The sequence below is a fragment of the Paenibacillus liaoningensis genome (assembly GCF_059609455.1).
This window is the reverse complement of record NZ_JCAALU010000023.1, coordinates 57,672-113,020: the sequence shown is the minus strand read 5'-3', so window position 1 is coordinate 113,020 and position 55,349 is coordinate 57,672. Positions and strand designations below refer to the sequence as shown.

The window sequence follows — 55,349 nt, the reverse complement described above, 5'->3', positions numbered from 1 at the left end:
TATGGCAAGCAGATCGACCATGTAGCCGATAGCAGGCATGACATGATGGTACGTTTTGCAGAGGGCAAACAAACTCATATTATTTTTATCGAAAATAAGCTAGGCACGGCGAGAGAGATCAGCAGTTGAAGCGATATGCAGATCATTTGCGCAATTATGAGGCTGATGGCTGCCGCACGCATTTCATTTATATAACGAGGGCTTACGCCCCCAAGCGAGATGCGGATATTTTACAAAATCAAAATGGCAATCAGGCGACCTTTCATCAAATCCGTTGGTTTCAAGTTTATAACCATTGAACGGTTGAATGAACTGTAAGAGCTAAAGCAGCAAACTCCGGAATTGGAGTGGAAATCGACAAATAATGGTTCTTCTTATTAAAAGCAGTTCACAGCAGATAAAGCCCTAACCGCCAGATGTTTTTTCTGGTAGTTGGGGCTTTTATTTGAAAGATTAAACTGCACGTTCTCCCACTTGCAGCGCCGGCTTCGCCGAAGCACCTTGCTTTGGCGTCTTCAACAAGTTGCCGACTAAATATTTTCCGAATGAGAAACGATTGAGCAGGTTGGCGATAACTAGGCTGACGGCAATGCTCCCCACATAACAAACAACAAACGAAACGGCGAAATTTGTTTTCGGCAAAAACTGGAGCAGCAGCTTCATGACGATCATGTGCAATAAGTAGAGGCTGAACGAATATTTACTGATGAGCATAATGAATCTCGGCACGGAGCGGGTTTTACCTGATAGATAGAGGATCAGCCCAATCATGGCGATCGTATAAAGCATCATATCGGGGCGTTTCGAGGATATAATGGTGAAAATGCCTTGCTGCTGAAAGCCCATCACGGCAATGAAGCAGACGGGGATGATCGCAAACAGCCAGACGCCTTGTCTGCTAATATATTGCTTCACCTGTTCAAAATGCCTTCCAGCATAATAGGCCAAGGTAAAATAAAAAATCCAGCCGACGGCGAGCAGCCAGTAGCCTCTTTCCCAAATGTATGTAGTGACAGCGGATGAGCCTGGGGCTGATGTCGCGCTGAAATAAGCTAAATAACCGAAGTTCAGCACAAATGAAGCGAGTATAACCGTTAGCGGTTTAAGCTTGCTGGCATATCGATTAAAGAGAAAGTGGAGAATATGAATTTGGAATAGCAATAGGATGAACCAAAGCACGAAATCGCCTAGAAAAATATTTTTGACCGCTTCGATGGAATAGGAGGCAAACGTAAAGGCACCATTTTGAGCCGTATCAAAAATAGCAAAAATGAAGCTCATGAACAGAAACGGAATAAGCAAAAAGAGCGCCCTTTTTTGAAAAAAGCCTTGTGGCGGTTTGCCATGATACGTTTTGGCATTCAAAAATTCAGATATAAATACAAATGTCCCGGTGCCAAATAAAATGGCCATTTGAAAAATTTTGAGCAAATAGAAGGCGATCCCTTCCTGCCCGCTGAAATACAACGCCAAATTATTGCCCAAAGCGTGGTTTAAAATGACAAATAAACAGGCAATTGCTCGCAGCCAATAAATTTCATTAACTAATTCCTTTTTAATCAGACTCACCCACTCCTCTTTATTTGATACAAATTGTATCACTTGAAAAAGGAAGTTTCAATGTGAATTTTGGCGGGGAATTGCGTATTTTTTTGCTGAAGATGAATGTTTACTAGTATCCGCGCTAGGCCTTGTTAATTGAAACCCCTATCCAAATCAGATATAGTATGGATATATTTAGCCGTATGGAAAAGAGGGTGCTTTTTCAAATCAATTTGGTATAACGGTTATGTTTATTCAAAGGAGTGAGAGGATGGATTTCCAACAAATCAATGAATTAAAGCAAGAGCTCGACAGTCTAAGACCCTTACCCTCCGCGGCCGTCCGGAATTTAGAGGAGGTTTACCGAGTAGAGTGGATCTACAACTCAAATGCAATCGAGGGAAATACGTTAACGCTCTTGGAAACAAAGCTGGTGCTGGAGGAAGGTCTAACCATTGGCGGTAAAAAGCTTAGAGAGCATTTCGAAGTCATTAATCATTCTGAAGCGATTAGTTATGTACAAGACATCGTGCATCGTAATATGACTATAACGGAATCAGTAATTAAATCTATTCATCATTTAGTATTGAAAAATATTGACGACGAGAATGCAGGACGTTACCGCTCCATTAATGTTCGAATATCTGGATCGCAGCACATACCACCGACTTATGTATTTGTACCTGAAAAAATGGAAAGTTTGCTGCATTGGTATCAAGAGCAGCATAACCGTCTGCATCCTGTTGAATTAGCAGCCAGGCTCCATTTTCAGTTCGTTTTTATCCATCCGTTTGCAGATGGCAACGGGCGTACGGCTCGTTTATTGATGAATTTGGTTTTAATGCAGCATGGATTTCCTCCTGCCATTGTAAAAGCAGCCGCAGATGCAAGGTTGAAATATTATGAGACGTTGGAAGAAGCCAGCAGCAATGACCAGTTGGAGCCCTTCATCGCCTTAATTGCTGATTGTGTAGAGGAGAGTTTACGAACATACATTTCTGCGGTGAAATAAATGTTTGCATCTATTTTTGAAATTGCCACAGCACCATAATCTATGATAAAGTAAAAACACTAACATAAAGGGAGGTGAGGTAGGTGAATCACGAATTGGTCAATAACCGTATTAGCCAGCTGCCGATTGCTATGGCTGGCATTGTTCATGCATTTTCCGCGAACGGGATCAGTCTGTCCATTTTTAACGATACGGATATACCATTCGCGAGAAGACGCCTACCTTAACCACAACGGATTGCTTTGCCATTCGAAGGGTCGCAGGCTTGTTGCTGCGGCTCTTTTTGAATTATAGGAAAGTATGTGATGTTTCTATCCTTTCTCTATAATTCTCGGAATGAAACGCGCTGCGCGCCAGAGGACGGCGACAGCCGTTTCACCTTGAATTCTAAGCATTTATAAGTTTTATCCTTATATTCACTTAGAATTCTCCGACAAAGCTCTTCGCTCGTCCTAGAAGGACGACGAAGTCGTTTTTGCTTGTGTTTTCAAGCTAGGGTCTTCCTCATCAAATAGGAGGCTCTTCAAATGATTATTGTAAATGTACAACAAATAAAAAAATACCACGCGGCAAATCTGGTGCTGGATGGCGTAACGCTTCAGCTTCAGGAGGGAGAGAAAGTAGGGCTCATAGGCCGCAATGGCTGTGGCAAATCGACGCTTCTCCGGCTGATTGCCGGACATGAGCAGGTTGACGATGGGATGCTGACTGTAAAGAGGGATTTGCAAATCGGCTACTTGCCGCAAATACCTGCTGCGTTCGAATCACTTACCGTATATGAGGTAATGGCCTACGGATTTCGGGAGCTGATGGCCTGCAGGCAGGAAATGTCGGAGCTGGAGCGCGAGATGGCGGGGGAAGAAGCGGCAAATGATGCTGTGAAATTGGAGAGGCTATTGAAAACATACGCCCTTGCGCAGGAAAAATTCGAGCAGGGCGGCGGCTACGACATGGATACGGCGATTGATCAGGTTGCCAGCGGCCTGCGCATTGACCGCAGCTACGATCAGCGGAGCTTCAGCAGCTTGTCGGGCGGTGAGAAAACCCGCATCGTTCTAGCTTCACAGCTCGTCGTCCGTCCGGATTTGCTGCTGCTGGATGAGCCGACGAACCACCTAGATCTCAAAGGAATTGAATGGCTGGAGCAATTCATCCAGCACTATGAAGGCGCTTGTGTCATCGTATCGCATGACCGTTATTTTCTCGATACCGTCGGCACAAAGATGATTGAACTGGAGGATGGCGAAGCCCATACCTATCACTGCAACTATAGCGGTTATCTGAAAGAGAAGGAGGAACGGCTGCTTCAGCAATTTGCCCAGTTCCAAGAGCAGCAGAAAGTCATTCGCAAAATGAAAGAAACGATTCGCCAGCTGGAAGAATGGGGCCGCATTGGCGGCAATGAGAAGTTTTTCAAGCGTGCGGCGTCGATGCGCAAGGCGCTAGAGCGGATGGAAATGGTGAAGCGCCCCGTTTTGGAGCCGAATACAGCGGAGTTCGAGCTGTCGCCACTTGACCGTTCCGGACGCAACGTTATTTCGTTTGAAGGTTTGACGAAGCAGTTTGGTGAACGAATAATTTTACGGGAGGCAGAAGGCAGCCTGCTGTATGGCGAGAAAGTCGTGCTGCTTGGCGATAACGGCTCCGGGAAAACGACGCTGTTTAAGCTGCTGCTAGGGGTGATGGAAGCGGACAGCGGGCAAGTGGCGCAGGGAACGCGCTTGGAAATCGGGTATTTGGCGCAGCAGGAGCCGTTAAAGGGCAATAAGCAAACGGTGCTGGAGCATTTCCGGCTGGAGGGCGGCTTGGAGGAAGGCGAAGCACGGAATGTGCTGGCTAAATATTTATTTTATGGGGCGGATGTATTTAAGCCGCTCGCAGCGCTTTCTGGTGGAGAGTGGTCACGGCTGCGGCTTGCGCTGCTTGTAAGACGCAAGCCAAATTTGCTGCTGCTAGATGAGCCGACTAACCACCTGGATGTCGCATCGCGCGAAGCATTGGAGGAGGCGCTGGAGGATTTCCCCGGCACGGTGCTTGCGATCTCGCATGACCGCTATTTCATCAATCGTTTGGCTAAGCGGGTATGGGAGCTGGAACAAGGAAAGGTCGCCACTTATCTTGGCAACTATGATGATTTTAAAGCGAAGCGGGAGGAACGGCTTGCTCAAGCAAATTCATCCGCCAAGGGAGAGGCGAGAACAGCTAAAGGTGCAGGTATAGAAAAGCCACGCTCAAATGGAAGTCCGGCACCTGCTGAAAGCAAACTGGAGCATATGGAGCAGGAGATAGCTAAGCTTGAAGCCGAAATTGCAATAGCTGATGCCGAGCTGGAACGATTGGATCGCATGGGCGACACGGAAAATCTTGAGAAGCAATGGAGGGAACGGGAAGAGCTGCAAACGAGGCTGGATCAGCGTTTGGAGCAGTGGCTGGAGCTGTCGAGCTAGTGCATATTTGGAAAATTTTCAAAAAAGTTGTCACCAATGGCGCCCAAAACAATACTCTATATAGACGAATGACTATATAAAAAAACGGAGGTTTTGTTATGGATCGTACAGATCGTGCATTTGTTCCTGGTGGTGGCTTTGGTGGTGGGTTCGGCCGTCCTTTCTTTCGTCCGTTCCCTCATCCTTTTTTCCCTAACCGTTTCTTGTTCCCATTTTTCTTCTTTTCACCATTTTTGTTCCCTTTCTTCAGAGAAGGCAACTCGGACGACATGATATACGCTCAGCACCAAGCCCAGCATGGGGAGACGCTAGCGGCAGTTTGTCATAAATACAACGTTCCTCATGCGATCATGGAGGAAGCCAATCCCCATGTGAACCCGGCTCAATTAAAAGCAGGGGAAATGGTATACATTCCGCGAATTTCTAATATGATGTGTCAAAAGACATATTCGGAGACGGCGGTTGGCGGCCAGCAAACTCAGCCCATGATGTATCCCGGGCAGCATTCCTAATCTTTACTTGAAAATAACAATAAGCCGCCGATCGCTGTGATCTGGCGGCTTATTTCTTTTATCTGTAAATATTCAAGTGATAAACATTGTGATTTTTGAAAAGCTATGCTTACATATAGTGTTATTATTCAAGGAATTGGTGTAAAATAGCTAATAGAATAAACTAAATTAATAGTAAAGGAGCTTATTTTATGGATACGATTCGTTCTTCGCAACTGTTATTGCCGAAAGTTTTTCGGGTCTTATTTCTTTCACTGCTCGTATCGCTGGTCGGCTTCTTAATCGGTCAGGTTGTTCCGCCTGTACTGGCTATGCCGCTGTATATAGTGGAAATTGGACTTCTGATTGCACTGCTCTTTTTACGAAAAAAGAAATCGATCGGCTACACGCTGATGTACAGCTTTATGTTCGTATCCGGCTTGACGATGTATTTCGTCATTGTAAGCTATATTAGCATGCTGGGCGCTTCACTGGTATTGCAAGGTCTTGGCGTTGCGATTCTTGCATTTGGCGGTACGGCGCTTTACGCGATTAAGTCGAAGCAGGATTTTTCATTCCTCGGCGGCTTCTTGTTCGCTTCCACTATTGTACTTGTACTGATGACACTCGTCGGCTTGTTCCTCCCCTTCTCGGGTACAACAGAGCTGATGGTATCCGGCTTCGGTATTTTGATCTTCATCGGTTGGACGCTGTTTGACTTCTCGCGTCTTACTCGTCAAGGCTTTAGCGATGAGGACATTCCGATGATCGTCGTGAGCATTTATCTTGACTTCGTGAATCTGTTTCTGTTCATTCTGCGTTTCCTTGGTGCTAGCCGAGACTAAGGACGTGATTTTCAAGGAAGAGCGATCAGCGCTGCTGGTCGCTTTTTTTGAAACGCACCGCGCCGCCAAAGGACGGCGACAGCCGTTTCACCTTGTTTGATTCTGTCATCCGGGTGGACAGGAGCCGCATTTTTCGATTTAATAGAAGGATGGACGTTTGGTAAAGGTGGTAAGAACAAGCTAATGGCGAAATCAAAATATTATGTCGTTTGGGTAGGCAAGCAAGCAGGCGTATTCGCAACATGGAAGGAATGCCAGGAGCAGGTGAATGGCGTTCAGGATGCGAAATATAAGTCCTTTGAATCCAAGGCGCTGGCGGAGGCCGCTTTCAAGGAGGGCTGGCGCAGCCACTGGGGCAAGGGGAAAAGCACGGCAGGCGGCGCAAGCAGCAGCTCGGGCGGTTTTAAGAAAACGGCTTCCAAGCCGCAAGAGTCCGGAGAAATCGATTATGACAGCATCTCTGTAGATGTCGGTACGCGGGGCAATCCGGGTCCAGTGGAGTACAAGGGAGTCGATACGCAGACAGGCGAAATTTTATTTTATGTAGGGCCGATTCCGAATGGTACGAACAATCTCGGTGAATTTATCGCCGTTGTGCATGCACTCGCCTATTTGAAGCAGAAGGGCAGCGAGAGAACGGTATACAGCGACTCCAGAACGGCACTCAGCTGGCTGCGTAATAAGAAGGTCGCATCGACCCTCGTAAGAGATGCCTCTACAGCAAAAATTTGGGCGCTGACAGACGAAGCGGAGAGATGGCTCAAGACGAACACCTATCCGAATAAAGTGCTCAAATGGAACACTGAGGAATGGGGAGAAATTAAAGCAGATTTTGGGAGAAAATAACGTTATACATAGAGAGGGGACTACGCGGTGTTTCAGCAGTTGAACAATGATTGGGCAGCTAAGCTGCAATTTGAATTTGAACAGCCCTACTTCAAGAAATTAGAAGTTTTCTTGACGGAGCAATACAGCACCAAAACCGTTTATCCGAAGCAGGAGGATGTGTTTAATGCGCTTAATTACACGTCTTATGAAGGAACGCGGGTCGTTATTTTAGGACAGGATCCTTATCATGGAGAAGGCCAGGCGCATGGCCTGAGCTTCTCCGTGCAGCCAGGAGTTGCGGTGCCAAGGTCGCTGGGCAACATATATAAGGAGCTTCATGCAGACTTGGGCTGCCCGATTCCATCCCATGGCTCGCTGCGAGCTTGGGCAGAGCAGGGGGTGCTGCTGCTAAATACGGTGCTGACAGTGGAAGCGGCCGCAGCCAACTCGCATAAGAAGAAGGGCTGGGAAACCTTCACTGACCGTATCATCACTGCGCTTAATGAACGCGAGCGTCCGGTCGTATTCATTTTATGGGGAAATCCCGCCCAGAAGAAGCTGGAGCTCATTGACACGGACAAGCATAAAATCATTACGTCCGTACATCCTAGTCCATTGTCTGCCCGTGGCGGGTTTTTCGGCAGCAAGCCGTTCTCGCAAGCAAATGGTTATCTGAACGAGCTGGGAGAGCGAGAAATCGATTGGAGTATACCGGCATTATAATTTTTCAAGCTGTATAACCGCATTCATTCACAAACCAAAAGCCGCTGAACTTGCGTAATGGCTTACGCGTAGTTCAGCGGCTTTTTAAAATGGTTTTAGCTGAAGCTCTTCAGCTTCAATTATTAGGAAGCGACAGACGTATTGCTGCCCGCAGGAGCAGCAGCGGAGCTGCCTGAAACGGCATTAGCGGCTGTTGGAAGAACGGGCTTGAATTTAGCATCTACATAAGTTGTAACCTGTACTTCTGTAATCACTTGGGGATACATTTGATCGGGTTTAGGCTCCGTGCGCTCTAACTTAATAGTGGCTTGGTCGCCATCAAACGTGATGCCGGAAATTTGAATGCCATAGCCTGGATGAGGCACCGTTGCTGTTACCGTCACTTTATTGACTTCAGCATTGACTGGCGTAACGGTCAATCTTGCATCTGTGAAAGGGTTATCCGTTGGCTCATTTCCCGTAGCAGGTGCTTCATTTTCCTTCATTTCCTTCATAAATGCAATTCCATCATGCAGCCATGCCGCAGCATCACTGCGTTTAATGGAAGCCGTTGGGTAAAAATTTTGCTTTGCGTCAAGCGTTGCGATTTTGCTGAGGAGCAGCTTTTGGATATTGCCCATAAAATCTGGATTTACATCGGCCTCATCATTAAGCATCACATACATTTCAATCATGGCATAAGTCACTTTATTGTCAATCGCTTTGAACAAATGCTGCGCGAATTGCTCGCGAGTCATCACGTCATTTGCTTTCACATCTTTAGCTACACCAAGATCGTAGAAATGGGCGATGATGAAAGCTTGGGAGTACCATTTGTCATCTTTAATATTCGTATAATAGTCGGCTGCCAGCGGCTGCTTAATGAAACGAATATGATCGAAGTTAAGCTCAAGTCCTTTGACAATCATGGAGATTCCTTCTGCATAAGTCAGTTTGCCCTGCGGGCGGAAATTGCCGTCTTTGTCCCCGGAAATAATGCCTTGCTGCTGGAGCGCTTCAATTTTTTTGGCATTCGGGTCATTTTTGACATCGTTGAAGGCCCAGGCACTTTGTCCAATTGTCAGCATCATCATGGTCAAGATAAGGGTTAACAGTAGTGGTTTTTTCTTCATTTCCAGTCACCTCTTTATTTTTTTCGCTTTCTTATATCATCCCAGACGTTGCTATTTCTTTTATTGTTGCAGAACGAAGTAAAATCGATTCATTTGTTCGCTTATAGGCTAATTAGCAAGCGTACTATTTTCTTTACAACATGAAAAAACGGGAAGGATTGACCTTCCCGCTCCACACTTGCCTATCCTATACTTTAATATCTAGTAGGCTGCCGACATTTGGATTTACACTGAGCTCCATCATTTTGATAAGTCCTTGTGCCTGCACTTGCATTTGGTCTTGGCCAATATCCAGCATGCGAACCGATACAGCCGTGCCGAGTGATGCTTGACTAAGTGACGTTGATAATGCTGCTATATCCATTATTCACCACCTCCACCTTTATTATCGGCAAGCATGGCGGAGGGATGAATACAATTAGGCAAAAAAATAACCCGCATCGCTGCGGGTCACAACCATATATGTCGAAAAGAGAGTAAAGTCAGTATGCGCCTCGCACCTTAAATAGAAATGAAACGAAGCTGATTTTTAGCTTAATGCTTTTTTTCTATGATATAAATGGCCATTCACGCACGCATCTTTAAGCAAAAAAAAGAACCCGCCGGAAGGCGAGTCGTCAAGGATTAACTATATAAATAGTGGGGGGTCATGTGATTAGTATAGGCAGCCAACCTTAAAATAAAATGAATGCCAACTGATAACAACATTAAATTTATATTTCAAGGCCATCTGATCATTTTTTTTGAAAATAGGCAAAAAAGTAGCCCGCTATTCAAGCGGGCCCAAAAATATATTAAAAGGGAGTATGTTGCTAGTATGGATTAACCATCTGAAACTGCACTGAAACGAAGCTGAAAATAAAATAAAAAAAGCTCCCATTGTGTCCGGGAAGCCTTGGCGTTTCCTTATTCTTTTTTCTCCTCTTTGACAATGACTTCATCTGGCGCATCGAACGGTACGCGATCTTCTTCATAATACATGGGTGAATCACCTCCTGCTTAAAGTCAGTATGCACCTGTTTAATTATCTGGGAATGAACGTAATGTAAACGGAAAATTAAAAAAAGAAGCAGCGGCACCCGTCCATCGAGGCAAATACCCATTTTGCCTGAAAGCCCAACCCTTTTTGGCTTTTGACCATATGATGCTGTGTACCTTAAAAAAAGGAGATGAGCAACGAAATGGGATATGAAGTAGGAAATGTAGGAGTAGGTCCAGGATACGGTGGCTGCGGAAATAAAGTAGGCGGTGCTTTCACAAGCCCAGGCGCTATTCTTGTACTGTTCATTCTATTGGTTATCATCATTTGCTCCTGTATGTGGTAATAGAAGCGGCTTAGTTCCATCCTGACCTAATCAGTATTTCCTTAACCATGCGTTCTAAGTTAAAAATAGAGAAGAAGCATCCCCTTGCCATGTTATGGCAGGGGGATGCTTTTTTGCCTAATTTCATAATCTCCATGACAAATGCTTTGAAGAAAGGGTATGATTTAAAGATGGGTTGAAAAAGGCATGAGTTAAATGAAGGTCATGTACTAAAACATAGAATGGAGACGGAAGTAATGGCAAAGAAACCAAAGCGCCCGACAAGGGATGAGTTTGAATTGGAGGAGCTCGGAGAGCGCCTGGTTGAAGCGTATCAAGAGGGTATTGAGCTGCTTTTTGAGGTGTGGAACTGGGAAGAACCCGTTGCGGGGCTAATTGTAAAAATGGATTCCCGGACGAGGCTGGTGCACGTAGCGAAAGGTGAAGAAATTACTAAAATTCCGTTCATGGATATTATGAAGGTGAACAATAACGCAAGCTAGCCGAAGCGGCAGACGCTCCTTGTTTTTGACGAATAAAGTCTAGTATTGTTGGGAAATGTCATTAAAATGCTAGAAAAGAAGTATCGAAAGTGCTAGCAAATATTCCTCCTCACCACTTAGAATGGACTCTACTGGTAGATTTAGGGTTTCAAAAATGTGGAGGAGGTTTCTGTTATGAAAAAAAAGAACGGTGTAGTCAAATTTGGAATCGTTTGTCTTGCGATGTTCGTTTTGTACCCGGCGGTGCAGGCGTTTGCAGCTTGGAACGATGTGCGTACAAGCTATGCGACATATACAGGCTCGGGATATTCGGGCGGTGCAGTACTGCTTGATCCGATTAATCCGAATATGGAAATAACGGCCTTAAATCCGACTGATATGAATTACAATGGGGTCAAAGCGGCGCTTGCGGGCGCTTACTTGGAGGTTACAGGGCCTAAGGGCAAAACGGTCGTTTATGTCACCGATTTGTACCCGGAAGGCGCTCCGGGAGCGCTTGACTTGTCCCCAAACGCTTTTGCTAAAATTGGGGAAATATCGGCAGGCAAAATCAATATTTCATGGAAAGTCGTGAAAGCGCCGATAACCGGCAATTTTTCGTACCGGGTGAAGGAAGGCAGCAGCCAGTGGTGGGCAGCCATTCAAGTACGCAATCATTTTTATCCGGTCATGAAAATGGAATATAAGAAGGCTGGCGCGTGGATCAATCTGGAGAAAATGGACTATAACCATTTCTTGGGCACGAACATGGGGACAAGCCCGCTGCAGGTTCGGATAACCGATATTCGCGGGAAAGCGGTTCTGGATACGATTCCCGCACTTCCAGCAAACGGTACATCAGGCGCTTATATAGTTCCGGGAAATGTTCAATTCCCGAGCTGAAATGGAGCATAGGCTGAAAACAAAAAGCTTCATTCTCCGGTTGATTGGAGGACGAAGCTTTTTTTGAAGCTCAAAAAAAATAATAGCAAAATGGTTGACTTTTCCGCTCAAGCTTGGTATATTAATAAACGTCGCTAATATACGATCTGTTAGCTCAGCTGGGAGAGCACTATCTTGACAGGGTAGGGGTCAGTGGTTCGAGCCCACTACAGATCATACAAAGAAAAAGCCTGAGAAGCCGCATTATATATGGTTTCTTGGGTTTTTTCAATTTTTTGCTTACTGTCAGTGAAAAGCGATCTGGGGACATTCTGGGGACGGATTCTTTGCTAATTGATTTTATAAGACTATTCAGGATCAATCTTGTGTACTTTTTCTAGAAAATTTATCGAATTTATTCGCTGTGCGTTGTCTAACTTTTTTGGTGATATGCATGTAAGTGTCAGCTGAGGTCGATAACCTGGCATGCCCTAGTCTACGCTGAATCGCAATGAGAAGGGAATCAAAGTTAGCTGCATCATCTTCGCCATCTTCTAACATTAGAGTACCTGAACTGTGTCGTAGCCCGTGAAATTTAATAAATCGACTCGTAATCTCCAAGTGTTTTCTCCTCTCTTTTCGATGCTACCTTTTGGCATTTCATTCCCCTCAACAGAACGTATGTTCTTTTTTTGTCTATAAGAAACCGCCTCGCAGCGGTGGAAGCGCAAGATCATAGAGTGTTATGCATTTTTTTTGCTATTTATTTTGCTTCTTCTTACTTTCCCAAAAAAGAACTGTTAGAAATTCTTTTGCTTTAAGTTTGTCTTCCTTACTTATTGGCGCGCCATCAAATAGCACTTCACCATCAGCTTCTAACAACCTTTTTAAATCAAAAATGTCGTTTTCTGTTGCCCAAGAAGGGGCTTGAATTTGTTCCTCGCGTCCTAAAAGGTAATCCGTAGAAGTCCCGAGAATTTCCGCTAGGGTGTCTAAATCTTTGCTAGTAGGCGTTACTCTGTCATTTTCGATGTGCCCGAAATTGGAATTGCCCATCCCTAACTTATCCGCAATTTGTTTTTGTGTAAGATAGAGGGATTTTCTTAGAACTTTAATACGGCTTCCTAGTGACATAATAACTTTACATCCTTCCGAAATAAATTGTATTAAAAATACTGTTGACTGTATTTGAAATACAATGCATGATGATCACAACGAATAAACAAGGTGGTGACAAATTGAAAAGAGTCGAACTCAAAAAAGCTAGGGTTGATGAGGGGTTGACTCAAGAAGCACTGGCTTCTGAGTTATCAGTACATGTTGATCATATCCGAAGCTTAGAATACGGTCGTGTAAATCCAAGTGTTAAACTAATGAATAGAATTTGCGACCGACTAAAAGGCGAGCCGAGAGTCTTATTTCCTGATCTATAAAACAGTATTATTAATACGACAAATTCATAATACTGTATTTAAAATAGGATGTAAAGGTGTGCTTATTTTTTTGCCTATAAAATGTATTTAAAATACGATTTAGGGGGCTGTAAGCTGGATATTTCAATTGAGTTATCCATAAGAACAATCATTTCGGAAGAAGTGGCGGCAGCTGAACGGAGAATCCGAGAAAGTCTTAGTATGAAAGCGGATGAAACATTGACGTTAAGAGAGGATGATTGGAAGCGGGAACAAGAAGATAACTACAAACCATAGTAATCATAAGAGGAGGAACATTCATTATGTCAGATAGCAATGAAAAAGCCACCGTTGCAGCGGCGGCAGATGATTTAAGTGTTGATACTCGAAATACTTGGTCTTCTAGGTAGTAATGGGACGAATGTAAGAGAGAGGAGAAAAGCATGTATGAGTGAAACGAAAAAAGAATCAGTTTCAAAATTGGAGACTGATATAAATATTGTAACTGACATCATTTTTTAGATCCTTGTAGGAGACGTAACGGATGGAGTTACGGATTTGGTGAATGATGCATTTCTGAATCTCGGTGTTCGGATAGCAGGCGGAGATGGCCTGGGAGAAGCCTGTGAGGTTATCCACACAGGTGATCAGAGTGTCCTGTACACCACGGTTTTTAAGCTCGTTTAATACACTGAGCCAAAATTTAGCGGACTCGTGCTCCCCAATCCACATGCCTAATACGTCCTTGTTTTCATCTAAATCGATGCCAATGACCATGTAGGCTGCCTTATTCACAATGGCGCCGTCTTGTTTCACTTTGTAATGAATTGCATCCATAAATACGACTGCGTAGATGCCTTGCAGCGGCCGATTCTGCCATTCTTTAATGAGGGGGACGATTTTGTTCGTCACGTTTGAAATCATGGTTGGTGAGACGTCTATTCCGTACAAATGATGGAGGTGATCTTGAATATCCCTCGTACTGACACCTTTCGCGTACATCGCGATGATTTGGTCTTCAATACCGGTGACGGTGGACTGATGCTTCTTTACAATAACGGGCTCAAACTCACCATGACGATCACGAGGCACGGCTATCTCCATTTCGCCGTACTCGCTCGTTACCGTCTTTTTCGTTTTCCCGGTACAACTATTACGTGTCGCTTTGCTTTTCACATCATGCTTCTCATAGCCCAGCTCCGTGTCGAGCTCAGCCTCTAGCATGGATTGCAGCGTCTCTGCAAATAGCTCCTTCAAGGCCGACTGCACATCTTCCATCGTTTTGAGGTTGTTTTCCTTCACAAATGCCTTCACTTGTTCCTTATTGAATCTCGCCATCGGTGCCATCCTCTCAAACCAGCCTTTCTTCTATTGTAATAGGGTTTGAGAGTTTACACAGAATATTTTACAGACTCGGAAATTGGGTTTAAAACGATTAGGATTGCTTACCATGTCGTTCTATTTTCTGTTTTTCCTTTTCCCAGAGGGCTTTTATACAAAACAACAAGGGTCAATACGCGTGTTGCCCAATGCACCCATACTTCTAATTTTAAATTAAAACCGCCGGGTGCTCCCGACTCTTCACTGTAATAGCTATATCCATCACTACGAGTTGGATCAACATTGATTGTTCTATGACCAACCTCCTGTCCTAAAACGAACAATGAAGCCTTAACCTCTTCGACGTCACCTTCAAATTCGACATAAACTCCAGGTACACCTGGTACATCGACGTCTACCTTTGGCATTTTATCACTCCTTGTATTTGGTCGTTCTTTCTTATTCTTACCAAGCCTGAAAAAATAATGTGTTTGTTCAAAACACCAATATAAGGGGCATCGCTCCAGAAGTGTAGCTAGATTGTTTTAAGCCCTATAGCTCCATACAGCATAGAAACGAGGTGAGAGTTTTGGTAATTCAGGCTTTAATCGACGAAGGAGCAATATTCTTCTGCAGCCATAGCGGCGGTAAGGATAGTCAAGCCATGTACGACCACCTAAAGGTCATAGTTCCTGCCCATCAGATTGTCGTGGTCCATGCTGATCTGGGCTGCGTGGAGTGGCAGGGGGTTCAAGATCATATCCTTGAAAACACAAGCCATGAGGTATTTGTAGTTAAAGCAAATAAAGATTTTCTTGAAATGGTCGATGCCCGCGGTATGTGGCCGTCAGCTAAACACAGGCAATGTACCAGCGATTTAAAACGGGCGCCGATTATGAAGTTTATCAGGCACTATCTCAAGGACCGTGGTCTTAAAATCGCCATCAACTGCATGGGTATTCGGGCTGCTGAATCAACGGCCAGAGCGAAGAAGGAGCCGTTCCGCTATAACGCTGCTGAGAGCTGTGGACACCGCGACGTGTGGGACTGGATGCCGATTTTCGAATGGAAGACAGCAGAGGTATTCCAAGCAATTGCGGATGCTGGACAAAAGCCTTTCTGGGCTTACGCTGTTGGCAATGAGCGTTTGTCGTGCGTGTTTTGCATCATGGGTAGTAAAAACGACCTGCAGCACGGGGCTATAGCTCCATACAGAGAGGAGGACAAGCAATGATCATACAGGGCGACAACATCATTGTAGTGCCTGTTATGGAGGCAGGGCAGTTTCAGGTATGCGTCACGTCGCCTCCGTATTGGGGGCTGCGGGATTATGGTATACCGCCGAGCGATTGGCCGGAAGTGACTTATACTCCCATGCCCGGCTTGCCTGCGGTGACGGTACCAGTACCAGCATGGCGCGGTTGTCTAGGGCTGGATCCTACGCCGGAAATGTTTGTGGCTCATACGGTGCATGTATTTCGGGAAGTATGGCGCCTGTTGCGGGACGATGGGACACTGTGGCTTAATTACGGTGATAGTTATGCATCTAGGCCTAATAGCGCCGATCAGAATTGGCCAGACCCAGCAAATCCCAAAAAGGGCGGCTCGCGCTGCCGAGTTTCTGTTAATAAGGGTATTAAGCCAAAAGATTTAATAGGCATACCGTGAAGTGTGGCATTCGCGCTCCAAGCAGACGGCTGGTATCTCAGAATGGACAACATTTGGCATAAGCCTAACTGCATGCCGGAGAGCGTCAGGGATCGCCCTACAAAGGCTCATGAATACGTGTTCCTCATGTCAAAATCGGAAAAATATTACTACAACGCCGAAGCGATTAAGGAACCAATGGCAGCATCTAGCATTGTGGGATTGTCACAGGATTTCGAGGGGCAAGCTGGATCAAATCGCGCAAACGGAGGCGCCAAAACGAACGGGACCATGAAGGCAGTAGGTGCGGCATACAGTTTTGCTCGAAAGGTTAATGAAGGAGACATGCCTGGTAAGAGCAAGCAGCATAGAGAAGATAGAGTAGATGTGAAGTATTTTGGCTTCCGGAATAAACGCTCCGTGTGGAACAGGCAGCTCGGTTGGCGACAAGGTATTTGATCCATTCGGCGGGAGTGGCATGAGTTTAGAAGTGGTGCATAAACACAGGCGAAAATGTACGATCATCGAGATCGGGCCGCAATACGTGGAAATAGCTGAACGCCGGACGGCTAACGTTCAGCAGATGCTGCAATTATAACCCCCTATAGAGGGGAAAGGAGCAAGCTTAAAATGATAGTCCGGATCGAGTATGTAAGAGCGCTTGTATGAGCAAGCACTCCACAAGCTTAGCAATGAGGTTTCTTTTTCCAATGCTTCTTTCCGATAATAAGAATTTTTTGACCAGGTTTAACAAATATAACTTTAACCTTTTTCTTTTTGGCATATTCGTATCCCATTCAAATCATCTCCTTTCCGTCAATTAATCTATTATATTCAAAGTTTAATTGATTCGATTGTGCATTTGATATATTGGATAAAATTGGGGTTTTAGCTGTGGAGGTGGAGCACAAAATGAAAGCTATTACGATCATACAGCCATGGGCGACACTAATCGCGATTGGTGCCAAGCAATACGAAACGCGCGGTTGGCCGACGAAGCATCGGGGGGCACTAGCAATTCATGCTGGAAGCCAGAAGTCAATTTTGGTTGGTATGAGGAAGGCCGTTACGCCTGGGAGCTTAATGGGGATGATCAAGCTAAAGGATACTGATGGGCCGTAAAATCTACATCCGACAGAAGCTATATTACTTTTTCGAGAGCATATCTGACGTCGAGCTGGTATTCGCGATGTACGAGGACGTAGACGGCGATATCCATTACCGACGTACCGATTACGACACGGACAAGCATACGATGCCAGCGAGTCATTTTTATAATCAGTTCAGGCGAGAGTCAGGCTAACAGGTACTAGGAGGGCTGATCATGACGGAAGGCAATAAATTTGTGAACTGCCTTTTATGCGACGGAGCAGGCGTTTTGTACGAACTGGACAATACAGCATTTGAATGTCCGGTATGCGAAGGTGAGGGCGGAGAATTCGAGAATTACCGCCAACTCAACGATACAACACAATGAATAATGAAGTGCATAGAGGAGGGTAAAAAAAGAAAAGCAGCCATTATTGGCCGCTCAAGAAGGGTGCATCTGATGCATAGCAAGGAAATGCTTTTCAACTTCACTTAGATGTTTTCTATATTCGCCTCCATAGTAAACGTGTAACGGATGATCTATATATTCATATTTATCAGCAAGCATCTTATACGTAGAGGCTAATTTCAAATGATGTTCCCATGCCATCCTATTATCCAAATCGTTACCATCCTTTTCAAGTGTGTAGGCAATAACAATGTATGTTAACGCCCTAAGTGAGGTGACAAATGGGAGGGAACGACAGATGAACAGGCAGGAAACTTTGAAAAAGTTAGATCGCATCACGGATATGAGTGACAAGGAAATATTAGAAAATGCGGCGTGGATTAGAGACGTAGCGAGCAAAGCCCACATGCATATAAACGTAAAGTCGGGCACGGTTAAAACGAATGACGTTCATGGATATGCGAAAAAAGTATACCCGCAGGTCTATGAAGTCGACGGAAATGACCATTTATCTGAAAAGAAAGATCCTGCTTTATGAAAGCAGGATCGATAAAATTAAGCATTTACTGGCTCAGGTCTTTTTAATTGGAGCGGAGGGGGAATTAGCCAACCTTTTTCTTTATTCATTTCCAAAATACGAACAGCAATACCTGTCTTCGAGAGATGATATTTAGCGAATAATGCACCAATATCTTCCCTTAACGATTGCGTCATAGCTTGGCTGCATGCAACGATTCCTGCAGCCGTGTCTGCGGAGATAGCAGCAGCAATCTCGGGATCAGTGAATCTCGCACCAACTGGGATATCCTCAAGTTTAACTGGTGGTCTTTCCGCTAATAAAGGAGCAGGCGCAATCCCATTGTTAGTAAGTAATTCGTCCAGTTCTCTGATCTCAAGCTTCGCTTGGTCGATAAGTGCATCCAAGATTTTCTTGAGGTCCTTGTCGCCGGCATGGTTCATGAACGCTTGGTAACATGACACGATTCCTTTTGCTACCATTGAAGCTTGCCACACACCGTAGATTTCACCATAGTGCATAGGTTCGTCTTTTGGATTACCGCTTAAAATGCCCATTTAATTTGCTCCTTTTCATTCCTTGATTTTTACTGAATTAATTTGCTCAGAGATCAGATAAATATGCAATTCTGCGTATATTTTGATTTTTGAAATTACTTCTAGCTGAGGCTGCCAAACATACAGAACCCCTGGTTTTAAGCAGGGGTTTTTGGAAAAATTATTTGGTTAATTTTTTAGGTGCGTTCCCGATCACGGCTTCTTAAACCAAACAGTCCGGCCAAGCCAAGCAATCCGAGCCAGCCCCAATCAAAATCATTATCATCAGTCGTGGCATTTGTTCGGTAGTTGTTCGCGTTAAGATTTGTGTTACCTTCTGTATTATTGTTTGTTCCATAGCTGTTCATCTGGCTGTTGTTTGTTGCATGGGAAAGGCTTGGCGTTCCTTGCGCAAAGGCAGGAATAGACAGTGCAGATGACAGAATTACTAAGGTGAATAGCAACGGGAATAATTTTTTCATTACATTAATCGCTCCTTGTTTTGAATTTATCACGAGTATATGTTTCCCTACGGGGAAAATAAATATTCTGTTCTCGATAAAAAATCATTATGATCTAGATGCGAAAAAAAGCCTATAGAATCAGCCTTCCGAAATGGATTGAAGAATACAGAAATACATGGGAGGGAACGACAGTGCCAGAAGAGTTTGGAATTGGCGATATCGTCACATGCCCGCATTGTAAAAGAGATTATGTCATCGAATTGGGTTGGGGTTTTATGTGGTCGACAGAGAGTCAATAGAGGTCATCGGCAACATACACGACAATCCCGAGCTACTGGAGGCGAGCAGCCAGGTACGCGCAGGGGCATTGAGCGGCGCAGCGTGTATCAAAATACCGTGCTGCTGGACCCGATGATTATGCAGAGCTTTGCGAATCCGGTTAATAGTCGGAGCGGATCGTCACTCACTGAGGATGAGAAAAAGGCGCTGGAGGAAGTATTGGAGATTAAGCCCACAGGAGCGTGAATGTTATGTAATGGCTCATGGGCATGCGATACCGCATCAACAGATTGCACGGATGCTCAAACTCTCCGAAAGTAGTGTTTCAACCTATATAAAGAGAGCTCATGAAAAAGTGTCAAAAGGCTGGGAAGGTACATTATTTTGAAAGGGGCGTTTATACTATGCCAGAAGAATATACAAGCACAGAACAATATCCATCCGTGCTAGTGGCATCCGACATACAAAAGTTACTCGGGATTGGCGAGAGGCAAACTTACGATTTGATGAACTCGGGACAATACCATGTATTGAGGATCGGGAGAATGAAGAAAGTTTCGAAAAGTGTATTCCTTAGATGGATGGAAGGAGAGGCTAAATTTTAATATAGGAGGCCCACCCCAATAATCACTATTTTCCCTTTAATATCAAGGCATCACACCATTAAAAAATTGGCGCGAAAGTTGGTGCCGCAATAGTGAAAAGTAGGGGTGGGAACAGGAAGACAAAGACTATTAACAAATGAGGGAAATGCAATGCCAGCAAGCTCTAGGAGGTCAAAGGAAGCTATGGTAATACCTTGTCACTATCTTGACAGGGTAGGGGTCAGTGGTTCGAGCCCACTACAGATCATACAGTAAAGAAGGTCCGAGAATCCTTTTATAACAAGGGTTTTCGGTCTTTTTTGTTTCTGATTAATATTTGCATCATGCCGTATAAAATTTTCAAAAGCTACGCATCCTATCGATTGAATGCCGAGTGGCGGGCGGTAATTGCCGCTCACAATCCGAAGGAGGCGAGCTTTGAATGAGCACAAATGAAATGACTGGCGGGGAAAGAGAACATATTGTAGCGGTACAGAAAAATGGCGACGGTGACCTGACGAGTTTTAAAACATCATCGGGCCGTGTACTGGATTACCAGACGGCGCTGCAAGAGGTGCAGGCAGGGCAGATCGCTGGTGTGAATGCTTTCAAAGGCAGAGATGGTGAAACGTATATCCGTGGCGACGCGGACGGCGATCCTACAAACAATTTGGACCAGCTTCCGATGTTTTAAACGGCAAGCCTGAGCTAAGCATAGCCAGCAGCAAGAAGAGCCTGACGCGAAAAAGCGTCAGGCTCTTTTTGTTATGGTTGCTGATCATTTCTGCGACTCGTACCTACACCGTATAAATCTCACGCTGCTGAACGAAGCGCATTTTCCCCGTATGGCCTATGTAATTTTCCATCGTATCCCCGTAATGCATGAGCCACACCTTCTCCTGCAGCAGCTCTGGCAGTGTCAGCAGCTCGTCGAGACAGGCATGTACAACACCGGGCGCAATTAGCTGGCAGTCGTGAAAAATCGTATCGACGCCATCCTCAACAAGCTGCTCCAGCAACGCTTGACTGAATTTCATATCTGCCGAATAAAAAAATTGCTGATTGAAAATAAACGAATAGCTGTCTTTCCCCACAATATGCTCGGTTTGAAGCAGCTTCACCTTCAAGCCCGGATGCAGCTCATGCTCTACGCCTTCCTCGAGCCGTCTCACTTCAAAGAAGTCATTAATGGATTGAAGCGGTCCCTGCGTCAGCCCGCCGCGCAGCGTCTGCTCCCACAGCGGCTCTACTAGCGAGGAGGCGATGTACAGCACCGGCTTTTTTCCATAGAGAAACATCATCTGAAAAGCATATTCCTCCAGCCCGCCCACATGGTCGCCATGAATATGGCTGATCAGCACAGCATCCAGCTCATCGAACGAACGATTCGTCTCGTGCAGCGCCTTAGGCAGCGTAATGCCGCAATCGACCAGCAGCTTGTACCCAGGCACCTCAATTAACGCATTGTTATTATCATATTTCTTGGCAAAAGCACTCCCAGTTCCGATCATTTGTATATTCATTGGAACACCCCCGTCATAGAAATCATCTCGCTACATCCAATGTATCAAATGAATGGCAAACTGACAAATAGAGATACCCTTTGCCGGGTAGCTACATATAATGCATGAGCAAGATCCGGCAGGGAGGACAGAGCATCAATGAGCAAAGGAAAAGGCAAAAACGTTAAGAAGAAACAACCGTCAGGTGAACGGAAACAGTACCACTACAAATTGGTGCTATCCCCAGTCTGCGAAGTGTGTCCGACACCTTGTGCAAGGGGACTCGCGTATTTGGACCGAATGTCCGAGCCGGGCGCAGTTGGAAAAGGGGTTCCTTGCGTGCTCACCCGTACGTATCATTAACCCGAATATTTCCCAGGCAACCGCGCATTTCTACAATTTTTTTCGCACGGGCATGCTGCTTAAATCCCTGTAAATGATCGTCTGAAAAAAGGGAGAGCACCCGCCTATGCTGGAGACAAAATATAGCGCTGGTACAGGGCTGAAAAAGTTTCTGTAACAGCGCAACTCTATTCATTTTGAAGAGTATAACCATATATCCAGACAAAGCGGATGGAGGGTACTCATCTATGAAATTCAGAAAAGTAGCGGTTTTGCTGCTGGCGCTTTTTTTATGCAGCAGTACCTTAATGATTGCGAGTGCAGCATCGCAGACTGTTAAGGTTCTCCTGAATGGCAGCGAGCTTGAAGATGGCGGCATTATGGTGGATGGCAAGACTTACCTGCCGATTCGGGAAATAGCCAATAGCCTGCAAACCATCGTCAATTGGGATGGGCAGAATAAGAAGGCAACCTTAACGAGACCGAATGTACATATTGTACTCATGCAGGATAGCAAGCTGTTTGGCAATGTGACGAAGGGCAACTCATATACGTTCAGCGTATTGTCGCAGGTCGACAATTTGAAGACGGATATTGCCGCGGTTAAAGTATCTATATTTGATCCGTATGGCAGCGAGAAGGTTATTCAGACACAGACCGATACCAATAAGATCAAGGATGACAACTTTTGGTTTCGGACGGAAGACATTAAGTACAATTTCGAGTATTCGGGAAAATATGCGGTGAGATTTTTCCTGAAAACTACTTCGTCCGACGATTGGACGCTCGTCTCGGAAAAGTTGATTTCTTCCAAATAACGGTTACGGCCCGCGTTTCTTCCAAGTGGAGGAAACGCGGGCTTTTTCGAAATATAAGAAATTATTAGTTTCAAGCTTATAATTTCTTATATTTCACCCTCGAAACGGTAGCTTTGCCTCCGGATGACGGCGACAGCCGTTTACGCTTGTTTGACCGCTGCTAGGACTCATGGTACGATACACAGGTGTGGATAATTGACTGAAATGGGGTAAAACAATGACTGAGCATAATCATGGCGCAGATTGCGGTTGCGGAGAAGACCATGAACATGAAGAAAGTGTATTTATTGTAACGGACGATGAGGGCCAAGAACGCGAAATGGTCATGGTTTATACGTTTGAATCCGAAAACAACGCTTATGCGGTATTGTTGGATCGCAATGATCCTGAAGCAGACGGCGTTATTTTCCGCATCGAGGAAGAGAACGACGAGGCATTCCTCGTTGGTATCGAAGACGATGAAGAATGGGATCGCGTAACGAAGATTTATGAAGAAATCGCCGTTACTGAAAACGCAGCAAAAGAAGAGTAGATTTCTCGCTCTTTACGCTGCTCTACCAAGCCATCATGCAGCTAAGCTTTGCATGCAAAAGACACCTGCGTCACCAAGGGCGAATGCTCCTGGGACAGCAGGTGTCTTTTGTTCAAATATAGGAAAGGATATTTCTCGGAGTGAAACGCTCCGCGCCGCCAAAGGACGGCGTCAGCTGTTTCACCTTGAAATATAACGATGTCTAGGAAATAGCCGTTTCCTCGAAAATGACTTTAACGAATTCTACGTTGCGGTCCTCCGGACCTTTAACGGGGAGGCCAACTTCAACATGCTCGACAATGTAGTCGATATTTTTCTGGGAAATAACCTCGCCTGGAAGTAGAATAGGGATGCCAGGTGGGTAAACATAAATAAACTCGGCGATAATTCGGCCAGCTGACTCTTTGAACGGAACGACCTCGGTCTGTCCGTAGAAAGCATCGCGCGGCGAGAGCGACAGCTGGGGAATATCCGGGATTTTGACAACGAGTTCACGAGCCTCGGCGCCTTCATGGAAGCTGTCCGACAGCGCACGCAGCGCCTCCAGCAATTTTTCTATCGAATCGGATGTATCACCAGGCGTAACAAGGCAAAGAATGTTATACATATCGCTCATTTCAATTTCGAGGTTGAAATGGTCACGAAGCCAGTTTTCCGTCTCATAGCCGGTAATGCCGAGATGACGGACATGAATAGCGACCTTGGTTGGGTCGAGATCAAAGGTAGCTTCGCCACCTAAAATTTCCCGTCCAAAGCAGTACAAGCCTGGGATTTCATTAATGGTCTTGCGCGCATATTGGGCAAGCTCAATCGCTTGTTCAGCCAGCTTGTGACCGTTCAAAGCCAAATTGCGGCGCGACGTATCGAGCGATGACAGCAAAATATAGGATGTCGACGTTGTCGTCAGCATGCTGATAATCGTCTGAATGCGGTGGGGATTAACCCGCCCGCCGCGCACGTTCAGCACGGAGCTTTGCGTCATCGAGCCGCCCAGCTTATGAACGCTCGTCGCTGCCATATCTGCGCCAGCCTGCATCGCAGACATCGGAAGCTTTTCATTGAAATGAATGAGTACGCCGTGCGCCTCATCTACGAGAACCGGAATATCGAACGTATGCACGAGATCGACGATCTCCTTCAGGTCGGCGCATACGCCATAATACGTCGGGTTGATAACAAGCACTGCTTTCGCATCGGGGTGCTTGTCCAGCGCGCGTTTGACAGCGCGTGTCGTAATGCCGTGATCAATGCCGAGATTTTCGTCACGCACGGGTGAGATAAAGATCGGACGGGCACCTGCAAAAATAATCGCTGCCATAATGGACTTATGCACATTGCGCGGAACGATGATTTTATCGCCGGGAAGACAGACGCTCATAATCATCGTAATAATGGCACCGCTCGTTCCTTGCACGGAAAAATAAGTATAATCTGCGCCGAAAGCATCGGCTGCAAGCTTCTGGGCTTCCTCAATAACGCCGGTTGGCTGATGCAAGTCATCCAGCGGAGCTATATTTATTAAATCGATCGATAACGCGTTATCGCCGATAAATGCACGAAATTCGGCATCGCTGCCTAACCCTTTCTTATGTCCTGGAATATGAAATTGGGTTGGATTCTGTTCCGCATGGCGGCGTAATGCGCTGAAGAGCGGGGTTTTGTTATGATCCATCGCTTTCATCCCTGCCTCTCTAGTTAAAATACAAACAAGGTTGAGTATAGCAAAAACAAGTCGGAATGCAAGAAGCTTTTTTTAAAAATATAGGAAAGTATAGCATTGCGCGGTACTTTCTCTATATTTCTACGCGAAACGGTGCTTTGCCGCCAAAGGACGGCGACAGCCGTTTCACCTGGATCGCTTGCTTGCAGCAGAAACGGAGGCTCGATATTTAATGAAAGAACATAGGGGCATAAAGCCATCCGGCGTCGTTATTTGGCGCTCTCCTTTTATTATTCAGCTGCTGATTATTATGTTTATTATTGAATTTGTAAAGGGCGCGCTGCTCATCTCCATTTTGCCAGTGTACATGGGTACGGTGCTGGGTTTATCTGCCTATGCGATTGGCTGGGCGCTGGCGCTGCAATATATTGGCGATAATTTGTTCCGCAGCCCGATTGGCTGGCTTATTGACCGTTTGGGCTACCGCTCCGTAATGCTTGCGGGTATTGTGCTGACGTTCACCTCTGTTTTGCTTGTCGCTTTCGTGCATCATACGAGCTGGATTGTAGTCGCTTGCCTGCTGCTTGGCATCGGGTCGTCCCCGCTATGGCCTTGCGTCATTACAGGAGCAACAGAGGAGGCTGGAGAGGAAGCGAGCGGCCGGGCGATGAGTGTCGTCTATGTCGCTTGGCTGGTTGGCGTGGGCGCGGGGCCGATTGCGATTAATTTTCTGCTGTCCAGCTCGTATACGGCAGCGTTCCGCCTCATTATTGGCGGCATGATCGTCGTTGTCCTGACGACGATGTTTCTGCCCGGTCGCGGGCGCATGAAGCAGCGTTCAGGCGCAGCGGAAGAGGCTGCGGCGCAGACGGATTCGCATGCAGCGAACACAAGTGATGCTGCAAGAGAGCCGCTCAAAGTTCGGGCCAGCCGTTATTTTGCCAAGGTGGGCAAGTCGCTTCATGCCAGCAAGCTGCTTTATCCGGCAATGTTTGTGCAGAACTTCTCGCTGGGGCTGTTGACGCCGATCTTAACGCTGTTCGCGCGTTCAGTGCTCCATCTGACGCCTGCCCAGTACAGCTGGTTTCTTATCGCGGGCGGCGCCATTACAGTGCTGGGGCTAATCCCAGTCGGGAAGTTTGTCGACCGGCTCGGGACAAAATGGTTTTTGCATGTCGGCTTTCTCCTCGCCGCGATCTCGCTGCCGCTGCTAGGCATGACTCGTTCACTGCCGCTGGTGCTGGTTATTGTGGCGATTGTAGGACTTGGCTATGCCTGCATCATCCCGGCATGGAATGCTTTAATTGCTCAAGCGATTCCGAAAGAAGAGCGAGGTGCAGTATGGGGCTTTTTCCTGACGATCGAAGGCTCCGGCATGGTGCTGGGCACGATTTTGTCCGGCAAGCTGTGGGATACATTCGGGCATCAGGCACCATTTTTAGTAAGCGGTGCAATGCTGCTCGTCCTATTTGTTCTCCATTTGTTCATTACCAGAAAACAGCCAGTTATGATAACATAACGTGTGGAGGGGATGAGCTTAATGGACAGACGCTTGTTAATTGTAATGGCTACCTTAATGACAACATTTATTGGCTTCGGGATTATTATCCCGGTCATGCCCGAAATTATTAAAGCAGCAGATCCGCTTGGCGCTGAGGCGCATACGGGTTTGATGCTCGCGGTGTATTCGGCCGTATCGTTTGTGCTGTCGCCAGTTTGGGGAAGCTTGTCTGACCGAATCGGCAGACGGCCTATCATTCTCATTGGCGTACTTGGCTTCGCTTTAAGCTTTGTATTATTCGGCTTGTCGTCGGGCAATTTGACGCTGATGTATTTGTCCCGTGTGCTGGGAGGGTTATTTTCCGGTGCAGTGACTTCGGTTATTGTTGCTTACGTAGCGGATATTACAACGCCCGAGGAGCGCACCAAGGGCATGGGACTGGTTGGCATGTCAATCGGCCTCGGTTTTACGATTGGGCCGGGATTTGGCGGTCTGCTGAGCCTCGTGTCGCTGGAGATGCCGTTTTATGCAGCTTCCATCCTTGCGCTGATTACTTTCATTCTTGCATGGGCCAAGCTCAAGGAATCGCTGACACCGGAGCAGCGCCGCAGCGGGGCGAGCCGCCGAGAGTCGCGCTGGAAAGCATTTACCGGGCCGCTTAAATATTTGTACATACTTGCGTTTTTCGTTACCTTTACACTGGCGGGATTAGAAGCGACCTTGCAGTTTTTCGGCATGAGGCGCTTTGATGTAACGCCGCTGCAGGTTGGGATTTTATTTTTCGTCTGCGGCTTTGTCGGGGCTTTAATTCAAGGTGGTGTCGTGCGCAGAAGGATCAAAGCTGGCGAAGAGGGCAAATACATTGCCATCGGGCTAGTTATATCGAGCATCGGCTTTTTCATGCTGCTCGCTGCGCATTCGCTTTGGTGGGCAACCCTTTCCTTGGCCGTGTTCGGCATCGGCAATGCGCTCATTCGCCCTTGTGTAACGTCATTAATTACTCAGAAGACGACAGTTGGGCAGGGCGTTGCCTCTGGCCTAAGCTCGTCGATGGACAGCTTGGGGCGTATTGCTGGGCCGCTGGCGGGAACGTTCCTGTTTACACTGGATTTGAGGCTTCCTTATGTATCCGGAGGCATTCTGTGTCTGGCAGCGCTGCTGCTGCTCGCGCAATTCCGTCAATTGGATAAAAAGAAAGCTGTAGCGCAAGCTTAATATTTCTTGTGTGTTTCAAATATCATCACTTTCTTTGGGGCTGCCTTCGGGCAGCTCTATTTTCTTTTCTGGGGGCAGAAGAAATGGGGAATCTCTATATCTGGGCGGTCTGGCGGGAGAAAAAGGGGCACTCATATGTGACAAAAAAACGATTAGCCCGAAAATCGTCCCGAATAAAATAGTCGCAGAGTACAGGCGATCATGCCGATGCCCCGCGACTGTTCGGTGCAGCTTCATTTATTTGCCTTCTTCGTCGGCTGAAGTACCGTAGAGGCCAGGCACCGGAATATCGAGAAGGCGGTAATAAACCCCAAGCTGAGCCCGGTGGTGAACCATATGGCTGAGTCCAAAGGTGCGGAGCGCGATCGCCCGCATAGCTAATTGCCAGTTCAGTAGGTTGACCAGGTGCGTGACGAGCCCTCCGAGTGTCATCGATTTCTCGTGCGGTTTCCACGCCATATGCTCCTCGGGCAAGCGCTCCAGTATTCAGCGTGTATTGGCCAGCTCATGCATGGCGTCTCCGATGATCAGTTGTTTCACCATAAATTAACTCTCCTCCCTTATATAGTGATAGTACTATAAACGCGATGGAGTGGAAAGGCTTGTCTCGGTCGTTTTGGGCATCCGCAATGAATACTTAGAGCTGCTTTTTTTTGAGGATAAAGGGACAGAGTTTTATTTTTTAAAAATAAATATATGGTAATATGAGGATATGATTACAAGGAGAGGAGAAGGTAATGAAGAAACCGATTTTTCGCGCATTGCTTACGGGAGCTGCCTTTGTCATTGTTTTTTATGGTGTGCAAATACTCGGAGGCATATATATGACAAAACATTACGTCCCCGACATCATGGAACAATATGCATCTGTAGACTACTTGCAGAAAAACGTAACCGTTGGCTGGGTGGACAACACTCCTATTTGGGCGTGGCTGCAGGTATTGCCTGTCATGCTGTTTGGAGTAGCTGCATACTACTCGGCAAGGCTGCTGAAAAGCAAGCTATCGAAATGATCAGCGATAGGCTAACACTTACTTTTCAGGCCATCAACTCCCATGTCCGAAATATTTGCTGATCAACAAAAAACCGCTGCACCTTGCAATAGACAAGGGCAGCGGCTTTTAGCATGTGCGATACTTTTATGCGTCTTATTCCTGCACGAGCGAGCGGCGATACAGCGGCAGCAGCGATTCATAGGTTGAGGAAGCAAGCTTCATAAGTGCTTCGCCATCACGCAAAATCGGGTCGTCAGCCGCAATATGCTGACCGATGAGCAGCTCTGACTTCTTCACGTCGCGGAAGCGGACGAGGGCATGCTTCCATTGCTCATCCGACATTTCGCTGACGGCAGCGGATTCCTTTTTCGTATGATCAAGCGAAATGACATAAGAGGAAGGAACCTGCGCGATTACCTCATCAAGCTGATTCAAGTAAGCGGAAGCGATGCGGGATTTATTCGGCGTCTCGTAAATGAGCGCAAACCATATAAATAGATGATCGTCAAAAAGGCCCAGTTGAAAATGCGGATGCGCCTTATAGCCGCGCTTATTATTGCAAATGGCGAGCCAAGTATCCTTAGGCGGATTTACGGAACGGCGGGCATGCTTTGCTACATGCAGAAACATTTCGTCGCCTGCCTGCATGGAAAGCTCGGTGCGCAAGCGCTCGCCAATGGCGTGGAACTTAGGCTGGATTTTTTCCTGGATTCCCGCCATGCGCTCCGCTAATCCCTGAAGCTGAAACACATCGAAGTCCTCTTGTGTAAATCCTGTAAATTCGGTCGTGCTGTTTGCTATTGTATTTATGGTCATACGGTTATCTCTCCTTGCTTGGAATGAATGATAATTTCAAATAAAAAATCGCCATTTGCGTGCGATCCCGCAGCCCCAGCTTGTGAAGCATATCGGAAATATAGTTTTTGATCGTGCCTTCACTTAAAAAAAGCGATGCGGCAATTTCCTTATTGGATTGCCCCTCGGCCACGAGTCGAATAATTTGCTGCTCGGCCTGCGTCAAGCTGTAACGTGCCGCAAGCTCGCTGCTGGTCTGCTCTTCTGAAGAAAGCTCAGTTATTGCAGCTTCTTCTGTTTCTGGCATCGTAATCATGCCCGCCAGCTTGCGGGCGATATCGGGATGAATGAGCAGCGAGCCTTCATGTACGGTTTTAATGCCGTTAATAATGCGGCTTGGCGGTACGTTCTTCAGCAAATAGCCGCCAGCGCCGCAGCGGATCGCCTGCACAATATAATCGTCATCATCGAAGGTGGTCAGGATGAGGACGGCAGGAGGCTGCTCCTGTGCCCGAATGAGCCGTGTGCCTTCGACGCCATCACAGCCAGGCATGCGAATATCCATCAGCACGACGTCAACCTTCGTTGATTGCACGAATTCAGCGGCCGCCTTGCCGTCGGCGCATACCCCCGCAACGTGGAGCTCCGGGTCAAGCTGCAAAATAACCTGCATGCTTTCCCGAATGAACGGGTCGTCATCTACAATCAATACCGTAATCATGGCAGCGGCTTCCTCCTATCCTTTCACAAATGCTTGTCGCTCGCCTGCATCATTAGCAGCACTGCCGCCTAGCAGCGGGAGCTCAGTCGTCACGCTGAAGCCAACCTCCGACTGCCAGGACAGCTTTCCGCCGATTAATGAAATGCGCTCCCGCATGCCGCGCATGCCAAGCCCTGCTGTTATGGCCCCTTCGGGCACAGCCCCATTGTTGGCTATCGTTAGGGCTACGGTGTGCGGCTGAAAAAGCAGCGTTACCTTTACCCTTGTAGCGCCGCCATGGCGAACCGCATTCGTAATGGCTTCCTGCGCATTTTTGAACAAAATAAATTCCATGCTTGGATAGAGGGGGCGCGGATTTCCCTGCACCTCAAAGGCGACTGCGATGCCGAGCGCTTCGCCGGAATCTGTAACGAGTCGGTCCAGCGCATATTGCCTGGAGTCTCCTTCGCTAGGCACCGCGAGCCTGCGCACCGTTTGGCGCATCCGCTCCATGCTGTCCTGCAGCTGGTCGCGAATTTGCCCGACCGTCGCCTGCGCGCGGGCAGGGTCTGCCTGGAACAGATGCAGCGCGGCCTCGGACATCATTTTCACCCGAATCAAGCGATGCCCGAGATCGTCATGAATGTCCCGCGCAATGCGATTGCGCTCTTCAGTCTGCGCGTACTGCTCAATCTGCGAGGCGTAGCTCTGCATGCGGCGCCTTGCGGCTTCCAGCTCCTCATGGCTTTGCGCAAGTGCTGCATACAGCGTCTCCACTTGGCTGCGCTTGCCCTCTACCTGCTGGGCAGCCTGCAGCACCGCCGCAATCGTCAGCCACAGCAGCAGCATAGCAGCCATCATGCCCGGCGCTTGTTCGTGCATGGCGATCCAGAGGCATGCCCCTCCAGCCAGGGTCCATAATGCGGCCATGCCAGCTGAGGGCTTCGTGCTTAAGGCTGCTATTAAAGTAGAGAAGGGGAGCAGAAACAAGACGCCGCCAAAATGATAGGCGAACGATCCGAAGCCAAGCAGCTCTATCAACAAAATCAACGCCGTGTATTTCGGAAAGAGCGAACCTAGTTTAATGAGGGACAAAGCTATCAGTACGCCGATCGTATAAAAGGCATAGCTTGCAGCTGAAATCGAGAATACGCTGATGACTGCGGGTCCAGCAATTAATAGGCCTCGAAACCAGTGAAACGGTACGTTCATATCGGATTAGCTCCCGCAGCGCATTAGGCTTTTATCGTCCTAAGGCGTTTTTTCATTTTAATTTATATCGTTTCATTATAGCATAATCCGCCAAAAACCGGCTGTATACAGCCGGAGCCAATGATATGACTTTCGTCACCTTCATTTTGTGACTTTGTAGAGCTGTATGCTCGTGAGGCGGCGTTTTATAATGGACACAAGATGATAAACGTGGAGGGTGAGCGCTTGAAGAGCCTAGTAACATTTAAAGATGTCGTTAAAAAATATGACAGCACCATTACCGTCAATCATTTGACTTTTGATATTGGCGAAGGCGAAATATTCGGACTGCTTGGGCCTAATGGAGCGGGGAAAAGCACCTCCATCCATATGCTGTCGGGGCTGCTGCCATTGAGTAGCGGGGAAATTACCGTTGGCGGATATTCCATCCGCAAGCAGCCGCTGGACGTTAAGCGCCTCATTGGCTTGGTGCCGCAGGAGCTGGCGATTTACGACATGCTGACCGCTTGGGAAAATGTAGCTTTTTTCGCAAAATTGTATGGACTCAGAGGCAAGCTGCTGAAGCAGCGGGTGGAGGAGTCGCTGCAGTTTGTCGGGCTGCTGGAGCGGGCAAAAGACAAGCCGTCAACGTTTTCAGGCGGCATGAAGCGGAGACTGAACATTGCTTGCGCGATTACCCATCGCCCGAAGCTTATTATTATGGATGAGCCGACGGTCGGCATCGACCCGCAGTCCCGCAATCATATATTGGAGTCGGTGCGCGAGCTTAACCGTCTGGGTTCGGCCATTATATACACGAGCCATTACATGGAGGAAGTGGATGCGATTTGCTCGCGAATTGGCATTGTCGATAAAGGCAAGCTTATTGCCTGCGGCAGCAAGGAGCAGCTCAGACAGCAGGTCGGGCAGGAGGAGCGCATTATTTTTGAAGTCGATCAGGCCCATCCAGCTGCGGCGAAGGAGATGAGCGAGCATCCGGCCGTCAAGCAGATAGACGAGCAGGACGGCCAGAGAAGGCTTGAGGTTACCGTGAAGGATTCGCCATCTGTCCTTCAGGATTTGCTGTTTATTTTGCAAAAGCACGGCATTTCGCTGCGGCAACTGACCCGCGTCGAACCGAATTTGGAGTCCTTGTTCCTCCAGTTAACCGGCCGCTTGCTTCGCGATGAATAGGGGGCGGAACATGCGGACATGGTGGATTACATTAACCTATGAATGGATAAAATTGATCCGAATGCACGCGCTGCTTGTTGTGCTCGCTGGTCTTCCGCTGCTGCTCATCTATTTGCTTGGCAGCGCTTTTGACAGCGAAATCAAACCAGCGAAGGTGGCGGTATACAATGCCGATCAAGGGGCGATGCGCGAAGGTGTAGATGCTTTCTGGCAAGGAGCTGACATCCTCCCATACGTTCGTCCCGCAGCGCTCTCCTCAGAGGCTGAGGTGCGGGAGGCGGTGCAGGATGGAGCAGCCGATTACGGCGTTATCATTCCTGCTAATTATTCCGCCAAGCTTGCAGCGGGAGAAAGCGTAAGCTGGCACACCCTCGACGGTCATGACGGGAGTAAAAATATTGCGGCCCATTCTATCATTCGTTCGTACCTGTCTCAGGTGAACATGGAGGTGGCGGCCTTCAAGGTGCTTGGGCCTGAAAGCTTATCCGGGCTGGAGAGCCGCCAGACGGATGCAGCTGCACTCGTTAAAGTACAGACGCTGGGCGGCGGGTCGGACCAATCCTTCGGCTCTGTATCGGCTATCCAATATTATTCTGTCGCTTATTTGGTCATGTTTTTGCAGTATGGCGGCATGACGGGAGCGGTTTCACTGCTGCGGCAAAAAAGAGAAGGAACCTTGCAGCGCTTATATGGCATCCCTGCGTCGTTTAATAGAGTTGTAGCGGGCATCATTAGCGGTGCGGCGCTGCTCGGCGTGATGCAGACGATTATTATTATTGTTTTTACCAAGTATGTTTACGGCGTCGATTGGGGAGGGGCTTACTGGGGAATCGCCCTTATCTCACTGCTGACCATTATCGCGGGCTCTGGACTAGCACTGACGATAGCTTCTTTTGCCAAAACCGTCAAAACGATGCAGACGCTGTTTAACACGATTATTTTCAGCATGACTTTTTTAAGCGGGGGCATGGTTGCGATGATTCAGAACAAGCTCGGCCTTATCAGCAAGCTGAATATTAATTTTTGGGCGAATGCTGCTCTGCGCGGCTTAATGGATGGTTCGAGCCGCGTTCTCGTTTGGCAAAATATCGGTATATTGGCTGCTATAGCCGCCGTTCTTGCTATTTTTGCAATTATTCGTTTGCCTAAGGTGGTGAAGCAGCATGCGTAGCTTGCCAATTGCGATGCAGCTCATTCGCAGAACGATGGGGACGCGCCGGGGCTTTTTTCTAAATGTGCTGCTTCCTGCAATTGCCTTGTCGGTTATCGCTGGCTTGTTCAGCAGCCTGCAAGCGGATAAAGAAATTATTGCGGTCAGCAATGCGGATCGAGGAGCTTTCGGCGCTTATATGCTGAACATTGTGAATCAGGACTCGCTTTATGAGGTGCGCATACAGACGGATTTGACGGGCAAGCAGCTCAGGGAAGCCGTTGCTGCTGGTGACGCGGATGCGGCCATTTTTATTCCTGCCGATTTCACGGAGCGGCTGCTTGCCGGCGAGCAGCCACAGCCGGTGCTGTATCGCTGGACAGAGCAGCTGTGGAATGCCTCGCTGCTAGCCTCGCTTGAGGCTGAGGCTAGCAGCATGGCGGCTTCCGTACAATTGCTGCTAGCAGCCTCTGGCGGTGCTGCTCCTGATGCGGGGAAGCTGAGCGAGCTGCTGGAGCAGCAGGCGAAGCCTGCGGTCAGCGTAGAGCATACTCCGATGAAGCTAGGGGTAGTGGCTGCCAATCCGATTATGATTGGATCGATTTTGCTTTTTCTCATGCTGCTGGTCAGCCAGTCTGTCGGCTTTATAATGGAGGATCGGGAAATGCGGACGATGCAGCGCATGTACACGGCGCCGCTTCGCGCCTTCGATATTGCTCTAGGCAATTATTTGGGCAGCATATTGGTCGGCACCATTCAGCTTGTGCTGGTGCTCTCGCTCACTTATTTTGTATTTGGCTATTCGCCAGGCGTTTCCTTCGGTGCGATGCTTTTAGTATTGGAATGCTTTATGCTGGCGGCAATAGGCGTGATGACGGCTGTGGCGGGGCTCGTGCGAAATGCCCATCAGCTCAGCCAAATCAATTTGCTCATTGTCTCGCCTACCTCGATGATCAGCGGCTGTTTTTTTCCGCTGTCGATGATGCCGGAATTTTTGCAGAAGCTGGCCAATTTCATGCCGCAAAAATGGGCGCTGCAAGCCATTGACCGGCTGAGCACAGGCGCCGGGCTCTTAGACATTGCGCAGCCGATATTGATTTTAATGCTGTTCGCTGTCGTACTGCTTATTTTCGGCGCGGCTGTACTACGCCCAAGCCAGCAATAACGGGGATTCAGCTTCTCTATTGAATCATTTACAATAGTGCATGTACTTGCTCACTGGCGCAGCTTGCTGGTGGGGAGGGCCTGCACTATTTTTGCGTGGAATTATTTAGAGAGCGAAAAGTGAACCTTTTGACTCCGTTAATTGTTAATAGGGTGTACACGGCGAGAGCGAGAGGAGGGAAAGCGGGTTATGACGGAAAGAGAGCTGTTTGAGCAATATAACAAGGACGTCTATAAAACATGCTACTACATGCTCAGAAATGCAGCGGATGCGGAAGATATATGCCAGGAAGTATTCGTGACAGCATTCCGCAAGGAATGGCGGCAGGTGGAGCAGCTTAAAGCTTGGCTGCTGCGCTTGACAGTCAATTGCTGCCTGAATGCAATCCGCCGCTCCAAAAATGGGAGGCTTAAAGAAAGCTTAAGCGAATGGCTGTCTCGCAGACAGCCGGAAACGGTGGAGCAGGTAGTCGAGAAGCGGGAAACGGATCAAGAATACAGCAGGCTTGTGCAGCAACTGCCGCTGAAAATTCGCTCAGTAATAGCGCTGCGCTATATGCAGGAGCAGACGCTGCCAGAAATAGCAGACATTCTAGGTATTCCAGTAGGCACGGTGAAATCGCGGCTGCACAAAGGACTGAAGCTGATGAAGCAGTCGCTGGAAAGCAGTTCGACCCATAATAAACAAGGAGGCCTGTCCTATGAAGCCATCAGAGAACGAAATGATTCAGCGTTTAAAAGAAGTTAAACCGCCAGCCTATCCGGATTTTGAGGCGATGTGGCAGCGGATTGAGCAAGCAGGCGTTGAAGGAGCCATTGGCAGCAAAGGGGCTGCCCTAACAGAGGGTTCTCAGCTGAACGGAGCAGGCTTGCAGCAAGGAAAATCTAGTGCAGCAGCATCCGGGCACGAATCTGTGCGCGTTTTGCGGAAGCCGCGCAGCCTGAAGCGCGGTCTATTTATAGCAGCAGCCGTTGCTTTAGTTGCGGCGACTCCGGTTTTTGCCTATCAAATGGACTGGATTCAGCTGCTGAATGGCAGAAGCGGCATTCAATCGGCATTAGCTCAAGGGATGGGACAAAATATTGAAAAGTCGGCAGTACAGGACGATGCAACGTTTACGATTCATACAGCGGTTGTTGATGACAATCGTACCGTGCTGCTGTACAGCCTCGTTCCACCAGATGGGGAGGACGGTTATTTATCCTTCACAAATATGCATTTGACGGACTCAAACGGTAAAACGATTGATGGCAACTACTCAATGAGAGGCTGGGATGAGGCCAGCCAATCGTACCGCGGTTATTTCGAGACGGAATGGACGCCAGAGCAGTTAGTCGATAAGGTGGATTTTACGGCGTCGGAGGCAAGCTTCATCTCAAACGCGTCTCTTCCCATTGAACTGGACTTAGCAAGCGATGGCATACAAGTTTTTAATTTGGATAAGGATGGAATGGGCAAGCTGGAAGTCCAGCTTTTCAAGCAAAATGGAGACGAGGTTTTGCTATCTTCCGCGCTCAGCTTTACAGATAAAACCGTGTCGGGCTATGCTTACCCAGAGCTGACCGTCAAGAGCGGGGACACGCCGATTAAAACAAGCCGCAGCGGTACATTTGGGAAACCGGGGCCTAATGGTGAATATACGATGCAGCAATATTTTAAACAAAGCGAATTAAAGAGTGGCAATATAACGTATAGCCTAAGCTACGCACGTGAAGAGAATCGTATTGAGGGGGAATGGAATCTCCCGCTTCAGCTCGATAAACAGGCAATGCTAGCCGGTACGATTAAACGTGATGTTCATTTGCCGATTGATTTGCCGCAAGGCAGTTTTAATATTGATCAGGTTGTCATTACACCAACTCAAATTAGGCTTGCTACTAGCCATGAGCAAAAATATATGCAGTATTCCTTCAAAAATTATGAGCTTGATGTGGGAGGAACCATACTGGAAGGCCATTTTTGGGGGAGCGACGACCCGTATACCAATTCTATCCGGTTTGAGCGTCCACAGGGGCTTACTGTTACAGAGCAGACGCCGATTACGCTCATTCAAAGCTATGAGGTAACAGAGCATACGGACAAGGATGCTGTCATTCACCTGAGCAGCATAACCGAAGAGAAGCAGCACATGACAACGGAAGTAGGCGGCTACGAGGTTAAGTGGACCTATTACCGCAAAGGGGCGGATGTGTTCGTCCAAAACGAAAGCGATGACAAGACGTTCGGCGGCGTCAACCAGACGTACCGACTGGAAGGTAAGAAAAGCTTCCCTAGCGAGATATTGACCGCGAATTTCTCTGGCGATGGCATTAACAGCTCGACGGAGGTTTTCCGGAACTACGATGGAGACAATCTTGATTTGCACATGTATTACTATACGACGGATGCGCCAGACAAGGAACTCCGTACGTCTATATTGCCGCAGTAAGCGCGTAGAAGCTGCTGCTCACGCTGACAGCCGCCCCGGTTTAGGGGCGGCTTGTATTATTTTTTTACCCAAAATCCACTTTCGCTTTAAAATTAGTCAATAATCCAAGTTGCCAGAACATAAGATGGAGTATAAGATAGAAATAAGACAAAATTGTCAGAACATTTAGTCAAATTTGTGAAAGGTGTTACGACACTGTTTTGAAGGAGGGATTGCCGTGAATAAGAGCCACGAAGTCGAGTATTGCAATTTGGAGCTGCGATTTGAACGGCGGCAAATCCAAAATCTCATCCGCGATCTCATTCAGGAAGGGTACTCCTTGTATTGGAGCGAAACGGAGGTACAGTTTCTCATCTCGATTCGAACAGGCCGCAAGCTGGTGAAGCTTAAGTTTCAGCGGATGAAGGATAGCTACAAGATGGTGGGAGACTATTTAATCCGGGACGAGAGGTTGTCGGAGCTGCTGGAAAAGCTCATTAATGATTCCAGAGGTCATGCGGTGGTCAAGCGAATGAAGGATCGTCAAATCGTCATTGAGAGCATTATGTTCGGTGAGATTATACGACTTGTGGAGGTGTCCGGTATGGAACATCGGATTATTTATCAGAAGAAGCCGCTTGTGACCATGGAAGAAATGATCAAAGCTTTTCAATCCAAACGAGCAGAGGAGCGTGCCCAGGTGCTGCGCTATGAGCTTGATTACGAGCTGTCCGTTCTGTATGAAGCGCTGGAAGCTGTAGATGAGGCTGCTGTCCTTTCGTCAAAAGCAAAGCTTGGCGAGCTGCGGCTGGAAATGCTGCAACTCGAATTGTAAACGCCGTCTATTTGAGAACAAAGGTTGTACAAAATAGATAAAGCGGGTGTAGCCATTGCGGTTATTCCCGTTTTTTTTTTTTAATATAGCCCGGATGGCGGCAATGTTTGCTAGTGGAAGGTCGCATTCTGGCGCAATATAAGGTAAACTTTCTAAAGCGGTCAATAAAACTGATGGTGTTTTGATTATATTTTTAAACCCTACTAGTTTTCTTCTCTGCACAAAAGGAGTAAAATAGAGCTATTGTTGACCCAAATACAATAACAAAGGATGGAAGAACCAGATGTCTAAACAGCAAATCGGTGTAATTGGCTTGGCAGTCATGGGCAAAAACTTGGCCCTTAATATTGAAAGCAGAGGCTTTACGGTGTCGGTATTTAACCGCTCCCGCGAGAAAACGGATGACCTGATCCAGGAAGCAGCAGGCAAAAACCTCGTTGCTGCTTATACAGTTGAAGAGTTCGTACAATCGCTTGAAGTTCCGCGCAAAATCCTGATCATGGTACAAGCAGGCGCGGGTACTGATGCTACAATTGACTCCCTGTTGCCGCATCTGGACAAAGGCGACATCATTATCGACGGCGGCAACGCTTATTTCCCTGATACACAGCGCCGCTCCAAAGCGCTTGAAGATAAAGGCATCCGCTTCATCGGCACGGGCGTATCCGGCGGCGAAGAGGGCGCATTGAAAGGCCCTTCCATCATGCCAGGCGGACAAGAGTCAGCTTACAAGCTGGTTGAGCCAATCCTTACAGCTATTTCGGCAAAAGTCGGCGACGACGCTTGCTGCACATACATCGGACCAGACGGCGCAGGCCACTATGTAAAAATGGTGCACAACGGCATTGAGTATGGCGACATGCAGCTGATCTGCGAAGCTTACGACCTGCTCAAAAACGTGCTTGACGTTAGCGTTGAAGAGCTTCACAGCATTTTCAGCGAGTGGAACAAAGGCGAGCTGGACAGCTACCTGATCGAAATTACAACTGACATCTTCTCGAAATACGATGAAGAAACAGGCAAGCCGATGGTTGACGTGATTTTGGACTCCGCTGGTCAAAAAGGTACTGGCAAATGGACAAGCCAAAGCTCGCTTGATTTGGGCGTTCCACTTTCCATCATTACAGAATCCGTATTTACTCGCTTCTTGTCTGCTATGAAGGAAGAGCGCGTAGCAGCTAGCAAAGTGCTGAGCGGTCCTGCAAAACAACCATTCCAAGGCGACAGAGCGGCATTCATCGAATCCGTACGCAAAGCTTTGTTTGCAAGTAAAATTTGCTCGTACGCACAAGGTTTTGCTCAAATGCGTGCAGCTTCCGATGAGTACAACTGGAACCTGCAATACGGCGAAATTGCGAAAATTTTCCGCGGCGGCTGCATTATCCGTGCCCGCTTCCTGCAAAACATTACGGATGCTTACAACCGCGATGCGGATTTGCGCAACCTGCTGCTTGATCCTTACTTCAAGGAAATCGTTGAATCGTACCAAGGCGCATGGCGTGAAGTGGTTTCCGTGGCTGTATCGAACGGTACGCCGGTACCTGCATTCGCAAGCGCGCTTGCTTACTTCGACAGCTACCGTACAGAGCGTCTTCCTGCGAACCTGCTTCAAGCACAACGCGACTACTTCGGTGCTCATACGTTCAAACGTCTGGACAAAGAAGGCACATTCCACTACAACTGGATTCAATCTTAATCGAGCCTTTGCAGAGGAGCGAGCGGCATTATTCGTGCGGCTCGCTCCTTTTTGCTGCGGTTAAACCGTAAGACGCTTCTTTGAGCCAGCTCCGCAAACGATCGGCTTCCTGTTCGGAAGCGCGTCCGCGGTGAATGAGGCTCATGGCCGCTTCTGCAAAGCAATGAAAATTACGCAACAATCGTGGCTGCGACAAACCTGTTAAAGCAGGATCATCGTCAGCCACCTTTTTTTTAATATATTCGAGCATCCAGATAACATCTTCGCGGGAAAGCGGATGAGTGGGGTTTAAAATACGGCTAATACGCAATTCCGCCTTCTGTGCGGCTGAGCATTCACGATCATTGGTCATTACGGCAACCCTCCTACCGTTTGATATAAGCATCATTATCAACGATACGGCAAAATGAACTTTTTTATACCCGATTTGCTGTGAAAAATGATATGATGGTTGAAGAAATTAATAGGATACACTAATTTGATGGGGGCACTAGAGAATGAATCAGGAAGCAGGCCGCCACAGCAAAATTGTGCTGGTAGGCTTTATGGGAACAGGGAAATCGACCGTCAGCCGCCTGCTCGCCGAGCAGCTCGGCTATGCAAGATTCGATACCGATGAGGAAATCGAACGCTCGCAGGGCAAGCGGGTCGCAGAGCTGTTTGCGGAAATTGGGGAAGCGGGCTTTCGTGATTTGGAGAGCGGCATCATTCAAGAGCTGCTAAGCCGCAAGGAGCCGGCCATTATTGCGACCGGTGGAGGCGCTGTTTTGCGTGAAGCCAACCGGGAGGCGATGCTGGGCGGGAGTCTCGTTGTTGCCCTCAAGGCAAGCGCCGAGCAGATTATCGCGAGGGTGCAGTCCGATTCGTCAAGGCCGCTGCTGCAAGGCGACGTTGCCGCGAATGTGAACCGGATTATGGAGCAGCGCAAGCACGCTTACGATTTTGCACATCTTGTGCTGGATACGACATCGCTCAATGTGCATGCCGTATGCGCAACTATTATACAAACAAGGGAGACAAAATAAATGACAGATGTTTTAGTTACGCCCACACCTAGGCTAAACGGGGAAATTCAAGCGCTTTCCTCTAAAAATTATACGACGCGCTACTTGCTGGTCGCTGCGCTTGCTGAAGGCACGAGCACGATTTATTATCCAGCTCACAGTGAAGACAGCGATGCGATGCGCCGCTGTATTCGCGATTTGGGCGCTACGGTAGTAGAAGATGAAGAGAAAATCGTCATTACCGGTTTTGGCCGTAATCCGAAGGATGTCAAGGAACTGGACGTAGGCAATGCAGGAGCTGTGCTGCGTTTCCTGATGGCCATCGCATCGCTGTGCCCGGAAGTGACGTTTGTAAACCGTTATCCGGATTCGCTTGGCAAACGCCCGCACAGTGATTTAATTGATGCGCTCGGGCAAATTGGCGTACAAGTCACCCATAATGAAGGCAAGCTGCCGATTACGATTAAGGGCGGACAAGCGAAAGGCGGCAAAATTCAAGTGTCCGGCGCTGTCAGCTCGCAATTTTTGAGCGCCTTGCTGTTCCTGACTCCGCTGCTTGCAGAAGATAGCGAAATCGAAGTGCTGAATGATTTGAAGTCCAAGGTTGTCGTTGGACAAACGCTGGAGGTGCTGGAGCAAGCGGGCATCGTCATTCATGCAAGCGAGGATTTGATGAGCTACCGCATTCCAGGCGGCCAAAGCTACGAAGCGAAAACCTATATCGTACAGGGAGATTATCCAGGCTCGGCAGCGATTCTTGCGGCTGCGGCAGTGACGCAATCGGATGTTATCGTGCACCGTCTCGCTGAGAAAAGCAAGCAGGGCGAGCGTGCGATCGTAGATGTGCTGCGCATGATGGAAGTGCCGCTCACTCATGACAATGATATCGTTCATGTCAAGGGCAATGGCAAGCTGAAAGCTGTTGAGTTCGACGGCGACCAAGCGACGGATGCGGTGCTGGCGATGGTAGCGGCAGCTGTATTTGCTGAGGGTACCTCGCGTTTCTATGATGTTGAAAATTTGCGGTACAAGGAATGCGACCGGATTACCGACTATTTGAACGAGCTTCGCAAAGCGGGAGCAAATGTAGAAGAGCGTCAAAGCGAAATTATTGTCCACGGACGTCCGGAAGGCGTTGAAGGCGGCGTCGAAATTAATGCGCATTATGACCACCGCGTCATTATGGCTTTGACGATTGTCGGACTGCGCTCGAAGCAGCCGATCCGTATTCGCGACGCGCACCATGTAGCGAAGTCCTACCCGATTTATTTTGACCATTTGAAGGCGCTTGGTGCGAACGTAGAGTGGGTAGAATAAGCTTGCAGTAGGAGAAATAAACAGGTGGAATAAGGGAGGAGCGGTTCATATGGCATTTGAAAATCCATCACGCGAGGAAATTAAGCAGCTGCTTGAGCAAAGTGCTACTGTAGCGGTGGTCGGCTTGTCGGACAAGCCTGACCGCGTCTCTTATATGGTATCGCAGGCGATGCAGGCTAAAGGCTATCGCATCATTCCGGTTAATCCGGCTGTGAAGGCGGCAGAAATTTTGGGTGAAACCCGATACGAAACGTTAAGTGATATTCCATTTAAAGTGGACATCGTTAATGTGTTCAGACGCAGCGAGCATACCCCGCAAGTCGCGGAGGAAGCCGTTGCAATTGGTGCGAAAATTTTGTGGCTCCAGCTTGGCATCGCTAATGATGAAGCAGCGAACATCGCTGAAGCTGGTGGATTGCAAGTGATTATGGACCGCTGCATTAAGGTAGAGGATTCGATTTTGCTGCCGCAAGGAAAATCCAAAACCTGACTGTAATAAAAAACCGATCGATTTAACACAATAAGAAAGGCTTCAAGGGGCGATGCAGCATGTCGTTCATGAAGACTTTCTTTTTTAATGTCGAGGAGGACAACACGTGAATCAAATGTCGCAACAGCCAGGATATTTCCAAGGGCAGCAAGGTCAACTGGGTCAACAAGGTCAATTTTCGAACAACTATCAGCCATCGGGCTTCGTACAGTCGCATTATCAAGGCCAACTGAGCGAGCCAACCTTTAACCAGAACCCAAGCAGCATTGTGCAATCTCCAATTGGCGGTTATCAGGCGACGAATCAGCACAGCTACAGCTCTGCTGCATATTTGCCAAGCCATCAACAAAATGCGGGAATGATGCAGCATCAATATCAGCCGAATAGCGGCTACCAATCGCACACGTCGCATTACCAAGTTCCAAGCTATACGTCGCACCAAAGCTCGGCTAATTATGGGGCGAACCCGGTGATCTCGCACCTAGGCTATCAAGCGAGCCCACAGCAGCACTATGTACAGTCTCACACGGGATACGCGGGCCAAAACTTCTCGAGCGGCGGATATGCAGGTCTGTCCAATAACATGTCCAATAATCAAAACCAAACGCATGGCGGCATGCCCGTACAATCGGCGACAGGACAAAATCCGGTGTACCACGCAACGAACGCTTATGCACAATCCGGTCCGGTCATTTCGCATTTGGGATGGCAAGCTGGACAAAACCGCTAAGCTATATACGCAGGGCTTAAGCTAAGCCCTCCCCTGTATCGTTTTATAGGAAGAATCATCAACAGGAGCGGGCCGAGAGGCCCGCTCTTCACTTTGACAAAACGTGCGGAAAGCCTTACCATCGAGAAAAAGACATTTTAATCCGCAAAGGGGGTACGAAAGTGAATATATTAGGAAGCCTGCAGCAGCTCGGAAGAGCATTTATGCTGCCAATGATTGTGCTTCCAGCAGCAGCCATATTTTCGAGCCTCAGTCAATTGCCGTGGGATTATATTGGACTGCCGCAGCTTACGCTTTATTTGCAGGCCGCAAGTCACGCCATTTTTACTTACCTTCCTTATTTGTTTGCGGTAGGCATTGCGCTTGGAATGACGGGAAATGCGCTTGCAGCTGCTTTAGCGGCACTTGGCGGGATGTTCATTTATGTGGGCATTACCCAGACGGCTGTGCCGGAAATTGAGCCGACGGTGTTTATCGGAACGTTGATGGGCATCATCTCAGGCTTTAGTTATGAACGATTTAAGAACTTGCGTTTGCCTGAATACATACAATTTTTCGGAGGGCCGCGGTTTGTACCGCTGTTTGTCAGCTTTATATCGGTCTTATTTTCCATATTTATGATTGGACTAACGCCATATATTGAACGCATGCTTGAAGAGCTTGGCAACATTGTAGCTTCAGGAGGCGGGTTCGGTGTTTTTCTTTATGGTTTTGTCCATCGGATTTTGGTCGTGTTTGGCCTGCATCATCTCGTCAGCCATGTGTTCTGGTTCCAGATTGGCAGTTATACGATGGCAGATGGGACAACCGTATATGGCGATTTGCCGCGGTTTTTCGCTGGCGATCCCACAGCAGGCGTATTCATGGCGGGAATGTACCCGACGATGATGTTTGCCCTGCCCGCTATCGCGCTTGCCATTATTCATGAGGCGAGGGAGGATCTTAAGCCTAAAATCCGCAAAACGTTTATGTACGCGGCTCTAGCCTCCTTTTTGACTGGTGTGACCGAGCCTGTAGAATTTGCCTTTCTGTTCGTTGCGCCTTATTTGTTCGTCGTTCATGCGCTGCTGTCGGGCGTCATTATGTGGGTGACGTATGAGCTTGGCATTCGCCATGGCTTTTCTTTCTCGGGCGGGGCGATTGATTTTATCGTCAACGAGCATTTGGCTACGCGCGGCTGGCTGCTTATTCCAATCGGTATCGTAGTCGGGCTCATTTATTATTTTTTGTTCCGCTGGGCGATCGACCGTTTTCAAATTCCGACCCCTGGGCGCGAGGAAGGCTCGCATCTCGATGAGTGGGCTGGCGATATTCCGCAGCGTGCGCCGCTTATTTTACAGGCGATTGGCGGCAAGGACAATATTGTGAAAATGGAGTCCTGCATTACGCGGCTGCGATTGAAGGTAGCCAATGAGAAGCAGCTTGATATCGCAGCGCTGCGCAATTTGGGGGCAGCCGGTGTCATTCGCCTCGGCGGCGGCAATGTGCAGGTCGTCTTCGGCACATATTCGGAGCTGATTCGCGGGGAAATTTTGAATACCATTCAGCGGGATCAGGAGCAGGTGCTGTTCAGCTCGCCAATGCAGGGAAAAATGATCGCGCTCAGCGATGTGCCCGATCCGATTTTTTCCGGCAAGCTTGTTGGCGATGGGGTTGCGTTCATACCGGATAAAGGGGAGCTTGTCTCGCCTGTCAAAGGTGAAGTTATTCATATTTATCCGACGATGCATGCGATTGGCATTCGAACGCCGGAAGGGCTTGAAGTGCTGCTTCATATCGGCATTGACACGTCCCTGCTTGGCGGCAAAGGCTATTTCAAGGCTGCTGTCAAAGAAGGGGACAAGGTGCTTCCCGGCGACCTGCTCATCCGCTTTAATTTGCAGCAGGTGCGCAAGGAGAGCAAATCGCTGGCTACTCCGATGGTGATTACCAATTCGGATATGGTGCGTTCATGGCGATTTGCGCCATATAAAACCGTTAAAAAAGGACAATCTTCCGTGATGTCGGTCGTGCTTAAAGAGATACAAGTTGGAGGGGAAAGGCCATGATACAAGGTATTGGAGCGTCAGCAGGCATAGCGATCGGAAAATCTTTCGTATTGCCCAGCTGGGAGTGGGAGCTGCCGGAGCAGCGCATCGATGTTGCTGATTTTGCCCGTGAGTTCGAGCGAGTATATGAAGGCATCCGAACGTCAAAATTCGAAATCGAGCAAATGAAGGACGAGCTGCGGGAAGTGGTTGGCCCTTCGGAAACCCATATTTTTGACGCGCATCTTGCGATTTTGGACGACCCGGTGTTTATGAATGAAATTCAAGGCATTATTAGCCGGCAATACAAGGCAGCAGAAGTAGCGGTCAAGGAAGCGATCGATCATTTTGTGACGATGTTTGATTTGCTGGATGATGAATATATGAAGGAGCGCGCGCTGGATATAAAGGATGTCGGCAATCGGCTGCTTAAGCATTTGCTAGGCGTGCCGGAAATTAAGCTTCCATCCAACACGAAGCCGTTTATTCTCGTCGCCAAGGAGCTTTCTCCTTCGCAGCTTGCCCATATTAATCCGCAAAATGTGCTTGGCATCGTAACGCTGGCAGGAAGCACGACTTCCCATTCCGCTATTATGGCGAGGGCGCTCGGCGTACCGCTCGTTGTTGGCGTGGAAGCGAAGCTGGAGGAACCGATTCAGACGGGCCAGATGATCGTGCTCGATGGCGGAGACGGTGTCATGTATGTGCAGCCGGAGCAGGAAGTTATCGCGCTGTATTCGGCGAAGCAGCGACAGCAGCAGGAGGCGAAAACCCGTCTGCGCGATATCGTCGATCATAAGTCGATGACGCCGGATGGCAAGCGGCTGGAGCTGGCCGCTAATATCAGCTCCTTCAAGGAGCTGGAAATTGCTTTGTCCAGCGGAGCGCATGGCGTCGGCTTGTTCCGCACCGAGTTTTTATATATGGACCGCAATCGCTTCCCGCTGGAGGAGGAGCAGTTTGAAGTATACCGCAGCGTAGCGGAAAAGCTGGAAGGCAAGCCGCTCATCATTAGGACGCTTGATATTGGCGGTGACAAGCAGCTTGATTATTTCAATATTGCCGAGGAAGACAATCCGTTTCTAGGCTATCGGGCTATCCGCATATCACTGGATCGCAAAGATTTGTTTAAAGTGCAGCTTAGAGCCATATTGCGGGCAAGCCATTTTGGACAGGTCAAGCTAATGTACCCGCTCATCTCTTCGGTTGAGGAAGTTCGTGCAGCCAATGCGGTATTAGCGGAGGCGAAGCAGGAGCTGGAGCAGGAAGGCCAGCCGTATAACCGGAATTTGCAGGTAGGTGTTATGATCGAGGTTCCGGCTGCGGTAATCATTGCCGATCTGCTTGCAGGAGAGGTTGATTTTTTCAGTATTGGGACGAATGATTTAGTGCAGTTTACCCTTGCTGTAGACCGGATGAATGAGGAGATATCGCATTTGTACGAGCCCTTCCATCCCGCAGTGCTGCGGATGCTTAAGCTGACGATTGATGCGGCGCGCCGCAGCGGCATTAAGGTGGGCGTTTGCGGAGAGCTGGCAGGGGATGCCAAGGCGCTGCCGATATGGCTAAGCCTCGATGTTGATGAGCTTAGTATTTCTTCGCATTCTTTGCTGCAGGTGAAAGAGCGGCTGCTCCGCACAAGGCAGGAAGACAGCCGCTTGCTGCTGCCTAAGCTGCTGGAATGCCGCACGAGTGCGGACATTCATGAGCTGCTAGGACAGTTTATGGATGAAAATGATGCCAGAAGGCAAAGCGCCTCTATTTCTTAAAATATAAGAATTTATAAGTATTACATTTATAAATAGACTTATATTTCATCGCGAAACGGTTGTTTTGCCGCCAAAGGACGGCTTCAGCCGTTTACGCTTGGCCTTTGTATTGCTCTAAAGCGTCAACGAAAGCTTTGGCGTATGGCGGAAGATCGGGCGGACGTCTCGCAGAGATGAGGTTTCCGTCTACGACAACCGCCTCGTCAAACCATTCGGCACCAGCGTTTTCCATATCGTCGCGAATGCCTGGCGTAGAAGTGACTTTCCGTCCTTGCAATATTTTTGCAGAAATGAGCACCCAGCCAGCGTGGCAAATTTGGCCAATCGGCTTGCCAGCTGCATCAAGCTCCTGCACAAGCTCAAGCACTTTAGGGTAGCGGCGGAGCTTGTCCGGCGCCCAGCCTCCGGGAACGAGCAGGCCAATAATGTCGCTGCTGTTCACTTCATCAAAGCTGAGGTCGGCAACGGCGGGCACGCCATATTTTCCAATATGCTTCTTGCCCTTCTCAGGACCTGCATATAGTACGGTAGCTCCCGCTTCGCGGGCGCGATATACCGGATACCACAGCTCCAAATCTTCGAATTCATCATCAAGTAAGCAAATAACGGTTTTATTGTGTAATGACAAGGATTTCCCCTCCAATTCATATTGTCTTACCTATTGTATCGAAGGAGAACTTATGAAGCAAACAATAGCAAAGCGTTCGGTGCGGGTGCTTCGCTGTATTCCAGCCGTGCTAGTCATGACAGCGATTTTTGCTGCATCAGCGACGACGGGCGAAGAGATGAATACGCTGCTGCCGTTTTTTCAAAAGCTGTTCCCGCAAATGGCGAGCTTTGATTGGGGACATTTTGTCGCTTATTTTATGCTCGCCGCCACCATCGATTTCGCTATCGGTGCGAGAGCCGACCGTATCGTAATCAAAGTGTTGATTGTGCTGCTGTGCGGCCTGTATGGCATCACTGATGAATTTCATCAGTCCTTCGTAGGGGGCAGAATGCCGGATGCGGCCGATGTCCGCAATGACATGATTGGGGCTGCAGTGTGGGCTGTTCTGGTGGCGCTGCCGCCAGTACGCCGATTATGGCGGCGTATCGCCCGGTAGTCCAGTTTATTCAAAGGACATCAATCAGAATACAGCGGCTGTCAGTATTCCAGGCTTTCACCCCATGGCGGCCAACGCTTGGAGCCTGCATTTATCGTTCATTTTTAATAGTAAAAATTACATAAGTCTGCAAGCAGGAGTTTTTGCGAAAAAGGTCGAATATTTTACGCATCTCAAATTATGAGCATAAACGGAGATGAAGGGCGGTACAGCCGTCCGCGTGAAGGAGTGGACCAACTTGGAAAAGCGGTGTCATTGTGGTGACATCATGAAGATGAAGCTGCGTACCGTCATTTATTCTGGGAAAGTGGAAATAGACAATGTGCCTATTTATTCCTGCGTGGCCTGCAGTCGAAGCGAAGTGTTTCCGGAAGTGAAGCCCGATTTGACTGGTCTGATTGCTCAGCTTGGTGCAGAGCCATCGAAGCAGACCTTTTTTTTCGATGAGTGCAATGAATGGGCGAGCCTGCTCGTCATTGCTAGAAACACGAAGAAGCAATCCGATCCTGCTGCGGTGGAACGGCTTATTCAGGAGCGCATCGATGCGCTGCTGGACCTGCTGCTGCTTGCTCAAGCGCTTGAGGACCAAGTATGGATAGCGGATATTACGAAGCGGCTGGGCCAAATCAGCCGGCCGACAAGGCATACATAACGCAATAAAACGATGAGAATGCGAGCAGTTGCTTGTGCGGAAATGAAAGCGCCCCGGCGCTGACATTGCGAAAAGTAATATTTTGTCGTATGATTATTCTATTGTGCAGTGGGCGAAAGTAAAAAATCTGAGATAATGGAGAGAAGGACCTTGACGGTAACCATTTATGATGTAGCAAGAGAAGCAGGAGTATCTATGGCTACGGTTTCCCGGGTTGTCAATAACAATCCGAATGTGAAACCCGCAACCCGCAAGAAGGTTTACGAGGCCATTGAGCGTCTGGGATACCGTCCTAATGCGGTAGCTAGGGGCCTTGCCAGCAAGAAAACAACGACTGTTGGTGTCGTAATTCCCGATATTTCCAACGCTATTTTTGCGGAAGTGGCACGGGGCATTGAAGACATTGCGAATATGTACCACTATAATATTATTTTGTGTAATGCGGATAAGAAGAAGGATAAGGAAATTCGCGTTATTAACACGCTGCTGGAGAAGCAGGTTGACGGATTGCTCTTTATGGGCGGAGCAGTAACGGAAGAGCATATGCAGGCGTTCAAAACAACGAATGTCCCGATCGTATTATGCGCAACGACTGATGAGAACGGCGAAATTCCTTCCGTTGATATTAATCATGAGGAAGCGGCTTTTGATGCGGTCAACAAATTGCTGGAGCAGGGCCACCGCCGCATTGCGATGATCAGTGGCACGTTGCAGGACCCTGCGAATGGCTATGCCCGTTTCCAAGGGTATAAGCGCGCGCTGGAGACAGCTGGCATTGCTTATGATGACACGCTTGTCCGTATCGGCAACTACCGTTATGAATCTGGTATCGATGCCATGAAATATTTTATTGAGCTGGACGAGCGTCCAACTGCGGTATTCTCAGCGACAGATGAGATGGCGATTGGTGCCATTCATATGATTCAAGACTCTGGTCTGAGCGTGCCAGGCGATATTTCAGTTATTAGCGTAGATAACAGCCGCATGGCTTCGATGGTTCGTCCGCAATTGACAGCCGTTGCCCAGCCTATGTATGATATCGGAGCTGTATCGATGCGTCTGCTCACAAAGCTGATGAATAAAGAAAATGTGGATCACTCCAAAGTCATTTTGCCGCATGAGATGATTGTGCGCCAGTCTGTTGGAGGGGTATAGGAAGCATGACTTTTAACAAAATCGGCATCATTGGGGCGATGGTGGAAGAGATAGAACTTCTCGGCCAGCACGTCCAAGTAACGAAAGAAACCGTTAAGGCTGGCATCACTTATTACGAAGGCCAGTTTCATGGCAAGACCGTTATTTATTGCAAATCCGGTGTTGGCAAAGTGAACGCTGCTGTATGTACGCAAATTTTAATCGATTTGGGTGCGGACTGCGTGCTGTTTACTGGCGTAGCCGGAGCCGTTGATCCAAGCCTGAATATTGGTGATATTGTCGTATCTACGAGCTGTGTTCAGCATGATATGGATTGCACGCCGCTAGGCTTCGCCCGCGGTGAAATTCCATTCCATGCGCGTTCGGAGTTTGTGGCGGATGAGCGGCTAGTCCAACTGGCCGTTGATTCTAGCAATCGCTTGTTCGAAGGGCGCAGCTTGAAAGGCATCGTGTTATCCGGTGACCAATTTATTGCGAGCCGCGAGACGGTTGGGCTGTTGCGTGAGACGATGAATGGCGCTTGCGCCGAAATGGAAGGCGCTTCAGTAGCCCATGTATGCGACATGAATGAGGTGCCATTCGTGGTCATCCGCTCCATGTCGGACAAGGCTGACGGATCTGCGCATGTCAATTTCCCAGAGTTCACGGTGAAAGCAGCTAACAATTCCTACGCCATTATTGACGACATGCTTCGACATATTTAGTTCATAAGAAGGTATCAAACCGCCATCCGGGCACACGGGATGGCGGTTTTTGTCGTTGGAAATCAGTATTCAAAATAGGAAATAGATAGAAATAATTATATTCCGATAGGAATTATCTATTTTAATTGACAGCGATAGGAAAACCATTGTACGATTCATCTTGCCACCAGCATTTTACTATTTTTGGTTAAATGAGGAGGAGAGAAGAAAAAAGAGAGCGTAGAGCAGCGCGGAAACGATTTAAAAGACCGAATATTCTGAAAATAAGGCTGTTGGCGCAAATTAAACTTTAGGATAGGTGGAGATAGGTAATGGCAGACGTTAGCTGTGTCGTATGCAAATCGGAAATTAGTGTTGAGTCTGATGCAATAAGCGGAGAAATCGTAGAGTGCTCGTCATGCGGACAAGAGCATGAGGTGCATGCCGTAAATAATAGCATTTCAGTTGCATTAGCTCCCGAGATTGAAGAAACTTGGGGCGAGTAAAGGAGCCAGGGGATGAAGCAGACAAACACGGATATTTTGCTATGTGTGACGAAGCTGCGTGAGGAAGAGAAGCGAATCTATGAGCTGCTCCAGCAGGCTGGACATCACGTCCAAGTAAATCTGGATTCGATGGAGCTGCCGCTTGAGCAGGGCTGGGCGGATCAGTATGGCATCGCACTCATTCGCTGCCTCTCCCAGAAAAAAGCGTTAAGCCGCTCAACGATGCTGGAGTTATCCGGCATTGAAACGATTAATTCCGTTAAAGCGATTAACATTTGCACAAATAAAATTCATCAAGCAATCGTGTTCCAAAAGCATAACATTCCACAGCCCCGCTTCAAGGTCGCTTTTACAGCAGACAAAATCCTCGAATCGTTCGAGGATTTTGGCAACATATTTGTAATCAAGCCACCCAGCTCCTCCTGGGGAAGGGGCATTGCCCGCATTGTCGGCAAGGAATGCCTAGATGGCTGGATTGCAGCACGGGAATCGCTTGATCCGACCCAGCAGTCCTTTCCAGTACTCGTACAGGAATACGTGGATAAGGGGGATTATGATATTCGCGTTGTCATTGTCGGCCGCAAGCCAATCGTAGCGTTTCGCCGGGTGTCGGTCGACAACTGGAAGACGAATACGCATTTGGGGGCTGAGGTTGAACCTATTGCTGTCAATAAGGAAATAGAATCGATTTGCAGCAAGCTGACCGAGGTGCTCGGTGAAGGCATCTACGGTCTGGATTTATTTTATGACTATCAAAATAAACGATATCTCGTATGCGAGGTTAATCAAAACCCGGAGTTTTCGAAGTCCTGGAAAATTCATGGCGTCGATGTAGCCGCTCATATCGCGCTTTATTTGCAGGGGAAATTGGCCTCCAGAACGAGGCAGGAGGTTAACGCCTAACGCAATTTAGATGATCGAGCTCCAGTTTAAACGACGAATCATTAAACAGTAACCATGAACCATGAACCATGAACCACGAAAGCAAGCTACGGATAAAGGAGAATCGGCGATGGCCCATACGACAATTATTACAGCTCCAGAGAAGGTGACACCAGTAATCAAAAAGGAGCAATATTTTTCTCTTTCCTTTGTTTTATCCCGTGTGCTGAATTCGGGCGTCATCATGAGTATTGAAAAAAATGAGAGTGAGCTCAAGGGGCTAGAAAAAAGCATCGGCAAGCTGACACAAAGCAAATATGTTTCCTTGTTCAACAGCTATACGGGCGCGGTGCATGCCGCGCTTTGGGGACAGGATATCGTCCATGGCTCGCTGACGCGCCTGGAGGAAGCAAGCGAGCAGGATCAGCGTTTTGCAAGCTGGCTCGGAGTAGGGCTGGTCACGGACTCTGATGTGCAGCAAGGCTTCGAGAAGGTAACGGTGACGTGGGATAACTTGCCCCGCATTGAGCAAGAGCTACAGCCTAAGCTGCACAAAGCACCCGTGCTGGTGCTGGATTTCACGGAGCTTGGCTTCGGCCCCTGCGCCTCAATCTCGGTAAATGACGAGAGCGTATGGACCAAGGCGGAGCGTCTAAAAATATTCGGCGCCTTCGATTTGAAGACGATGTGGACGCAGGAGGAGGCGGAGCCGGACATTCAGCCAGGCGCACAGTTTAACTACAGGCTCAGCCCGCTTGTGGCGGCATGCGTCAAATTATCGCTTCTAAGGAGGAATAGCGGCTATGAAAACTGATTTTATCCGCAAGCCGCTGAGCTTGCCATCGGAAGCCTGGATTAACGAGCAGCTTGCTTATTATGGAGGCCCAGCCGTCATTCCCGAGGATAGCCGGAAGACGACCTTTCCTTCCATTACGAAAGAAGATATCGTTCAAATGCTAGTGTCCATTCAGCAAAGCCCGGAAGAAGTGATTCATGAGTTTACGGAAAAATACCGCAGCTACGTTGGGGCGAATTATGCGATCGCTACGGCAAGCGGGACGTCAAGCCTGCATCTGGCGCTCGTTGGTGTTGGCGTACAGCCCGGGGATGAGGTCATCGTTCCGGCGTTTACGTTTATTGCGACCGCACAGGCCGTTGTGGCGGCAAAAGCGATCCCTGTATTTGTGGATATTGATCCACTGACCTATAACTTGAATCCTGCGCTGGTGGAACAGGCGATCACGGCGAGGACGAAGGTTATTATGCCTGTCCATGTCCATGGATTGCCAGCTGATTTGGCGCAGCTCAGGGCACTCGCTGACAAGCATGAGCTGCGGCTGGTGGAGGATGCCTCCCATGCGCATTCGGCCTCCATTGGCGGCCAGCTGTGCGGATCTATCGGCGATGGAGCGGGGCAGAGTCTAATGGCGGACAAAAACTTTCCTGTAGGCGGAGAGGGGGGCATCGCCTTCTTCAAGGAGCGGGAGGATTATGAGCGAGCTTTGAGTTTTTTGCAGGAGACGGGCATTGATTACCGCATGTCTTGGATCGCTGCAGCGTTTGGCATTAGCCAGCTGGAACGTTTGCCGTATTACGATGCGATCCGGGCGAGAAATGCGAGCTATTTAACGAATATTTTAACGCAAACGAAGCTGTTTAAAGGTCCGCATGTGCCTGAGGGACATAAGCATAGCTACAATATGTACCGAATAAAGCTGGACCCGGAAGCGGCGGGACTGGGAGATTTGCCGGATTATCAGGTGAAAGAGGCCATTCAAGAGCTGGCATCGAGCGAAGGCGTCTTTGCACGGGAATGGCAAAACGTGCCGATACCGGGCCATCTGCCGTTTCAAAATCGCAAAGGGTTCGGCAGAGGGTATCCCTTTACGCTGTCCGAGCGCAAAGACTTTGGTTATCATATCGACCGCTTCCCCGAGACGCTGGGCATGCTGCGCTCAACGCTGACTATTTGCCGAGAGCTTCGCTCACCCATTGAATATGAGCGCATAGCCGCCTATGCGCTGGCGTTTCAGAAAATTGATGCGAACCCGGCGATTATTCGTGAACTCGTGCTTCAGAACACGGCGGCCAAAAAATCATATGAGAGGGATGCGAGGCTCGGATGAGTGTAATTGAGAGCAGCGTGAAGCGCGTCGCCATTTTGGGCGGCAATGGCTTTACAGGCGGGGAGCTTTATCGCCTGTTGAAACGCCATCCTTATTTCAAAGTTGATTTTGTATCTTCGGAATCGAAGGCGGGGCTGCCGCTGGATAAATTTTTTGTTTCGTCGGCGCGCCAGAAACGGGCGGATGGCGGAAAGTTTCAAAAGCTGGCTTCGCTTTCTGGACATTATGATTTCATCTTTTCCTGTCTGCCGACCGGGGTATTGCCCCGACATATCGACCATATTGCCGAGCATGCCGAATATGTGATTAATGTCAGCGGCGATTATCGCCTGAACGATCAGGAGCTGCTGCGGCAGTATTATCCAGAGAGCCTCAGCCATCCGGCGCAAGGGGGCAGCCATTATTTTATTCCAGAGTTCAGCGATATTAATTTGGAGGCGAAGGTCGTCAATTTGCCTGGCTGCATGGCGGTCGCAACGATTTATACGCTGTTTCCGCTGCTGGCAGCTAATCTGATTGAGCCGCGCGTCATCTCGGACGCCAAGACGGGCTCCAGCGGCGGCGGCAAGGCGAGTACGGAGCATCACGCGGAGCGCGCCCATAACTTCCGTCCTTATAAAGTGCATGGGCATCGCCACAGGCCGGAAATCGAATTTGCGCTGGAGGAGCATCTGGAACGTTCCGTGGAGCTGCAATTTTCCGTACACAGCCTGGATTTGCCGCGAGGCATTCTCGTTACCTCCTATTCCTTGCTGAAAGAGCATGCGAGCGAAATCGATGTGAAAAAAGCATTTTATGGCGCTTATGCGGCAAAGCCGTTTGTCCATTATTTCAATTCCAAAAACGGCTCCTATTCGTATCCGATGATCAAAACGACAGCCGGGACGAATTACGCTGAAGTCGGCGCTTATGTAGAGGGGCGCAATTGCGTCTCGATTGCCTCGATCGACAACTTGATTAAAGGAGCGGCGGGACAGGCGATTCAGGCGGCGAACCTGTACAGCGGCATTGCGGAGGAGGCAGGCTTACAATTTGAGCTAGAGGGGGCGTGGCCTTAATGTCAAGCCAGAGCTTGTACGTCATTAAGCTCGGGAGCAGCACCATTATGCACCATCCCGAAGTGTTTGCCGAGCTCAATGATCTGGTGCAAAAAGGGAAAAAGGTGCTGCTCGTTGCCGGTGGTGCAGAAGGCATCCGGCAAAAATACGAGCAGCTGAACCGGAGCATTCCGGTTCTCGCTTTAGCGAATGGAGACGAGGCGCGGTACTGCTCTCCATCA

Annotated in this window: 64 protein-coding genes, 1 tRNA gene and 1 pseudogene (1 of these 66 only partly in view); 50 read left to right on the top strand and 16 right to left on the bottom strand. The window is 48.3% G+C overall.

Annotation, left to right across the window (positions count from 1 at the left end; all coding sequences use genetic code 11):
• Positions 1-453: 453 nt before the first annotated feature.
• On the bottom strand, positions 454-1,569 hold the full coding sequence (locus tag AC6B99_RS29490; protein ID WP_496664869.1) for an acyltransferase family protein: 1,116 nt from the start codon (positions 1,567-1,569) through the stop codon (positions 454-456).
• Between the two features lie 244 nt (positions 1,570-1,813).
• Here AC6B99_RS29490 and AC6B99_RS29485 point away from each other — a divergent pair, with 244 nt between their 5' ends.
• From AC6B99_RS29485 to AC6B99_RS29455, 7 genes are all read left to right on the top strand, one after another.
• Entirely contained in the window at positions 1,814-2,554 is a 741-nt protein-coding gene (locus AC6B99_RS29485; RefSeq protein ID WP_496664868.1) for a Fic family protein, read from the top strand.
• Between the two features lie 83 nt (positions 2,555-2,637).
• Positions 2,638-2,781, top strand: a complete 144-nt coding sequence (locus AC6B99_RS29480) for an RAxF-45 family protein (protein ID WP_200931651.1) — start codon at positions 2,638-2,640, stop codon at positions 2,779-2,781.
• 300 nt (positions 2,782-3,081) lie between these two features.
• The gene (abc-f, locus tag AC6B99_RS29475; protein WP_496664867.1) at positions 3,082-5,001 is read left to right on the top strand and encodes a ribosomal protection-like ABC-F family protein; all 1,920 of its coding nucleotides are present in this window, start codon (positions 3,082-3,084) and stop codon (positions 4,999-5,001) included.
• Positions 5,002-5,099: 98 nt separating this feature from the next.
• Positions 5,100-5,513, top strand: coding sequence for a LysM peptidoglycan-binding domain-containing protein (locus AC6B99_RS29470; RefSeq protein ID WP_056038829.1), 414 nt, complete (start codon positions 5,100-5,102; stop codon positions 5,511-5,513).
• A 191-nt stretch (positions 5,514-5,704) separates the two neighbouring features.
• Positions 5,705-6,337 carry a Bax inhibitor-1 family protein gene (locus AC6B99_RS29465; RefSeq protein WP_494865175.1) on the top strand — a complete coding sequence of 211 codons (633 nt, stop codon included), beginning with the start codon at positions 5,705-5,707 and terminating at the stop codon, positions 6,335-6,337.
• A 183-nt stretch (positions 6,338-6,520) separates the two neighbouring features.
• The gene (rnhA, locus tag AC6B99_RS29460) at positions 6,521-7,183 is read left to right on the top strand and encodes a ribonuclease H (RefSeq protein ID WP_056038823.1); all 663 of its coding nucleotides are present in this window, start codon (positions 6,521-6,523) and stop codon (positions 7,181-7,183) included.
• Positions 7,184-7,210: 27 nt separating this feature from the next.
• Positions 7,211-7,888 (top strand): uracil-DNA glycosylase, encoded by a 678-nt coding sequence (locus AC6B99_RS29455; RefSeq protein WP_056038819.1) that lies wholly within the window; start codon positions 7,211-7,213, stop codon positions 7,886-7,888.
• A gap of 122 nt (positions 7,889-8,010) precedes the next feature.
• On the opposite strand, the gene AC6B99_RS29450 is transcribed toward AC6B99_RS29455, so the two are convergent.
• Together AC6B99_RS29450 and AC6B99_RS29445 are read right to left on the bottom strand one after the other, a co-directional pair.
• On the bottom strand, positions 8,011-9,000 hold the full coding sequence (locus AC6B99_RS29450) for an S-layer homology domain-containing protein (RefSeq protein WP_056038816.1): 990 nt from the start codon (positions 8,998-9,000) through the stop codon (positions 8,011-8,013).
• Positions 9,001-9,187: 187 nt separating this feature from the next.
• Positions 9,188-9,364 (bottom strand): YjfB family protein, encoded by a 177-nt coding sequence (locus tag AC6B99_RS29445; RefSeq protein WP_081418938.1) that lies wholly within the window; start codon positions 9,362-9,364, stop codon positions 9,188-9,190.
• 1,197 nt (positions 9,365-10,561) lie between these two features.
• Between AC6B99_RS29445 and AC6B99_RS29440 the strand changes: the two genes are divergently transcribed.
• The 3 genes from AC6B99_RS29440 to AC6B99_RS29430 all read left to right on the top strand — a co-directional run bounded on the left by AC6B99_RS29440 (position 10,562) and on the right by AC6B99_RS29430 (position 11,905).
• Positions 10,562-10,807, top strand: a complete 246-nt coding sequence (locus AC6B99_RS29440) for a YolD-like family protein (RefSeq protein WP_046230532.1) — start codon at positions 10,562-10,564, stop codon at positions 10,805-10,807.
• 222 nt (positions 10,808-11,029) lie between these two features.
• Complete coding sequence (gene exlX / locus AC6B99_RS29435) at positions 11,030-11,689, top strand: expansin ExlX (RefSeq protein WP_496664870.1); 660 nt, start codon at positions 11,030-11,032, stop codon at positions 11,687-11,689.
• A gap of 143 nt (positions 11,690-11,832) precedes the next feature.
• Positions 11,833-11,905: transfer RNA gene (locus AC6B99_RS29430), tRNA-Val, on the top strand.
• Positions 11,906-12,427: 522 nt separating this feature from the next.
• Here AC6B99_RS29430 and AC6B99_RS29425 read toward each other — a convergent pair.
• Positions 12,428-12,802: a helix-turn-helix domain-containing protein gene (locus AC6B99_RS29425; protein WP_496664866.1), complete on the bottom strand. Its 375-nt coding sequence runs from the start codon at positions 12,800-12,802 to the stop codon at positions 12,428-12,430.
• Between the two features lie 68 nt (positions 12,803-12,870).
• Here AC6B99_RS29425 and AC6B99_RS29420 point away from each other — a divergent pair, with 68 nt between their 5' ends.
• Positions 12,871-13,101, top strand: coding sequence for a helix-turn-helix transcriptional regulator (locus AC6B99_RS29420; protein ID WP_081418937.1), 231 nt, complete (start codon positions 12,871-12,873; stop codon positions 13,099-13,101).
• A gap of 495 nt (positions 13,102-13,596) precedes the next feature.
• On the opposite strand, the pseudogene AC6B99_RS29415 reads toward AC6B99_RS29420, so the two are convergent.
• Together AC6B99_RS29415 and AC6B99_RS29410 are read right to left on the bottom strand one after the other, a co-directional pair.
• A pseudogene (locus AC6B99_RS29415) lies at positions 13,597-14,418 on the bottom strand (IS256 family transposase); the annotation flags it as partial.
• A 107-nt stretch (positions 14,419-14,525) separates the two neighbouring features.
• Positions 14,526-14,828 carry a hypothetical protein gene (locus AC6B99_RS29410; protein ID WP_494865161.1) on the bottom strand — a complete coding sequence of 101 codons (303 nt, stop codon included), beginning with the start codon at positions 14,826-14,828 and terminating at the stop codon, positions 14,526-14,528.
• A gap of 161 nt (positions 14,829-14,989) precedes the next feature.
• On the opposite strand from AC6B99_RS29410, the gene AC6B99_RS29405 reads away from it, so the two are divergent.
• The 7 genes from AC6B99_RS29405 (at position 14,990) to AC6B99_RS29375 (ending at position 18,083) form a co-directional block, all read left to right on the top strand.
• Complete coding sequence (locus AC6B99_RS29405; RefSeq protein ID WP_496664865.1) at positions 14,990-15,634, top strand: phosphoadenosine phosphosulfate reductase domain-containing protein; 645 nt, start codon at positions 14,990-14,992, stop codon at positions 15,632-15,634.
• On the top strand, positions 15,631-16,068 hold the full coding sequence (locus AC6B99_RS29400; RefSeq protein ID WP_494865155.1) for a hypothetical protein: 438 nt from the start codon (positions 15,631-15,633) through the stop codon (positions 16,066-16,068). The genes AC6B99_RS29405 and AC6B99_RS29400 overlap by 4 nt, the downstream gene beginning before the upstream one ends.
• A gap of 42 nt (positions 16,069-16,110) precedes the next feature.
• Positions 16,111-16,506, top strand: coding sequence for a DNA methyltransferase (locus AC6B99_RS29395; protein WP_496664864.1), 396 nt, complete (start codon positions 16,111-16,113; stop codon positions 16,504-16,506).
• 19 nt (positions 16,507-16,525) lie between these two features.
• Entirely contained in the window at positions 16,526-16,645 is a 120-nt protein-coding gene (locus tag AC6B99_RS29390; protein ID WP_494865148.1) for a hypothetical protein, read from the top strand.
• 314 nt (positions 16,646-16,959) lie between these two features.
• Positions 16,960-17,169: an ASCH domain-containing protein gene (locus AC6B99_RS29385; protein ID WP_496664863.1), complete on the top strand. Its 210-nt coding sequence runs from the start codon at positions 16,960-16,962 to the stop codon at positions 17,167-17,169.
• A 202-nt stretch (positions 17,170-17,371) separates the two neighbouring features.
• Positions 17,372-17,524, top strand: coding sequence for a hypothetical protein (locus tag AC6B99_RS29380; RefSeq protein WP_155973320.1), 153 nt, complete (start codon positions 17,372-17,374; stop codon positions 17,522-17,524).
• A gap of 319 nt (positions 17,525-17,843) precedes the next feature.
• Positions 17,844-18,083 carry a hypothetical protein gene (locus AC6B99_RS29375; protein ID WP_494865144.1) on the top strand — a complete coding sequence of 80 codons (240 nt, stop codon included), beginning with the start codon at positions 17,844-17,846 and terminating at the stop codon, positions 18,081-18,083.
• Between the two features lie 17 nt (positions 18,084-18,100).
• On the opposite strand, the gene AC6B99_RS29370 is transcribed toward AC6B99_RS29375, so the two are convergent.
• Both AC6B99_RS29370 and AC6B99_RS29365 read right to left on the bottom strand, forming a co-directional pair.
• Positions 18,101-18,619: a DUF3231 family protein gene (locus AC6B99_RS29370; protein WP_494865142.1), complete on the bottom strand. Its 519-nt coding sequence runs from the start codon at positions 18,617-18,619 to the stop codon at positions 18,101-18,103.
• A 176-nt stretch (positions 18,620-18,795) separates the two neighbouring features.
• A complete protein-coding gene (locus AC6B99_RS29365; protein ID WP_056038785.1) occupies positions 18,796-19,080 on the bottom strand; it encodes a WGxxGxxG family protein in 285 nt (94 codons plus the stop codon).
• Between the two features lie 192 nt (positions 19,081-19,272).
• Between AC6B99_RS29365 and AC6B99_RS29360 the strand changes: the two genes are divergently transcribed.
• The 3 genes from AC6B99_RS29360 to AC6B99_RS29350 all read left to right on the top strand — a co-directional run bounded on the left by AC6B99_RS29360 (position 19,273) and on the right by AC6B99_RS29350 (position 20,619).
• Positions 19,273-19,587: a hypothetical protein gene (locus AC6B99_RS29360; RefSeq protein ID WP_235533223.1), complete on the top strand. Its 315-nt coding sequence runs from the start codon at positions 19,273-19,275 to the stop codon at positions 19,585-19,587.
• Positions 19,535-19,729, top strand: coding sequence for a sigma factor-like helix-turn-helix DNA-binding protein (locus AC6B99_RS29355; RefSeq protein WP_081418935.1), 195 nt, complete (start codon positions 19,535-19,537; stop codon positions 19,727-19,729). Before AC6B99_RS29360 ends, AC6B99_RS29355 begins: the two co-directional genes overlap by 53 nt.
• Positions 19,730-20,382: 653 nt before the next feature.
• Positions 20,383-20,619, top strand: a complete 237-nt coding sequence (locus AC6B99_RS29350; protein WP_056039108.1) for a DUF3892 domain-containing protein — start codon at positions 20,383-20,385, stop codon at positions 20,617-20,619.
• 103 nt (positions 20,620-20,722) lie between these two features.
• Here AC6B99_RS29350 and AC6B99_RS29345 read toward each other — a convergent pair whose 3' ends face one another.
• A complete protein-coding gene (locus AC6B99_RS29345) occupies positions 20,723-21,448 on the bottom strand; it encodes an MBL fold metallo-hydrolase (protein ID WP_056038780.1) in 726 nt (241 codons plus the stop codon).
• A 138-nt stretch (positions 21,449-21,586) separates the two neighbouring features.
• On the opposite strand from AC6B99_RS29345, the gene AC6B99_RS29340 reads away from it, so the two are divergent.
• From AC6B99_RS29340 to AC6B99_RS29330, 3 genes are all read left to right on the top strand, one after another.
• Positions 21,587-21,790, top strand: a complete 204-nt coding sequence (locus tag AC6B99_RS29340) for a hypothetical protein (RefSeq protein ID WP_081418934.1) — start codon at positions 21,587-21,589, stop codon at positions 21,788-21,790.
• A 227-nt stretch (positions 21,791-22,017) separates the two neighbouring features.
• On the top strand, positions 22,018-22,587 hold the full coding sequence (locus AC6B99_RS29335) for a stalk domain-containing protein (RefSeq protein ID WP_496664862.1): 570 nt from the start codon (positions 22,018-22,020) through the stop codon (positions 22,585-22,587).
• Positions 22,588-22,804: 217 nt separating this feature from the next.
• The gene (locus AC6B99_RS29330) at positions 22,805-23,119 is read left to right on the top strand and encodes a DUF1292 domain-containing protein (protein ID WP_056038772.1); all 315 of its coding nucleotides are present in this window, start codon (positions 22,805-22,807) and stop codon (positions 23,117-23,119) included.
• A gap of 202 nt (positions 23,120-23,321) precedes the next feature.
• Here AC6B99_RS29330 and AC6B99_RS29325 read toward each other — a convergent pair whose 3' ends face one another.
• On the bottom strand, positions 23,322-24,791 hold the full coding sequence (locus AC6B99_RS29325) for an aminotransferase class I/II-fold pyridoxal phosphate-dependent enzyme (RefSeq protein WP_099521842.1): 1,470 nt from the start codon (positions 24,789-24,791) through the stop codon (positions 23,322-23,324).
• Between the two features lie 220 nt (positions 24,792-25,011).
• Between AC6B99_RS29325 and AC6B99_RS29320 the strand changes: the two genes are divergently transcribed.
• On the top strand, positions 25,012-26,298 hold the full coding sequence (locus AC6B99_RS29320; RefSeq protein ID WP_056038766.1) for an MFS transporter: 1,287 nt from the start codon (positions 25,012-25,014) through the stop codon (positions 26,296-26,298).
• Between the two features lie 21 nt (positions 26,299-26,319).
• The gene (locus tag AC6B99_RS29315; protein ID WP_056038762.1) at positions 26,320-27,495 is read left to right on the top strand and encodes an MFS transporter; all 1,176 of its coding nucleotides are present in this window, start codon (positions 26,320-26,322) and stop codon (positions 27,493-27,495) included.
• A 237-nt stretch (positions 27,496-27,732) separates the two neighbouring features.
• Here AC6B99_RS29315 and AC6B99_RS29310 read toward each other — a convergent pair whose 3' ends face one another.
• Positions 27,733-27,981, bottom strand: a complete 249-nt coding sequence (locus AC6B99_RS29310) for a hypothetical protein (protein ID WP_494883599.1) — start codon at positions 27,979-27,981, stop codon at positions 27,733-27,735.
• 251 nt (positions 27,982-28,232) lie between these two features.
• Here AC6B99_RS29310 and AC6B99_RS29305 point away from each other — a divergent pair, with 251 nt between their 5' ends.
• A complete protein-coding gene (locus AC6B99_RS29305) occupies positions 28,233-28,508 on the top strand; it encodes a hypothetical protein (protein WP_494865133.1) in 276 nt (91 codons plus the stop codon).
• A gap of 135 nt (positions 28,509-28,643) precedes the next feature.
• Here AC6B99_RS29305 and AC6B99_RS29300 read toward each other — a convergent pair whose 3' ends face one another.
• From AC6B99_RS29300 to AC6B99_RS29290, 3 genes are read right to left on the bottom strand one after another with little or no spacing between them, the layout of a single operon-like run.
• Positions 28,644-29,306 carry a DUF1054 domain-containing protein gene (locus AC6B99_RS29300; protein WP_496664861.1) on the bottom strand — a complete coding sequence of 221 codons (663 nt, stop codon included), beginning with the start codon at positions 29,304-29,306 and terminating at the stop codon, positions 28,644-28,646.
• Between the two features lie 4 nt (positions 29,307-29,310).
• Positions 29,311-30,006, bottom strand: a complete 696-nt coding sequence (locus AC6B99_RS29295) for a response regulator transcription factor (RefSeq protein WP_056038749.1) — start codon at positions 30,004-30,006, stop codon at positions 29,311-29,313.
• Between the two features lie 15 nt (positions 30,007-30,021).
• The gene (locus tag AC6B99_RS29290; protein ID WP_494883594.1) at positions 30,022-31,197 is read right to left on the bottom strand and encodes a histidine kinase; all 1,176 of its coding nucleotides are present in this window, start codon (positions 31,195-31,197) and stop codon (positions 30,022-30,024) included.
• A gap of 201 nt (positions 31,198-31,398) precedes the next feature.
• On the opposite strand from AC6B99_RS29290, the gene AC6B99_RS29285 reads away from it, so the two are divergent.
• The 7 genes from AC6B99_RS29285 (at position 31,399) to gnd (ending at position 39,623) form a co-directional block, all read left to right on the top strand.
• Positions 31,399-32,370, top strand: coding sequence for an ATP-binding cassette domain-containing protein (locus AC6B99_RS29285; protein ID WP_494883592.1), 972 nt, complete (start codon positions 31,399-31,401; stop codon positions 32,368-32,370).
• Between the two features lie 10 nt (positions 32,371-32,380).
• The gene (locus AC6B99_RS29280; protein WP_494883591.1) at positions 32,381-33,541 is read left to right on the top strand and encodes an ABC transporter permease; all 1,161 of its coding nucleotides are present in this window, start codon (positions 32,381-32,383) and stop codon (positions 33,539-33,541) included.
• The gene (locus AC6B99_RS29275; protein WP_056038738.1) at positions 33,534-34,685 is read left to right on the top strand and encodes an ABC transporter permease; all 1,152 of its coding nucleotides are present in this window, start codon (positions 33,534-33,536) and stop codon (positions 34,683-34,685) included. The genes AC6B99_RS29280 and AC6B99_RS29275 overlap by 8 nt, the downstream gene beginning before the upstream one ends.
• 189 nt (positions 34,686-34,874) lie before the next feature.
• Positions 34,875-35,432: an RNA polymerase sigma factor gene (locus tag AC6B99_RS29270; RefSeq protein ID WP_056038733.1), complete on the top strand. Its 558-nt coding sequence runs from the start codon at positions 34,875-34,877 to the stop codon at positions 35,430-35,432.
• Complete coding sequence (locus tag AC6B99_RS29265; RefSeq protein ID WP_056038730.1) at positions 35,386-37,113, top strand: DUF4179 domain-containing protein; 1,728 nt, start codon at positions 35,386-35,388, stop codon at positions 37,111-37,113. Before AC6B99_RS29270 ends, AC6B99_RS29265 begins: the two co-directional genes overlap by 47 nt.
• 217 nt (positions 37,114-37,330) lie before the next feature.
• Positions 37,331-37,927, top strand: a complete 597-nt coding sequence (locus tag AC6B99_RS29260) for a YkzI domain-containing protein (protein WP_056038727.1) — start codon at positions 37,331-37,333, stop codon at positions 37,925-37,927.
• Positions 37,928-38,210: 283 nt separating this feature from the next.
• Positions 38,211-39,623: an NADP-dependent phosphogluconate dehydrogenase gene (gene gnd / locus AC6B99_RS29255; RefSeq protein ID WP_056038723.1), complete on the top strand. Its 1,413-nt coding sequence runs from the start codon at positions 38,211-38,213 to the stop codon at positions 39,621-39,623.
• Positions 39,624-39,651: 28 nt separating this feature from the next.
• Here gnd and AC6B99_RS29250 read toward each other — a convergent pair whose 3' ends face one another.
• Positions 39,652-39,975 carry a hypothetical protein gene (locus tag AC6B99_RS29250; RefSeq protein ID WP_494865125.1) on the bottom strand — a complete coding sequence of 108 codons (324 nt, stop codon included), beginning with the start codon at positions 39,973-39,975 and terminating at the stop codon, positions 39,652-39,654.
• A 145-nt stretch (positions 39,976-40,120) separates the two neighbouring features.
• Between AC6B99_RS29250 and AC6B99_RS29245 the strand changes: the two genes are divergently transcribed.
• From AC6B99_RS29245 to ptsP, 6 genes are all read left to right on the top strand, one after another.
• Complete coding sequence (locus AC6B99_RS29245) at positions 40,121-40,648, top strand: shikimate kinase (RefSeq protein ID WP_056038717.1); 528 nt, start codon at positions 40,121-40,123, stop codon at positions 40,646-40,648.
• Complete coding sequence (gene aroA, locus AC6B99_RS29240; RefSeq protein WP_496664860.1) at positions 40,649-41,944, top strand: 3-phosphoshikimate 1-carboxyvinyltransferase; 1,296 nt, start codon at positions 40,649-40,651, stop codon at positions 41,942-41,944.
• Positions 41,945-41,993: 49 nt separating this feature from the next.
• Positions 41,994-42,434, top strand: coding sequence for a CoA-binding protein (locus AC6B99_RS29235; protein ID WP_056038712.1), 441 nt, complete (start codon positions 41,994-41,996; stop codon positions 42,432-42,434).
• A 106-nt stretch (positions 42,435-42,540) separates the two neighbouring features.
• Entirely contained in the window at positions 42,541-43,164 is a 624-nt protein-coding gene (locus AC6B99_RS29230) for a hypothetical protein (RefSeq protein ID WP_494883582.1), read from the top strand.
• A gap of 161 nt (positions 43,165-43,325) precedes the next feature.
• Positions 43,326-45,212 (top strand): glucose PTS transporter subunit IIA, encoded by a 1,887-nt coding sequence (locus AC6B99_RS29225; RefSeq protein ID WP_056038706.1) that lies wholly within the window; start codon positions 43,326-43,328, stop codon positions 45,210-45,212.
• A complete protein-coding gene (gene ptsP, locus AC6B99_RS29220; protein WP_056038703.1) occupies positions 45,209-46,960 on the top strand; it encodes a phosphoenolpyruvate--protein phosphotransferase in 1,752 nt (583 codons plus the stop codon). The genes AC6B99_RS29225 and ptsP overlap by 4 nt, the downstream gene beginning before the upstream one ends.
• Before the next feature lie 91 nt (positions 46,961-47,051).
• Here ptsP and AC6B99_RS29215 read toward each other — a convergent pair whose 3' ends face one another.
• Positions 47,052-47,588 (bottom strand): type 1 glutamine amidotransferase domain-containing protein, encoded by a 537-nt coding sequence (locus AC6B99_RS29215; RefSeq protein ID WP_056038700.1) that lies wholly within the window; start codon positions 47,586-47,588, stop codon positions 47,052-47,054.
• 52 nt (positions 47,589-47,640) lie between these two features.
• On the opposite strand from AC6B99_RS29215, the gene AC6B99_RS29210 reads away from it, so the two are divergent.
• The 10 genes from AC6B99_RS29210 to AC6B99_RS29165 all read left to right on the top strand — a co-directional run.
• On the top strand, positions 47,641-48,066 hold the full coding sequence (locus AC6B99_RS29210; protein WP_056038697.1) for a VanZ family protein: 426 nt from the start codon (positions 47,641-47,643) through the stop codon (positions 48,064-48,066).
• Between the two features lie 196 nt (positions 48,067-48,262).
• Complete coding sequence (locus AC6B99_RS29205) at positions 48,263-48,718, top strand: hypothetical protein (RefSeq protein WP_494883578.1); 456 nt, start codon at positions 48,263-48,265, stop codon at positions 48,716-48,718.
• A 150-nt stretch (positions 48,719-48,868) separates the two neighbouring features.
• Positions 48,869-49,873 (top strand): catabolite control protein A, encoded by a 1,005-nt coding sequence (ccpA, locus tag AC6B99_RS29200; RefSeq protein WP_056038693.1) that lies wholly within the window; start codon positions 48,869-48,871, stop codon positions 49,871-49,873.
• A gap of 5 nt (positions 49,874-49,878) precedes the next feature.
• Complete coding sequence (locus AC6B99_RS29195; RefSeq protein WP_056038691.1) at positions 49,879-50,577, top strand: 5'-methylthioadenosine/adenosylhomocysteine nucleosidase; 699 nt, start codon at positions 49,879-49,881, stop codon at positions 50,575-50,577.
• Positions 50,578-50,888: 311 nt separating this feature from the next.
• Positions 50,889-51,062 carry a lysine biosynthesis protein LysW gene (locus tag AC6B99_RS29190; protein ID WP_046230559.1) on the top strand — a complete coding sequence of 58 codons (174 nt, stop codon included), beginning with the start codon at positions 50,889-50,891 and terminating at the stop codon, positions 51,060-51,062.
• A gap of 12 nt (positions 51,063-51,074) precedes the next feature.
• A complete protein-coding gene (locus tag AC6B99_RS29185; RefSeq protein WP_494883576.1) occupies positions 51,075-51,965 on the top strand; it encodes a RimK family alpha-L-glutamate ligase in 891 nt (296 codons plus the stop codon).
• 109 nt (positions 51,966-52,074) lie between these two features.
• Positions 52,075-52,758 carry a hypothetical protein gene (locus tag AC6B99_RS29180; RefSeq protein ID WP_056038685.1) on the top strand — a complete coding sequence of 228 codons (684 nt, stop codon included), beginning with the start codon at positions 52,075-52,077 and terminating at the stop codon, positions 52,756-52,758.
• Entirely contained in the window at positions 52,748-54,070 is a 1,323-nt protein-coding gene (locus tag AC6B99_RS29175; RefSeq protein ID WP_496664859.1) for a DegT/DnrJ/EryC1/StrS aminotransferase family protein, read from the top strand. Before AC6B99_RS29180 ends, AC6B99_RS29175 begins: the two co-directional genes overlap by 11 nt.
• Positions 54,067-55,128 (top strand): N-acetyl-gamma-glutamyl-phosphate reductase, encoded by a 1,062-nt coding sequence (gene argC / locus AC6B99_RS29170; RefSeq protein ID WP_494883572.1) that lies wholly within the window; start codon positions 54,067-54,069, stop codon positions 55,126-55,128. Before AC6B99_RS29175 ends, argC begins: the two co-directional genes overlap by 4 nt.
• On the top strand, positions 55,128-55,349 hold the 5' end (the start) of the coding sequence (locus AC6B99_RS29165; RefSeq protein WP_496664858.1) for a M20/M25/M40 family metallo-hydrolase. Its footprint extends 1,674 nt past the window's final position; only the first 222 of its 1,896 coding nucleotides appear in the window; it begins with the start codon at positions 55,128-55,130; its stop codon lies off the right edge, out of view. Before argC ends, AC6B99_RS29165 begins: the two co-directional genes overlap by 1 nt.

Bases quoted from the DNA above. Each gene is read 5' to 3' on its own strand.
- AC6B99_RS29340 (WP_081418934.1), top strand. From the start codon at position 21,587: ATGAGCAAAGGAAAAGGCAAAAACGTTAAGAAGAAACAACCGTCAGGT.
- AC6B99_RS29440 (WP_046230532.1), top strand. From the start codon at position 10,562: ATGGCAAAGAAACCAAAGCGCCCGACAAGGGATGAGTTTGAATTGGAG.
- AC6B99_RS29250 (WP_494865125.1), bottom strand. From the start codon at position 39,975: ATGACCAATGATCGTGAATGCTCAGCCGCACAGAAGGCGGAATTGCGT.
- AC6B99_RS29300 (WP_496664861.1), bottom strand. From the start codon at position 29,306: ATGACCATAAATACAATAGCAAACAGCACGACCGAATTTACAGGATTT.
- AC6B99_RS29275 (WP_056038738.1), top strand. From the start codon at position 33,534: ATGCGTAGCTTGCCAATTGCGATGCAGCTCATTCGCAGAACGATGGGG.
- AC6B99_RS29270 (WP_056038733.1), top strand. From the start codon at position 34,875: ATGACGGAAAGAGAGCTGTTTGAGCAATATAACAAGGACGTCTATAAA.
- AC6B99_RS29195 (WP_056038691.1), top strand. From the start codon at position 49,879: ATGACTTTTAACAAAATCGGCATCATTGGGGCGATGGTGGAAGAGATA.
- AC6B99_RS29450 (WP_056038816.1), bottom strand. From the start codon at position 9,000: ATGAAGAAAAAACCACTACTGTTAACCCTTATCTTGACCATGATGATG.
- argC (WP_494883572.1), top strand. From the start codon at position 54,067: ATGAGTGTAATTGAGAGCAGCGTGAAGCGCGTCGCCATTTTGGGCGGC.
- AC6B99_RS29390 (WP_494865148.1), top strand. From the start codon at position 16,526: ATGAGTTTAGAAGTGGTGCATAAACACAGGCGAAAATGTACGATCATC.
- AC6B99_RS29410 (WP_494865161.1), bottom strand. From the start codon at position 14,828: ATGCCAAAGGTAGACGTCGATGTACCAGGTGTACCTGGAGTTTATGTC.
- AC6B99_RS29210 (WP_056038697.1), top strand. From the start codon at position 47,641: ATGAAGCAAACAATAGCAAAGCGTTCGGTGCGGGTGCTTCGCTGTATT.
- AC6B99_RS29445 (WP_081418938.1), bottom strand. From the start codon at position 9,364: ATGGATATAGCAGCATTATCAACGTCACTTAGTCAAGCATCACTCGGC.
- AC6B99_RS29180 (WP_056038685.1), top strand. From the start codon at position 52,075: ATGGCCCATACGACAATTATTACAGCTCCAGAGAAGGTGACACCAGTA.
- AC6B99_RS29385 (WP_496664863.1), top strand. From the start codon at position 16,960: ATGAAAGCTATTACGATCATACAGCCATGGGCGACACTAATCGCGATT.
- ptsP (WP_056038703.1), top strand. From the start codon at position 45,209: ATGATACAAGGTATTGGAGCGTCAGCAGGCATAGCGATCGGAAAATCT.
- AC6B99_RS29355 (WP_081418935.1), top strand. From the start codon at position 19,535: ATGAGAAAAAGGCGCTGGAGGAAGTATTGGAGATTAAGCCCACAGGAG.
- rnhA (WP_056038823.1), top strand. From the start codon at position 6,521: ATGGCGAAATCAAAATATTATGTCGTTTGGGTAGGCAAGCAAGCAGGC.
- AC6B99_RS29205 (WP_494883578.1), top strand. From the start codon at position 48,263: ATGAAGGGCGGTACAGCCGTCCGCGTGAAGGAGTGGACCAACTTGGAA.
- AC6B99_RS29285 (WP_494883592.1), top strand. From the start codon at position 31,399: ATGATAAACGTGGAGGGTGAGCGCTTGAAGAGCCTAGTAACATTTAAA.
- AC6B99_RS29330 (WP_056038772.1), top strand. From the start codon at position 22,805: ATGACTGAGCATAATCATGGCGCAGATTGCGGTTGCGGAGAAGACCAT.
- AC6B99_RS29485 (WP_496664868.1), top strand. From the start codon at position 1,814: ATGGATTTCCAACAAATCAATGAATTAAAGCAAGAGCTCGACAGTCTA.
- AC6B99_RS29185 (WP_494883576.1), top strand. From the start codon at position 51,075: ATGAAGCAGACAAACACGGATATTTTGCTATGTGTGACGAAGCTGCGT.
- AC6B99_RS29370 (WP_494865142.1), bottom strand. From the start codon at position 18,619: ATGGGCATTTTAAGCGGTAATCCAAAAGACGAACCTATGCACTATGGT.
- AC6B99_RS29265 (WP_056038730.1), top strand. From the start codon at position 35,386: ATGAAGCCATCAGAGAACGAAATGATTCAGCGTTTAAAAGAAGTTAAA.
- AC6B99_RS29190 (WP_046230559.1), top strand. From the start codon at position 50,889: ATGGCAGACGTTAGCTGTGTCGTATGCAAATCGGAAATTAGTGTTGAG.
- gnd (WP_056038723.1), top strand. From the start codon at position 38,211: ATGTCTAAACAGCAAATCGGTGTAATTGGCTTGGCAGTCATGGGCAAA.
- AC6B99_RS29465 (WP_494865175.1), top strand. From the start codon at position 5,705: ATGGATACGATTCGTTCTTCGCAACTGTTATTGCCGAAAGTTTTTCGG.
- AC6B99_RS29245 (WP_056038717.1), top strand. From the start codon at position 40,121: ATGAATCAGGAAGCAGGCCGCCACAGCAAAATTGTGCTGGTAGGCTTT.
- AC6B99_RS29325 (WP_099521842.1), bottom strand. From the start codon at position 24,791: ATGGATCATAACAAAACCCCGCTCTTCAGCGCATTACGCCGCCATGCG.
- AC6B99_RS29345 (WP_056038780.1), bottom strand. From the start codon at position 21,448: ATGAATATACAAATGATCGGAACTGGGAGTGCTTTTGCCAAGAAATAT.
- AC6B99_RS29295 (WP_056038749.1), bottom strand. From the start codon at position 30,006: ATGATTACGGTATTGATTGTAGATGACGACCCGTTCATTCGGGAAAGC.
- AC6B99_RS29395 (WP_496664864.1), top strand. From the start codon at position 16,111: ATGGACAACATTTGGCATAAGCCTAACTGCATGCCGGAGAGCGTCAGG.
- AC6B99_RS29290 (WP_494883594.1), bottom strand. From the start codon at position 31,197: ATGAACGTACCGTTTCACTGGTTTCGAGGCCTATTAATTGCTGGACCC.
- abc-f (WP_496664867.1), top strand. From the start codon at position 3,082: ATGATTATTGTAAATGTACAACAAATAAAAAAATACCACGCGGCAAAT.
- AC6B99_RS29400 (WP_494865155.1), top strand. From the start codon at position 15,631: ATGATCATACAGGGCGACAACATCATTGTAGTGCCTGTTATGGAGGCA.
- AC6B99_RS29305 (WP_494865133.1), top strand. From the start codon at position 28,233: ATGAAGAAACCGATTTTTCGCGCATTGCTTACGGGAGCTGCCTTTGTC.
- AC6B99_RS29420 (WP_081418937.1), top strand. From the start codon at position 12,871: ATGATGATCACAACGAATAAACAAGGTGGTGACAAATTGAAAAGAGTC.
- exlX (WP_496664870.1), top strand. From the start codon at position 11,030: ATGTTCGTTTTGTACCCGGCGGTGCAGGCGTTTGCAGCTTGGAACGAT.
- AC6B99_RS29375 (WP_494865144.1), top strand. From the start codon at position 17,844: ATGAACAGGCAGGAAACTTTGAAAAAGTTAGATCGCATCACGGATATG.
- AC6B99_RS29380 (WP_155973320.1), top strand. From the start codon at position 17,372: ATGACGGAAGGCAATAAATTTGTGAACTGCCTTTTATGCGACGGAGCA.
- AC6B99_RS29350 (WP_056039108.1), top strand. From the start codon at position 20,383: ATGACTGGCGGGGAAAGAGAACATATTGTAGCGGTACAGAAAAATGGC.
- AC6B99_RS29175 (WP_496664859.1), top strand. From the start codon at position 52,748: ATGAAAACTGATTTTATCCGCAAGCCGCTGAGCTTGCCATCGGAAGCC.
- AC6B99_RS29280 (WP_494883591.1), top strand. From the start codon at position 32,381: ATGCGGACATGGTGGATTACATTAACCTATGAATGGATAAAATTGATC.
- AC6B99_RS29470 (WP_056038829.1), top strand. From the start codon at position 5,100: ATGGATCGTACAGATCGTGCATTTGTTCCTGGTGGTGGCTTTGGTGGT.
- AC6B99_RS29315 (WP_056038762.1), top strand. From the start codon at position 26,320: ATGGACAGACGCTTGTTAATTGTAATGGCTACCTTAATGACAACATTT.
- aroA (WP_496664860.1), top strand. From the start codon at position 40,649: ATGACAGATGTTTTAGTTACGCCCACACCTAGGCTAAACGGGGAAATT.
- AC6B99_RS29235 (WP_056038712.1), top strand. From the start codon at position 41,994: ATGGCATTTGAAAATCCATCACGCGAGGAAATTAAGCAGCTGCTTGAG.
- AC6B99_RS29365 (WP_056038785.1), bottom strand. From the start codon at position 19,080: ATGAAAAAATTATTCCCGTTGCTATTCACCTTAGTAATTCTGTCATCT.
- AC6B99_RS29320 (WP_056038766.1), top strand. From the start codon at position 25,012: ATGAAAGAACATAGGGGCATAAAGCCATCCGGCGTCGTTATTTGGCGC.
- AC6B99_RS29335 (WP_496664862.1), top strand. From the start codon at position 22,018: ATGAAATTCAGAAAAGTAGCGGTTTTGCTGCTGGCGCTTTTTTTATGC.
- AC6B99_RS29425 (WP_496664866.1), bottom strand. From the start codon at position 12,802: ATGTCACTAGGAAGCCGTATTAAAGTTCTAAGAAAATCCCTCTATCTT.